This window comes from Paracoccus sp. MC1854 (assembly GCF_014164635.1).
In the GTDB taxonomy this organism is placed as follows: domain Bacteria; phylum Pseudomonadota; class Alphaproteobacteria; order Rhodobacterales; family Rhodobacteraceae; genus Paracoccus.
In genome coordinates this window covers 56,093-111,516 of sequence record NZ_JACJFU010000009.1, presented here as the reverse complement: position 1 = coordinate 111,516, position 55,424 = coordinate 56,093, and the positions used below count along the sequence as shown (strand labels likewise).

Genomic DNA, 55,424 nt, shown 5'->3' with positions numbered 1-55,424 from the left:
CGCCATCATAGGCGCCCTGCTGCGCCAGTGTTACCAGCCGCTCGACATGGTTCGGGGCCTTGTCGGCCAGCAGGTCCAGCACGATCGTGCCCTTGGCGTTGCCGGCGGCATCCGCGACCTCGATCACCATGTTGGGACCGGGACCATCGGTGGCCTGCGGGGCGTCCTGCGCGGCGGCCATGCCCCCGGACAGGATCAGGGCAGAAGAGATCAGCAGCTTACGCATCGGCGGCAACCTTCATCGAGATCATGCGGTCCGGGTTCGCCGGCGGCTCGCCGCGGGCGATCTTGTCCACGTGCTCCATCCCCTCGATCACCTGGCCGTAGACGGTGTATTGGCCGTTCAGGAAATCGTTGTCCTTGAAGTTGATGAAGAACTGGCTGTTGGCGCTGTTGGGGCTCTGCGACCGCGCCGCCCCGATGGTGCCGCGGGCGTGCGGCAGTTTCGAGAACTCGGCCGGCAAGTCCGGCATGTCCGACCCGCCGGTGCCCGCACGGCCGGGGTTGTAGTCCTTTTCCATGTTGGCGTGCTGGACGTCGCCGGTCTGGGCCATGAAACCCTCGATCACGCGGTGAAAGGCCACGTTGTCGTATTTGCCGGCGCGGGCCAGTTCCTTCATCCGGGCTGTGTGCTTGGGGGCGACGTCGGGCAGAAGCTCGACCACCACGCGGCCGTCCTTCAGCTCGATGATGATCGTGTTCTCCGGGTCCTTGATCTCGGCCATCGGGGTTCCTTTCGTTTCTGCGGCGCCGGTCTAGGCGGGCCGCGGCACCGACGCAACGCCTGACGCCCCGCATGGGTCCGCCATGGACAGGGGCGGTTGACGCAGAGTTGACGCGCCGTCACCCTTTGGCGACAAGCACGGACAAATCCTCAAGGCAGGAAGGATGCCCGATGGCGCGCTTCAATACCATTGACGACATGGACCTGGACGGAAAGGTCGTCCTGACCCGCGTGGACGTGAACGTGCCGGTCGAGGGTGGCCGAGTCACCGATGCAACACGGATCGAGAAGATCGTGCCGACCGTCAAGGCGATCCAGGGCAAGGGCGGCATCCCCGTCCTGCTGGCCCATTTCGACCGGCCAAAGGGCAAGCGCGTCGATGAGATGAGTCTCCAGCAGATCCTGCCCGCGCTGGAACAGGCGCTCGGCCAGCCCGTCGCCTTCGCCGATGAGGCGATCGGCGGCGATGCCAAGCGCGCGGTCGCCGCGCTGAAGCCGGGCGACGTGCTGCTGCTGGAAAACACCCGCTTCTATCCGGGCGAGGAGGAGAACGACCAGACCTTCACCGCCTCGCTGGCAGCGCTTGGCCAGGCCTATGTGAACGACGCCTTCTCGGCCGCGCACCGGGCCCATGCCTCGACCGAGGGGCTGGCGCGGCTGATGCCCGCCGGGGCCGGCAAGCTGATGGAGGCCGAGCTGAATGCGCTGGACGCCGCGCTGGGCACGCCCGAGCGACCGGTCGTCGCCATCGTCGGCGGGGCCAAGGTCTCGACCAAGCTGGACCTGCTGTCGAACCTGATCTCCAAGGTCGATCATCTGGTGATCGGCGGCGGCATGGCCAACACCTTCTTGGTGGCCCAGGGCATCGAGGTCGGGAAAAGCCTGGCCGAGCGCGACATGGCCGACACCGCCCGCGAGATCCTGTCGCGGGCGCAGGGAGAAGGCTGCACCATCCACCTGCCGGTCGATGTCGTGATCGCCCGCGAGTTCGCCGCCAACGCCCCCAGCGAGGTGGTCCCCGCCAACGCCTGCCCCGCCGATGCGATGATCCTCGACGCAGGCCCGCAGACGGTGGCGAAGATCCGCGAGGTCTTCGGCCAGTGCCGGACGCTGATCTGGAACGGCCCGCTCGGCGCCTTCGAGATCGAGCCGTTCGACGCGGCGACCAACGCCGCCGCAAAGGTGGCCGCCGAGATGACGCGGGCGGGCCAGTTGATCTCGGTCGCGGGCGGCGGAGACACGGTCGCGGCGCTGAACAAGGCGGGGGTGGCGGGTGACTTCACCTTCATCTCGACCGCGGGCGGTGCCTTCCTTGAATGGATGGAAGGCAAGGACTTGCCCGGCGTGGCCGCGCTGATCGCTTCGAAGCGCTGAGAACGGCTGCCGCAAGGCGCAAGGGCGGCCCGGCGGCCGCCCTTTTCATGGATGGTGGATCAGTTGCTGGCCGGCGGCGCTGCGTCCGTGCTGGTGGCGCCGTCCGACTGCAGGGCGTCGGTGCCGGGCGCGATGATCTCGACATCGCCGGTCTCAGGGTCGCCGCCCATCGGCGCGAACAGCAGTAAGGCGACCACCGCCAGCCCGATTGCGACGGCGATGGCCCAGATCGCCGGCCGATGGCGGCGGGCGGAACGCCCTGGAATGTTGTCGTTGTGGGACATGGGATGCCTTTCTTCCCGATGGCTCTGCTTTCGGCACGGTAACGTTGCTCGAAGGCGCCCCGTTCCGCCCGCCGATCCGTGCGGAACGGACCCGTTAGCGCAACCGCCCTTTCGTTCCCGCACTTGTCTGATATGGGAACGCCGACAATGACCAACGCGGAGCCAGCCCGATGCAGATGACCGACACCGTCAAGAAGATCCTTGCCAATTACGAGAGCGAGAACCCCGGGGTGAAGGGCAACCTGGCCCGGATGCTGATGACCGGGAAACTTGCCGGCACCGGCAAGATGATCATCCTGCCCGTGGACCAGGGCTTCGAGCACGGCCCCGCGCGGTCCTTTGCCAAGAACCCGCTGGGCTATGATCCCCATTACCACTACAAGCTGGCGATCGACGCAGGCCTGAACGCCTATGCCGCGCCGCTGGGGATGATCGAGGCGGGGGCCGACACCTTTGCAGGCCAGATCCCGACGATCCTGAAATGCAACAGCGCCAACTCGCTGATGAGCGACACGGCTGGCAAGAACCAGGCCGTTGTCGCCACCGTGCGGGACGCGGCGCGGCTGGGCTGCGCGGCCATCGGCTTCACCATCTATCCCGGCTCGGACATGGCGCTGGACATGTTCGAGGAGATTTCCGAAATGCGGGCCGAGGCTGCGGCCTATGGCATCCCGACGGTGATCTGGTCCTATCCGCGCGGCGAGGCGATCAGCAAGGACGGCGAAACCGCCATCGACATCGCGGCCTATGCCGCCCAGATCGCGGCGCTGCTGGGCGCCCATGTCATCAAGATCAAGCTGTCCACCGACCATCTTGAGAACAAGGACGCGAAGAAGGTCTACCAGGATCAGGGCATCGACATTTCCACGCAGGCCGCCCGTGTGCGTCACTGCATGGACGCGGCCTTCGGCGGCCGCCGGATCGTGATCTTCTCGGGAGGTGCTGCCAAGGGTTCGGACGCGGTCTACGAGGATGCCCGCGCGATCCGCGACGGCGGCGGCAACGGCTCGATCATCGGCCGCAACAGCTTCCAGCGTTCGCGCGAGGATGCGCTGGAGATGCTGGGCAAGCTGGTCGACATCTATCTCGACAAGGCCTGATCGCGACCGGCACGGGGCTTTGCCCCGCCGCCGGACCAAGGCATGAAGGGGCGGCGCAACCTGCCGCCCCTTTTTCACGAGCGTTCCGATGATCCCTCTCGGCCCCATCCGCATCGGCGGGGTCGCGCCCATCGCGCCGGGCGTTCTCAGCGCCATCGGCAAGCATCCCATGGACCGGCCTCTGTGGCTGGGGACCGAGGGCTTCGAGGGCGACGCCCAAGCCGATCCCCGCCACGGCGGACCGGAGAAGGCTGTCCATCACTATGATGCGGGCCACTGTCCGTCGTGGCGCGCGGATCTGGGCGACCTGCCGCAACTCGCCCCCGGCGGCTTCGGCGAGAACCTGTCGAGCCTCGGGCTGACGGAATCCGGCGTCGCCGTGGGCGACCGCTTCCGTCTGGGCGCCGCGCTGGTCGAGGTGTCGCAGGCCCGCCAGCCCTGCTGGAAGCTGAACATCCGCTTTGGCATTCCCGACATGGCCCGCCGCGTGCAGGACAGCGCCCGCACCGGCTGGTATTACCGGGTGATCGAACCGGGCATGGTCGCGCCGGGCGACGGGCTGGTGCTGGCGGACCGCCGCGCCCCCGACTGGACGCTGGACCGGCTGTGGCACGTCCTTTACCGCGACCGGCTGAACCGGGCGGAACTGGCGGCCATGGCGGAACTGGCGGTGCTGTCCGAGGGCTGGCGGGCGCTGGCCCGTCGGCGGCTGGACAACATGGCGGTCGAGGACTGGACCGCGCGGCTGAAGGGACAGCGCGACGGCGGGTGAACGCGCCCCCGTGCCGCGCCGAAGGTCTATGCAGGGCGCCCACGGTTCCTCTTGCTCAGGATGAGCTTCGGCCACCCCGGCGCTGCCCTTCCCCTTTCGCGCCCGAAGCCCTAGTTTCCGCAGCACAACGAAAGGTGGCCCGGCATGTCGTTCTTTTCCAAGCTGCGCGAGCGTCTGACGAAGTCCTCGTCGAAGATCGGCGGTGGACTTGACAGCCTTGTCGCGGACCATGCCGACCAGTCGCCCCCGCCCGCCGAGCAACCCGCCCCGCGCAGGATCGAGCCTGTGCCCGCCGCCCCCGCTGCGTCCCCGCAGCCCGCAGCCGCCCCCCAGCCGACTGAATCCCGCCCCGGCCTGATGGGCCGCCTGTTCGGCCGCACCGAGACCGCCCCTGCCGAGGCGCGGCGCGAGCTTGACGATGCGATGCTGGAGGAACTGGAGGATATGCTGATCTCGGCCGACATGGGCACCGACACCGCACTGCGGGTGACCGCGAACATCGCCGAAGGCCGCATGGGCCGCCGCATCAGCGCGACCGAACTCAAGCAGGCTTTGGCCGACGAGGTGACGCGGATCATGACCCCCGTCGCGCGTCCGCTGCCGCTGTATCCGAAGAAGCCGCAGGTCGTGCTGGTGGTGGGCGTCAACGGCTCGGGCAAGACCACGACCATCGGCAAGCTTGCCAGCCAGCTCAAGGCCGCCGGCAAGAACGTCGTGATCGCGGCGGGCGACACCTTCCGTGCGGCGGCGGTCGAGCAGTTGCAGGTCTGGGGAAGCCGCGCGGGCGTGCCGGTGATGGTGGCGGCGCAGGGCTCGGACCCGGCGAGCCTCGCTTGGGACGCGATGACGCGGGCCGAGGCGGACGGGGCCGATCTGTTGCTGATCGACACCGCGGGCCGCTTGCAGAACCGCGCCGACCTGATGGAGGAACTGGCCAAGATCGTCCGCGTCATCCGCAAGAAGGATCCCTCGGCGCCCCACAACACCCTTCTGGTGCTGGACGCGACCACTGGCCAGAACGCGCTGAGCCAGGTGGAAACCTTCCGCAAGCTGGCAGACGTGTCGGGACTGGTGATGACCAAGCTGGACGGCACCGCGCGCGGCGGCGTGCTGGTGGCGCTGGCCGACAGGTTCGGCCTGCCGATCCATGCCATCGGCGTGGGCGAGCAGATCGACGATCTCGACGCCTTCGAGCCGAGCGAGTTCGCGCGGGCGCTGGTGGGCCTGTAATCTCAGGCAGCACCACGGACCCTGAAATCGCTGCCGCGCGGCAGACGGGGCATCTTCCGCAACCGTGACGCACGGGCGGAACCAGCCGGCGCCTGCGCGCCGGCCGTTCTCGCGATCACCGCTGGCTGTTGTTTTCGCCCAGCTTTACGGGCGAGCCATCCTCTTCCTCGAACAACTGCCCGGCATTTGCGGCATCCGCCGAAAGCCACAGCTTGCCGCCATCCGTGGAGGTCACGGCCGACAGTTGCACGTAATGGTGGTGCTTGTCGTCCTGCCCATGCTCTTCGTCCTTGCGGACCATCTTGATGCGGTCGCCCTCGACCCCATCGACCTTGCCGACATGGACTCCGTCGGCGCCGACGACCTCCATGTGTTCCCTGATCTCGCTTGCTTCGACCATGACGGTCTCCCTTTCCGGCTGTGACGCGGGCCAACGCGCGAGAACGGGAAACGGTCCCTTTCAGTCGAAGGGCGTGGTCAGCTCGGTCACCCCGGTCTGCTTTTCGTAGATGCAGATCACTCGCTCGACACGCTCCTCGGCCTGCAGGGTGACGAGGGCCGCGGCGAAGCGTTCGGACCCGAAGGGGTTGACCTCGATCGTGGCGGCCGCGCCCTCGGGCAGCAGCGCACGGCACTTGGTTGCCACGTCAGCGCGCATCTCGGCCCATGCTTCTTCCGTCGAGGCATGAGCCGAAGTGGCAAGCAGCATGGCAAGCAGGACGAGGTGACGCATGGCGGCTCCTTCGGCACACGAACGCGGCGGGAAGCAGCGGGGTTGCAGGCTCAGCCCTGCGCGATGCCCAACCGCAGCGCAAGCTCGCGCATGGGCGCGGTCCCCGCGGCGGCGCGGTTGGCGAAAAGCGTGGCCTGGCTTGCATGGACCAGCGCATCGGGCAGGATCTTCAGGTGGTTCGCCCGCAGCGTCTCTCCGGTCGAGGTGATGTCGGCGATGGCCTCGGCGGTCAGGTTCGCCACGGTGCCCTCGGTCGCGCCCTGGCTGTCCACAAGCTGGTAGTCGGCGACCTCGTGTTCCGACAGGAAGGCGCGGACCAGCCGATGATACTTGGTGGCGATCCGCAGGCGGAAGCCATGGGCGGCGCGGAAGTCGCGGGCGATGGCGGCGAAATCGTCCAGGCCCTCGCAGTCGCGCCAGCAGGCGGGCACAGCCAGCACAAGGTCGGCATGGCCGAAGCCCATCGGTGCCAGTTCCACCACGTCGGACCGCCAGCCGGCCAGCTTTTCGCGGACGAGGTCGGAGCCGGTCACGCCAAGCTGGATGCGCCCGGCAGCGAGTTCGCGCGGGATCTCGCCCGCCGACAGCAGCACCAAGGACAGACCCTCGACGCCTTCGGCGCGGGCGGCATATTCGCGGTCGGACCCGGTGCGGGCCAGGCGGATGCCGCGCGCGGCGAACCAGTCGAAGCTTTGCTCCATCAGGCGGCCCTTGGACGGCAGGCCCAGCTTCAGCATGGCGCGCATTCCAGTTCCGTGACAAGGCCCGGACGGATGATGCCGCCGACGGCGGGGATCGCCTCGCCCTGCCCCAGCACCTTTGTCAGCGCGTCATAACGGCCGCCCGAAGCGACGGGCGGCCAGTCGGGACGCCCCTCGGCAGTGAAGGAGAAGGTCATGCCGTCGTAATATTCCATCGTCCGCCGTCCATGGCTGGTGTCGAAGCGGACCGTGGCCGGATCGATGCCGCGGGCTGCGATGGCCTTCAGTCGGGCGGCCAGCCGTTCCATCGCTTCGGCGATGGCAGGGATGTGGTCGGCCAGGACGCGCAATTCATCCACCGCCGTGGGCGCGGGGCCGGCAACGGAAAACAGCCGGTGCAGTCGTTCGCGCCATTCGGGGGCAAGCGGCGGACCTTCGGCGGCGGCCTCAAGCCGGGCAATGCGGGCCGCCATCTCGGCTTCGGTCCGCAACCCGGTCCAAGGGGCGCTGTTGACGGCGAAATGCCGGGGCTGCTCGACCTTTGAAAAGCGGTCGAGCAGGCGCTCGAACCTTTTGGGCCGCCAGATGTGATGCGCCAGCATCGCTCGGCGCGGGGCCGACAGCGGCAGGCCCGCCACGGCATCCAGCAGCAGATCCATGTCGCCCATCGTCGCCGTCAGGCCGCATGGGGCAAGAAGACAGTGGAACAGCGCGAAGACCTCGGCATCGGCGTCGGGGTCGCGCGAGAACAGCTCGAACCCGGCCTGCAGGGATTCGTTGTCGCGGGGGTTGGCGGGCCGGGTGTCGCCGTGGTCCTGCTTGCGGAAGACCTCGCCCAGATAGCAATAGCGGGCAGGTTCCGCGCCCTGCGCCATGTGCATCCGCACCACGGGCACGGTGAAGTCGGGGCGCAGCACGACCTCGCCGCGGATCGGGTCGGTGGTGAGGTAAGCGCGGGCGCGGATGTCCTCTCCGTACAGGTCCAGCAGGGTATCGGCGGGCAGCAGGATGTCCGGGGCGACCTCGACCGCGCCAGCCGCGCGGAAGGCGTCGAGGATGCGCCGGCCCACCGCCGCCTTGACGGTGCGGGAGATCATCGCGTCAGCATCTCGCGGACGGTGGCGACCAGATTTTCGCGCGGAACCTCGACCTGCGCGGGCTGGGATTTCCATTCCTCGACCGAGGCTTGCGTAGCGATCTTTGCGCCGAGAATGAGGTTTTTCACCTGCACGACATTCTGCGCCGCTTCGTTCGCGCCCTGGATCACGGCCACGGGTGCGCCGCGCCTGTCAGCATACTTCAACTGATTGCCGAAGTTCTTTGGATTGCCAAGATAAACCTCGGCCCGGATACCTGCAGCGTGCAGTTCCGACGCCATGGCCTGATAGTCGGCCATCCGGTCGCGGTCCATGACGGTGACGACGACCGGCCCCGCAGCCTCGGCCCCCGCCAGCCCCTTCTCGCGCAGCGCGGCCAGCAGCCGGTCCACGCCGATGGAGATGCCCGTCGCGGGCACTTTCTGCCCGGTAAAGCGCTCGACCAAGTCGTCATAGCGCCCGCCGCCCGCGACCGAGCCGAACTGGCGCTTGCGGCCCTTGTCGTCGAGGATCTCGAAGGTCAGTTCCGCCTCGAACACCGGGCCGGTGTAATAGCCAAGGCCGCGCACGACCGAGGGGTCGATGACGACCCGATCCGCGCCCATGCCCATGGCGTCCAGCATCGCAGCGATCTGGGCCAGTTCGTCCACGCCCTCGGCCCCTGTGGCCGAGCCGCCGACGGCCGCCCGCAGGTTCTCCAGCGTGGCGGCGTTGTCGCCGCCCTTCGAGGTCAGAAAGCGGAGCACCGGCTCGGCCTGCGAGGCGTCCAGACCAACGCCCTCGATCTCGGCCCCCGAGGCATCAAGGCGCCCGGTGGTCAGCAATTCGCGCACGCCGGTCTCGCCGACCTTGTCGAACTTGTCGATCTGGCGCAGCACGTCCGCCGCCTGATCGGGCTGGACGCGCGCAGCCTCCAGCACACCGTTCAGGACCTTGCGGTTGTTTACCCGCACCAGATAGTCGCCGCGGGCGATCCCCGCGGCTTCCAGCGCATCGGCCAGCATGGCGATGATCTCGGCATCCGCCGCGACGCTGGCCGCGCCCACGGTATCCGCGTCGCACTGGTAGAACTGCCGGTAACGCCCCGGCCCCGGCTTCTCGTTACGCCAGACCGGTCCCATCGCATAACGGCGGTAGGGCGAGGGCAGATCGTTGCGATACTGCGCCGCGACCCGCGCCAAGGGCGCCGTCAGGTCATAGCGCAGCGCCAGCCAGTCGCCCGCGCCGCCTCCGGGGACCGCTTCCTCCTGCCAGGCGAAGACCCCGGCGTTGGGGCGGTCCACGTCGGGCAGGAACTTGCCCAGGGCCTCGACCGTCTCGACGCCGCTGGTTTCCAGCGCCTCGAAGCCGTGCAGGTGGTAGACGGCCGCGATGCGGTCCAGCATCGCCTTGCGTTCCGTGACCTCCGGCCCGAAATAGTCGCGAAAGCCCTTGGGGGTCTCGGCGCGCGGGCGGCGCGGTTTCTGTTCCTTGGCCATGGGGGATCTTCCTTCAGGTCGCGGGCATCGCTTAACGGAAGGGTGCGGCATGGACAAGTTGCAGGCGCTGGAGGAGCGGATCGCCCATCTTCAGCGCAGCGTCGAGGACCTGTCAGACGTGGTCACCCGGCAGGCGGCCGAGATCGCCCGCCTGTCCCGCCATGTCGGCCTGCTGATGGAACGCGAGGCCGGGCGCGAGGCCGACGAGGGCACCATCCCCCTGGCCGATCAGCGCCCCCCGCACTGGTAGCGGTCGCGGCGCAGTTGCTGCCATGCCAAGATCGGCGCCACCAGCAGCATCAGGCAGACGAAACCGGCGACCATGGGGATCTCGGGCCAGCTCAGCGAGGCGGGGACGGCAGGGCCGAGCCGCTCGGACATGATGCGGGCGACCAGCGCCATAAGGATATAGCCCCGGTGCTGGCAAGGATCAGAACGGCGGCAAAGCCCTGGGCGACCGACAGGACGAAACGCGTGGGCGCCCCCTGTCGCACAGCAGGGCGAACTGTCCCGCGAACAGCGCCCTACCAGCGTCAGCGCGCCCAGTTCCGCGAGCGTCACCAATACCTGCCGCCACTGCAAGAATCGACAGCGCCGAACGCATATCACCGAGGATCGCGTGCAGTTGCGGCAGAACCGCGTCGGGGAAGAACGCGGCCGTCTTCCAACTGGCCGGAATACCGGCAGATGGCGCAGTTCGTGCCGGCCCCGTTGCCGTCGGCGATGAACAGGATCACGTTCCTGGCGCGGTTCACAACGTGCCGGGAGGTCCGGCAGGAGCGTGACAGGGCCGCGACGGCTGCGTGACGGCGAAATTCCGTCCGGATCAGCGTTCGGCAGGACCCAGCCGGCCGCCATTCCCCGGCATGGGTTCCGAGAAGATGCCGCCCGTGCGGGTTTCCGGCCGCTGTGCGGAAAGCGGCGGGCGCTGGACGAAGGGCGGCGCTTCGGCCGAAGCCTCGGCGCGGTCGGGGTCAAAACCCGGCTCGTCATAATCGTCCACCCGCGCGGCTTCCGCCCTGGCGGGTTCGGAGCGCGCGGTCTCGGCAGCCCCATCGCCGTCCGGCCAGTCAGGCGGAGGATCTGCCTGAACCGCCGCCTCGGGCGCCTTTGCCGCCGGCTGCACGGCAGCCAGAGGGCGCAGGGCGGGTCCCGCCTCGTGCGAGGCCGCAAGCGGCCGCTGCGTGCCCACGTCCTGCTGCACCTGCGCGGGGGCGAGCGCGCGGCGGAAGACCAGCAGGTTGTGGTAGACGGTCGTGCGGCTGGTCAGGCCGCTGCGTTCCTCGCAGGGCAGCGTCTCGGCGCGGACATATTCCCAGCCCGCCTGCGCCATCCGGTTGATCTCGGTCGCCAGCGCATGGGCGAAGCGGTCGGCGCCGCTGCGGGCGCCGCGGATCTTCTCGCCCCGGTTCGGCGCGGGCAGGACGGTGTATTCATAGGCTTGCATCGCACGCTCCTTGCGCCCCGGTCGCGTCAGTTTTAGCCGAACGCCCTTTTCCTCGCCAGCGTTGCAGATGGCCGGGGCTCAGAGCCCGAGCTTTTTCGCCACCAGCTCATTGACCGCCGCGGGATTCGCCTTGCCGCCGGTGGCCTTCAGCACCTGCCCCGTGAACCAGCCCGCAAGCTTGGGGTTCGCCTTGGCCTTTTCCACCTGCGCCGGATTTGCGGCGACGATCTCGTCCACCGCCGCCTCGATGGCGCCGAGGTCGGTGACCTGCTTCATGCCCCGCGCCTGCGCGATTTCGGCCGGGTCGCCGCCTTCGGTCCAGACGATCTCGAACAGATCCTTGGCCATCTTGCCCGAGATTTCCCCGCTGGCGATCAGGTCCAGCACGCCGCCAAGCTGTGCCGCCGACACCGGGCTTTCGCCGATGGACAGCCCCTGCTTGTTCAGCCTGCCGAACAATTCGTTGATGACCCAGTTCGCGGCCTGCTTGCCGTCGCGTCCACCGGCGACCGCCTCGAAGAAATCGGCGTTCTCGACCTCGGCCGTCAGCACGCCCGCGTCATATTCCGAAAGGCCGAGGCCCGTGACGAAGCGCGCCTTCTTCTCATCCGGCAGTTCCGACATCGAGGCCGCGATGTCGTCCACCCAGCCCTGCTCGATTTCCAGCGGCAGCAGGTCGGGGTCGGGGAAGTAGCGGTAATCATGCGCTTCCTCCTTCGACCGCATCGAGCGGGTCTCGCCTTTGTCGGGATCGTAGAGGCGGGTTTCCTGCACCACCGTGCCGCCGTCCTCGATGATGGCGATCTGGCGGCGGGCCTCGTATTCGATGGCCGCCTGGATAAACCGCATCGAGTTCATGTTCTTGATCTCGCAGCGGGTGCCGAGGACCGAGAAATCCCCGGTCTCGATGAAACGCTCGTAATCGCCGGGCTTGCAGACCGACACGTTCACGTCGGCGCGCAGGTTGCCGTTCTGCATGTTGCCGTCGCAGGTGCCCAGATAGCGCATGATCTGGCGGAGTTTCGCGACATAGGCCGCCGCCTCCTCGGGGCCGCGGATGTCGGGACGGCTCACGATCTCCATCAACGCGACGCCGGTGCGGTTCAGGTCCACGAAGCTTAAGCTCGGGTCCATGTCGTGGATCGACTTGCCGGCGTCCTGTTCCAGGTGGATGCGTTCGATCCTGACGCGGCGGGCGATGCCGGGGGCCATGTCCACGATGATCTCGCCCTCGCCCACGATGGGGTGGTAAAGCTGGCTGATCTGGTAGCCTTGCGGCAGGTCGGGGTAAAAGTAGTTCTTGCGGTCGAAGGCGCTGAACAGGTTGATCCGCGCCTTCAGGCCCAGCCCGGTGCGGACCGCCTGCGCCACGCAGAATTCGTTGATGACCGGCAGCATCCCCGGCATCGCCGCGTCCACGAAGCTGACGTTCGAGTTGGGTTCCGCCCCGAAAGCCGTCGAGGCGCCGGAAAACAGCTTGGCGTTCGAGGCGACCTGCGCATGGACCTCAAGCCCGATGACCAGTTCCCAGTCGCCCTTGGCCCCGGCGATGACCCTGGGTTCGGGGGCGGTATAGGAAAGGTGGTCGAGCATGGTGGCCTCCGGCAGTGTTGCGGTGGTTTCTATTGCCGGGGCCATTTGGAGACAAGGGCCGCCTGCGCCGGTCCCGCGATGCCGGTTGAGGGCGGGCGTCCCGCAGGCTAGGTCACGGACCGGAAAAGGAAGGGAAACACCATGCAGCGCAAGATGCTTGCGGCATTGGCGGTCGCGGTGCTTGCCGGCTGCGGCGTGACCGAGGCCGCACGGCAGGCGACGACCGCCCCCACCATTGCCCCGGCAGGGCGTCCCTCGATCACCGGATGGCTTACCCCTGACGCCCAGACCCCCGCTACGGATGGCGTGAGCGGGGACATGGAATGGAAGCAGGCGGCGCTTGGAGCGCTGGAATCCGAAGGCGTCACGCTGCTCTCTGCCCTGCCCGCCGACGTGATGCAGTTCTGCCCCGGCTACGCCCGCCAGACACGAGAGAACCGGGCGGCCTTCTGGGCCGGGCTGGTCTCGGCCATAGTCGAGCGGGACGCCCGGCCCGAAGCCCGCGAAAGGCGGCTGCCGCTGATGCAGATCTCGTTGCCGGACGCGCGGGCGAACGGCTGCGGCGGCGCGATGACGGACGGTGCGGCCAACGCGCGCTGCGCCGTGCGGATCATGGCGCAGGCAGTCGCGCGGGACGGCGCGATCGCGGGCCGAAGCGGTGCAGGCAATTCCGGCTGGACGGGTCTTGCGCGCAACTGGCTGCCGCTGCGATCCGACCGGCAGCGCGGCGAGATCGCGGGCTGGACCCGCAGTCAAAGCTACTGCCGCTAGGTCAGCGGCCGTTCAGGATCGGCAGGTTGTAGGTGCGCCCGCCCTTGACGTAGCTGATCTTGCCATTGCCGATCGAGTTGATCGCGCCGCCGTCGATCCGGTCGCCCAGGCGCACCGTCACGATCTTGCCGTTGCGAAGGCGGATCAGCCCGCGGCTGGCCCGCCCCGCGCCGATCACGCCGATGACCTGCGTCTTGTTCAGCTCGATCCCGCGCACCGTTGCGTTCTTCGCGACATCGCCGGCGGTGCGGCCCTCGACCGGTTTCTGGGCGATCTCGGGCTCGTCATCGACCTCGGGCGGGCGGTAGCTGCCGCGCGCGGCGATGGCGGCGCGCTCCTCGGCCTCGGCCTGGGCGCGGGCGCGGGCTTCGGCAGCGGCGCGGGCCTGCAGGTCGGCCCGTGCGTCCGCAGCGGCGCTCTGGCGGGCGCGTTCCTCGGCCTGCCGCTGCAGCCCCTCATCCCGCAGCCGCTGGGCGGCTTCCGCCGGGGCGGGCTGGACGCTGGCGGCCGGAGGCATCGCGGGGGCCGTCATCGAAGCCGTCGCGTCGGGACGCGGCCGCATGGTGGTCGCGGCCGCCAGCGCAACGGTTTCCGGCGCGGCAGACGTCGCACGGGCAGGCTTGCGGACGGGCACGAGCGATGCGGCGGCGGCCATGATCGCAGGCTCCGCCCCGGCGTTGGTGCCGACGGCTTCGGCAAGCGCGGCTTCGACAGCCGAGGGCGCGGGCGTGGTCCCGCGGGCGGGCCGCGCAACCGGCCGGCCCCTGGTGTTGGCCGCGGTCCTGACGGGGGCGCTTGCAGCATCGGCAGGGGCGGCGGGCTTTGCCGCCGCGCGCTTGGCCGGGCGATCACCCCGAGCCGCCGCCGGCTTTGCCGCGACGGCTTCGGCGATTGCCGCATCCACAGCCGAACCGCTGCCGGGACGGCGGGACGGCCGGCTTTCGGCATAACGCTCTCCCGCCCCCGCGGGGAGTGACAGGCGCGGCAGCCACGGAGTGGCGGCGTAAAGATCGAACAGCAGAGAATCCGCCGCCACGCGTTCCTGCGGGGTCATCTCGGCGGCTGTCACGGACTCATCGGCCGAGCCTTCCTCGGGACGCGGGCGCGGCCGAGCCGGGGACACCGGCAAGGCGCTGGTTGCCTGCGGCTGTGCCGCTGCCCGCGGCGCGGCCTCGGGGCGCGGGGGGGCTGCCGGGCGCGAGGCGGCGGGTGCCGGCGCCGAGGAGGCGCGGCCGGGTGCCGCCGCACGGGCAGGTTCAGCCGCCCGCGAAGGCTGGGCCGGCGCCGCAGCGGGCCGAGAGCTTGGCCGTTCCGAACGGGTCAGCGCGCTGCGGCCGGGCACCACCGCAGGAAGCGGATCAGCCTGCGAGGCGGAGGGGGCAGCCGCAGGCGCAGGGCGCCGCGGTGCGTTCGACGGTCGGATCACCGGGGTCGGCGCGACTGGGGCTGCCGCAGAGGGAGCCTCTGCCCGTTCAGCAGGCGCCTCAGAAGGTGCCTCAGACGGCCGCGCCGCGGGGACGGCGGCGGGCGCTGCCGCAGCGAGTTCCGCGCGGGTGGCCGCCGGGTTTTCCTCGGCGGAAGCACGGTTCGCGGCTGGCTCCACCACGGTGGGGGTGGTCGGCGCCGAAGGAGCTGCCTGCATTTGCGCAGGCGCGCGTTCGTTCGGGGCCAATGCGCTTGTTCCGGCAGGGAAAGCGGCAGGTTCTCGCGCGCCGGGCCGCGACGTCACGGCAGGTTCTTCATGTGGTCCCGCTGGCCCCCCGATTCTGCCGGTCGGGGCCGCCGAGACGTTAGCCGCGTCCGGTGCCGATGGCGCTGTCGGGACAGCAGAGATCCCGGCATTGGCCGGGTCGTTGCTGGACGTGGCCCGAGCAGCAGGCGTGGCTGCAGGCTCCGGCACGGGTGCCGCGCTGCTCGGGGGGGGTTCGGACGGTCCCGCCAGAGGGGCAGAAAGCACGGGCTGCGCCGCATCAGCAGCAGGGGGCACGGCGGCTGCACCCGCCGGAACAGTGCTTTCAACCGTCCGTGCGGCAGGTGGCACCGTTGCTGCCGGACGCCCCTGCGCGGGTTCGAGCGTCGTTGTCGAGGAAGCAGACGGCTGCGCTGAAGGCGGAGCTGCAGGCGGCGCAGACGCAGACGTTGTTCTCGCTGCGGGCTGCGTTGCGTCCAGGGTCGCGCTTTCGACTTCCGGAGAAGGTGTTCCGGCAGTCTGCGTGTCACCGGGACCGGGCGTCGCGAAAGCCCAGATCAGCACCAGTCCCAGCAGCAGCGCGCCCAGCATCACCAGCAGCGCCCCGACACCGCCCCGCGCGCCGGGATGGCGGCCGGATGGAACCGCCGGACCTTCGGGGATGATCGGCGCGCGACCGGGTGAGACGCGCGCCTGTTCGGGCGACGGTGCTGCGGGACGGCGCGCCGTCGGAACCATCCCGGAAGCACCACGACCCTCTGGCCTAGCGTCCTTGCGCACTGCGACCGGCGCTATCGGCTGAGCCGGAGAGCCTATGGGCCGGGTTTCGGCAGGCGTGTCTGCTGCAGCGGGCGTAATCGCCGCCGGCGGGACCTCGCCCACTGCCTCGGCCGGCGCGGGGGCCTGCGTGGTCGGACCAGCCTCCGGCTCGGCTGCAAGGCTGTCAGCCGGGGTCTCAGAAAGGGTTGCGGCATCCGCTTCTGCCTGTGGCCGGTCAGGGGACAGGTCGATGCGGCCGGCCCTCTTCTCCTCATCCCCAGTGTCCCCCGCGGATGCGCCATTGTCCGAGGTCGATTCGCCCACATCCCCTGCCTCATCCGCGTCGGGCGGACCTGCGGGTGACAAGGGCGCGGGGGATACCTCGGCAACAGAGGCAGCGGCCTCGGGCTGCACGGCGGGCGAATCCTGCAGGGCAGCGATCCCGACCTCTCCATGATCATCGGCAGAGGCGCTGCCGGCGGTCTTGGCCGGGGAATCGGTCGGGGCCTCTGCCACCTCGGGCGGCGAAGCGGCCGCGACATCCTGCACGGCGTCTCCCGGCAGGTCGGCGTCGCCCAAGGCCGTCCCGCTTGTCCAGTCCTTGCCGCCGAACTGGGGAGTCGCGGGAAACACCCCTTCGGGCGGATCCGCCAGGAAACCCTCGGCCGCAAAACCGTGGCGGCGGGCGAAATCCTCGGCCTCGCGCAGCGTCTGCCGCGCCACCGCCGCCACGCGCACGTCGCCCGCGCCCTCCGGCCGCCAGTCCCAGGCCAGATCGGCCACGGGATAGGGCGTCAGCCCGTCCAGCGCGCGGCCCAGGTCGGCGGTCCTGCGGACCTCCTCGCCCACCGGCAGCGAGGTGTAGAGGATCTGGTCGTCGGGGATGATCAGCGCCACGCGCGCATCCGGCCCGTTCGCCGCCAGCTTGCGAAGCCGCGTCATCTCGGCCCTGAAATCCGGCGCATCGAAGGCCGCGACCGCCTTTTCCTTCCACTGGATGGATGTCGCGGCGGGCGAGCCTGCGCGTTCCATCAGGTGGACGGCCTCACTGCTGAAGGACAGGGCGTATTCGGGCGCGGAACGCGTGCTCATGGGCGGGGCTTTTCCGTTCTGGCCGGTCGTCGTTCATGCGCGATCCGGTCCGTTTCTGCTCAACCCATGGATAACCCAACTGCGGCGCGGTGCAAAGCGAAACACCGTCTCGTGAAAGGCCCCCGGCGAAATTGCGAAGTTGCGCCCAAGGGGCCAGACTGGCGCCGACGAGCGGCAGCCTGCCCGTCGCGGAACTGTTCTCAAGGAGCGCCCATGGCCCAAACTTTCTCACTCATCCCGGCCGCGCTGGCGGGCACGGCGGCGCTTGCGCTGACAGCGTGGCCGGTGTCGGCCCATCCTGCGGGGCATGGATGCGGCAAGCCCGCGACGATCAACGTGCAGGGCGAAGGCCGCGCCAGCGTCGCGCCTGACCTTGCCACGGTGTCGCTGGGCGTGACCACGCAGGCCCCCACCGCCGCGCAGGCGATGGCCGACAATGCCGCGCGCCAGACGGCAGTGATCGAGGCGCTGCGGGCGCAGGGCGTGGCCCCGGCCGACCTGCAGACGCAGGGGCTGAACCTGTCGCCGATCCAGGACTATTCGCGCGAAGGGCAGCCGCCGGTCATCACCGGCTACCAGGCGCAGAACATCGTGACCGCCCGCATCCGCGACCTGCCCCGCTTGGGCGAGATGCTGGACGCCATGGTCGGGGCCGGCGCGACCGACGTGCAGGGCATCGGCTTCTCGCGCGAGGACGCCGCCGCGACCGAGGACCGCGCCCGCACAGCGGCCGTGACCGAGGCCCGGCGCCGCGCCGGGGTGATCGCTGACGCCGCCGGAATGGAAGTGGGACCGCTGGTGTCGCTGACCGACACGAGCATGTCGGGCAGCCCCCGCCTCATGGCGATGATGGCGCGGGCGGCCGAGGCGGATGCCTCGACCCCCGTCGAGACCGGAGAGCTGACGCTGACGGCGCAGGTGACCGGCGTGTGGACGCTGCTGCCGGCGGGCGGGACCGCCGATTGCGGTCCCGGCAAGGGCCGGGGACACCACCATGGTAAGATGCCCGGCAAAGGGCATGGTCCGGGGGACGGCCATCATTCCGGCATGATGGACGGACATCGTCACGGCGAGGGGATGCCGCCGGAGGGCGAGGGGCGCCCTGCCCCGCCCGTCCCGCCGCAGGCTGCGGGCGAGCCGGCCGGGTCGCCCGGATGGTCGCTTGCGCCGCAACCCGCCCCGCTGTCGCCCTCGGACCCCGCTGGCGCCGTGCAATCCGCACCGGCGGCCCCGCCCGTATCCGGCGGCCAGGCAGCGCCGCAGGAACCCGCCCCACAGGTCGGCGGAACCGCCACCCCCACGAATGGCACCGATGCAGCCACCCCGGATACAGGCGACGCGGCATCCGTCCCGCCCGCGCCCCTGAACTGACGCGCCCCGCAGGAATGCGGAAAGGGGAGCCTGCAGGCTCCCCTTTCCCTTGTCTGCAGCCCCTTGTCTGCCGCAGCGGGTCAGTCCAGCCTGACCGACCAGATAAAGGTTTCGCCCGAAGCATCCTCCACCCCGTCGTTGTCGGTGGCGATCCATGCGGTGCCGTCCGAGGCGATGGCGAGGCTTTCCACCTTGTCCTGCACAAAGCCGCCCCAGCCCAGCAGGTCGGGAATGAGGTCGCGCACCGGCTCTTTCGTGACCAGCGGCAACTCGCCGCCCAAGGGCGCAGGGTTCAGGTCGGCCAGCGGAATCCGGGTGATGGCCTTCAGCCGGGCGGCCTGACCGATCAGGTTGTCGCGCTCGATCACATAAAGGTGGTCGCCGTGGCGGGCGATCTCGGACAACCCGACCCAGCCCTCGCCGCTGTCCAGCGGATAGCGGACGGCGGCCCAGTCCTGTGTGGCGGGGTCCAGTTGCAGAAGCTTCGTCTGCCCCTCGGGATCGTCGCCCCATTCGCGCTGGACGGCCAGCCACAGCTTGTCCTCGACCAGCGCGATGCCTTCAAAGCCGAACCGCGTCTGATGCGGGTCCAGCGCCGCAGGAAGGCCGATCTCGTCCGTGATCGCGCCCGAGGCATCGACGCGCAGAACGGCGTGGGGCACGTCCTTCCCGGCATCGCCCTCCGAGGCAAGCCAGAAGCCGCCATGCCCGTCCGATGTGATCCCCTCCAGATCCAGCTTTTCGGCAGGCTGGCCGTCACGGGTCACGATGGTCTTCGCGGTGATCCGCGCGGGCGTCGCGGCCGCGTCGATCGTGTAGATCGCAGGTTCGGCCGAATAGGCGCTGTCGCTGACGGCGAAAAGCCGGGTGTCATCCGCCGGATCGACGGCCAAGCCCGAGATCGCGCCCCAGCCGATCAGCGGCTCGCTGCCTTCGCTGGTCAGCGTCGGATAGGCGGCAGGTCCCTCGGTGCGCTCGTAGATCATGACATGGGAACGGGCGCCGCCGTCCTCGCCCAGATCGGTCTCGTTCGCGGTGGCGAACAGGTTGCGCGCGGGAATGGGTGTCAGCCCCTCCGGCCCGATGCCCGAGGGCAGCAGTTGCAGCAGCCGCGGGTCCGCCGGGTCGGCGACGTCATAAACCCCCACCACGCTGCCGCGTTCGGAACCGACGAACAGCAGCCGCTGGTCGCCATAGGCGGCAAAGGCCATCCCCTCGGGCTCGACGCCCTTGTTGTCGGAACGGCCGTCCGGGTAGTGGCCGATGGCGATGAGCGCGCGTTCAAACGCAGTGCCGCTTTCATGGACGACGCTTCCGTCCTTGGACCAGATGGTGAAGCCGCGAGAGCCGCCCTACCAGTCGCCCTCGTTCGCGGTGGCGAAATGGTCGTCGTCAAGCCACACCACGGCATCCGGTTCTCGCGGAACTTGGCGCTGTGCGCCGGTGAAATCCAGCCGGCCATCGTCCTCGGTATCGATCCCGTCCAGATCGACGGCGCCCGCGCTGAAATGCGCCGCCACCTGCCCGTCCGCGCCGATCACCACGAGATGGTTGTTTTCCTGCAGGGTGACGGCCAGCTCGCCCGCCTCGTTGAAGGACAGGTATTCGGGTTCGGGGTCCTCGGGGACGACATCGGCCAGCCCGGTCAGGTCGATCCGCTGCAGCCCTGCGCAATCGACGCCCGCGTCGGTGACCGGCAGGCGCAACACGAAGCCTGCGGGCATCTGCGGCAGCGCCCCGTCGTTCACCTCCTCGTCGCGCTCGTTCTCGATGGCCACCGCAATCATGTCGCCCGCAGGCGAGATCGCCACGGCATCGGGCTGCCCGCCCAGATCGCAACCGGCGATGACCTGCCCGCTGGACAGATCCAACGTCCGCAGCACGCCCGAAGGATCGGTGAAGCTGTCCGAGGTGTTCACGCCCACGAAGGCAAGGGTCCCGCGCACGACCGCAGTGGTGGGTTCCCCGTCCATCGGCACGTTACCAAGTGGCTTCGGCTGGCGCGGATCGGTGATGTCCACCATCCCCAGCGCCCCCAGCGGGCTGTCGGAATAGATCAGCATGCTGCCGTCCGGGGTCACGGCCATGATCTCGGCCGAGGTCTCGCGCGCGGGGTCTTCCCCTTCGGCCATGTTGTCCACGGTCGCAAAGCTCGCGATGCGGTTGAAATGCGGCTCGGCCAGCGCCGGGGCGGCGGCCAGAAGCGCAAGCGCCGAGGTCAGCATGGAACGGATCAGCACGGACAAAACCCCCTTGTTCGTGAAAGCTGCGCCCATGTCGCAGGCCAGCGTGACGGACGCATGACAGAATGGTGCGCTTGCCGTTTGGCGGGCATTGCCCTCGAACGGCTCAGGGTCTATGCGGCGCGCCGGGCTAGGCGGCGCGAGAGACTCGGGCGGCTGCCGCCGTCCGCAACGGAACGCCGGCTCTCGCGGTCGGGTGAAGCGAAAGGATCAGCATGGATTTCATCACCGGAGACTGGCTTGCGGCGCTGTTCCAGGTCATCGCGATCGACCTGGTGCTGGCGGGCGACAACGCCATCGTGATTGGCCTGGCCGCGGCCGGGCTGCCCAAGGACCAGCGCAACAAGGCGATCCTCGTCGGCATCATCGCCGCGACCGTCATGCGGATCGGATTCGCGCTGGTCACGACGCAGCTTCTGGCGATCACCGGCCTGCTGCTGGCCGGCGGCCTCTTGCTGCTGTGGGTCTGCTACAAGATGTGGCGCGAACTCAGCGCGGGCCACGCCCATCACGAGGTCGAGGCGCACGAGGTCCTCGAGGACGCCGACCTCGACCACGACGGCCGCGTGGGCGGGCCGCCGCGCAAGACCTTCGCGCAGGCCGCGACCCAGATCATCATCGCCGACGTGTCGATGTCGCTGGACAACGTGCTGGCCGTGGCCGGCGCGGCACGGCACCACATCGACGTGCTGATCATCGGCCTTGTGCTGTCGATCGCGCTGATGGGCTTCGCCTCGACCTTCATCGCCCGGCTCATCAACCGCTATCGCTGGATCGCCTGGATCGGCCTGGTCATCATCCTGTTCGTGTCGCTGAAGATGATCTGGGAAGGCTGGCACGAGGTCTCAGTCGCCTGGGCGCTCTGAGGCGTCTGCCGAGAGCCGACATCCCCGCCCCGGCCGGTCCTCCGGCCGGGGCTTTTCGTTTCCGCTCGTGGCGAGGTCAGCCTGACCGGATGGCGCGCAGGCCGCGGCGCTGGCGGCCATGCGCGTCGAAGTTTCCGGGCGACAGCCATTCCGCGTTCGCGGCGGCGATTGCGGGCCAGTCGGTATCGGTGATTGCCCACCAGGCGGTGTCGCGGTTGCGGCCCTTTATGACCATGTGGTTGCGGAAGATGCCTTCATAAGCGAATCCATAGCGCCCGGCTGCCCGCATCGAGGCGGCGTTCAGCGCGTTGCATTTCCATTCCACCCGGCGATAGCCCGCGCCGAAGGCCCAGGCGATCATCAGCATGATTGCCTCGCTCGCCGCCGCTGTCCGCTGCAGGGCGGGCGCGAACTGGATATGGCCGATCTCGATCACGCCGTTGGCCGGGTCGATCCGCAGGAACGAGGCCACGCCCGCGACCCTGCCCGTCCCCCGCTCGCGCAGCGCGTAGAAGAAGGGATCGCGGCCCAGAGCGACGGAGTCCTGCCACGTCCGGTAGTCGGCCCGGGTCGTGAAGGGGCCGTAACCCATGTAGTCCCACAACTCGTCATGGCTGTCGTTGGCTTGGAACAGGTCATCCGCGTGCCGCGCCGGGTCGAGCCGTTCCAGGACGACGAACCGCCCCTCGATCCGGTCGGGACCGGGTGGCAGAGGAGGCGTGAAATCAGGAACCGGCGCGCCCAGTGGCCGTTCGGGCACTGCCATCTCAGGCGTCCTTCGGCAGCACCCGCAGGCGCAACTCGCGCAACTGCTCGTTGGTGGGCTCGCTGGGCGCGCCCATCATCAGGTCCTCGGCCCGCTGGTTCATCGGGAACATGATGACCTCGCGGATGTTCTGCTCGTCCGCCAGCAGCATCACGATCCGGTCGATCCCCGCCGCGCAGCCACCGTGCGGGGGGGCGCCATAGCGGAAGGCCTTGACCATGCCGCCGAAACGCTTTTCCACCTCGTCCCGGCCGTAGCCCGCGATCTCGAAGGCCTTGAACATGATGTCCGGCGTGTGGTTGCGGATGCCGCCCGAGATCAGCTCATAGCCGTTGCAGGCGAGGTCATACTGGTAGGCATGGACCTTCAGCGGATCGCCCTCCAGCGCCTCCATCCCGCCTTGCGGCATCGAGAAGGGGTTGTGGCTGAAGTCGATGCGGCCGTCCTCGGTCTTCTCGTACATCGGGAAATCGACGATCCAAGCGAACTTGAACTGGTTTTCGTCGATCAGCCCGAGTTCGCGCCCAATCTCGGACCGCGCCCGGCCCGCGACGGCCTCGAAGTCCGAGGGCTTGCCGCCGAGGAAGAAGACGGCATCGCCTTCGTTCAGGTTCAGCGCGGTGCGGATGGCCTCGGTCTTCTCGGGACCAAGCGCCTTGGCGATGGGACCGGCGGCCTCTGTCGCGCCCGTGTCATCCTTGCGCCAGAAGATGTAGCCCATCCCTGGCAGCCCCTGCTGTTGGGCAAAGGCGTTCATCCGGTCCGCGAACTTGCGGCTGCCGCCGGTCGGCGCGGGAATGGCGCGGATCTCGGTGCCCTCCTGCTCCAGCAGACGCGCGAAGATGCCGAAGCCCGAGCCGCGGAAATGCTCGGACACGTCCACCATCTCGATCGGGTTGCGCAGGTCGGGCTTGTCGGTGCCGTATTTCTTCAGTGCCTCGACATAGGGGATCAGCGGCCATTCGCTGTCCACGCGGCGGCCGTTACCGAACTGTTCGAACAGCCGCTGGATCACCGGCTGGATGGCAGCGAAGACGTCCTTCTGCTCGACAAAGCTCATTTCCACGTCAAGCTGGTAGAAGTCGGTAGGCGAGCGGTCGGCGCGCGGGTCCTCGTCGCGGAAGCAGGGGGCGATCTGGAAATAGCGGTCGAAGCCCGCCACCATGATGAGCTGCTTGAACTGCTGCGGCGCCTGCGGCAGCGCGTAGAACTTGCCCGGATGCAGGCGCGAGGGCACGAGGAAGTCTCGCGCGCCTTCGGGCGAGGACGCCGTGATGATCGGCGTCTGGAACTCGGTGAAGCCCGCGTCCCACATGGCGTCGCGCAGCCATTTCACCACCCGCGAGCGCAGCATGATGTTGTTGTGCAGGCTCTCGCGCCGCAGGTCGAGGAAGCGATAGGCGAGGCGCGTTTCCTCGGGGTAGTCCTGGTCGCCGAAGACCGGCAGCGGCAGGTCTTCTGACGCGCCCAGCACCTCGACGTCGGTCGCATAGACCTCGATCTCGCCGGTCGGAAGCTTGGGGTTCACGAGGTTCGTGTCCCGCAGCTTCACCTTTCCGTCGATGCGGATCACCGTCTCGGCCCGCAGCTTTTCCAGCGTGGAAAACGCCGGAGAGTCGCTGTCGGCGATCACCTGCGTGATGCCGTAATGGTCGCGCAGGTCGATGAACAGCACGCCCCCGTGGTCGCGCACCCGATGCACCCAGCCCGACAGGCGCACGGTGGTCCCGGCGTCGGCGGCGGTCAACTGGCCGCAGGTGTGGCTGCGATAGGCGTTCATGGCGCGTCCTCTTGTGGTCCGGTGCCGCATGAACGCCGCGCGGGCCATCAAGTCAAGCCGGTCAGAACGGCTGCACCACGTTGCCCGAGAAGAAATACCGTCCCAATGCCCACCGTGAATAGCGCGTTGCCCGAGATGCCGTGCAGCACCCAGACAGCCGGAAAGCCGCGGCGCAGATAGACATGGGCGAACACCAGGCCGCCCAGGAAGGTCAGCGCCAGCACGACCCAGGACCATTACATCAGATGCGCCTGCGCCTCGCCGGGAAACAGCCCGGCATAACGATGGAGGAACAGCGAGCGGAAGATCAACTCCTGCGGCAGTGCCGACAGCAGCGGATAAAGGCACCACAGCACCAGCAGAAAGCCCGGCTGCGCCAGCCACATGATGGCCAGCCCCGTGACCGCCACCAGTGCAGCGAAGGCGATGCTGCGGGTCCAGCTTACGCGCCCCCACCCGCACAAGAGGTTGCGCCAGTCGAAATTTCCGGTCCATCACAGCAGCCCAAGCCCCGCGAGGGCGAAAGCGAACAGCGCCGCGAACATCTCACGCGGGGGCAGGAACAGCGCGATGGCCAGCGGCTCGCCGACGAACAAGCTGGGGAACTCGGCCCATAATGCCGCGCGCCGCGTCATCGCCTCAGCGCTGCATCCGCATTGCCAGCCAGCGGTTCCACTGGGCGCGGTTGCCGGCGAAGGCGTTCAGGTCCACGTTGCCGCGGAAACCCGGCGCGGTGCCGGTGCCGGTGTACTGCCAGAAGCTCCAGCGCTGGCCCGGATAGGTGCCGCGCGGATGGTCGGCGACCGAACGCAGCCAGAACTCGGCATTCACGTTCCGCACGCCGGTCTCGCGGTAGAAATCGACGGTGGTGTAGATGATTGGGCGCTGGCCATAGTGGCGGGTCAGCATGTCCATGAAGATGGCGACCTCGCGCTGCACCTCGGCCGGCGTCGGCCGATAGCGGCAGGTCCGCGAATGGCTGTTCCATTCGAGGTCGAGGACGGGCGGCAGCGCGCCGCGTTCGCGCGGCACGTTGGCGATGAACCAGGCCGCCTGCTCGGCCCCGCGGCGGCAGAAGTAGTAGAAGTGATAGGCCCCGCGCGGGATGCCGGCGGCCCGTGTCTCGGCCCAGTAGCGGCGGAACATCGGGTCGATGTGGTCGCCACCCTCGGTCGCCTTGATGAAGGCGAAGCTGACGCCCGACTGCCGCGCCAGAGGCCAGTTCACGTCGCCCTGATAGCGGGCCACGTCCACGCCATGCACCGGCAGGTTGTAGGGGTGGCCGCTGGTCCAGACATGGGGGGCGGTATCCCCGAACAGCGGCACCGCGCCGCCGGTGAAGGCGCCCCGGACCGTCTGGCCCGACCCGATGCTGACATCCGTCACCACCCGCTGTGTCGGCGTGCCCGCACAGCCTGCCAACGCGGTGACGGCTGCCAGCGCCACCGCCTTGATCCACAATCTCATGTCCCGCCTCGTTCCGTTTCTTGGCCTTGTTTGGCGGGACTATTCCACGGGTTTCCGGGCAAAGTCACGACAGCCGCCCCGGGCAGCGGCGCGACCCTGTTCACGAAACCGTCAGGCCGTCAGTCCATGTCCGGCAGCAGCTTGCCGGGGTTCATGATGTTGTTGGGATCGAGCGCCTGCTTGATCGCCGCCATCACCGCGCAAGCCTCGCTATGCTGGTCGCGCATCAGTTCGCGCTTGCCGATGCCGATGCCGTGTTCGCCGCTGATCGTGCCGCCCACCGCCAGCGCGCGTTCCGCCATGCGGTGGGCCAATCGCTTGGCAGTTGCAATCTCGCCCTCGTTGCCCGGCTCGACCAGCAGCAGCGTGTGGAAGTTGCCGTCGCCGACATGGCCGACGATATTGCCGAAGATGCCGGCTTCCTGCATGTCGGCCGCCGCCGCCTCGACCGCTGCAGGCAGTTCGGACATCGGCACGCAGATGTCGGTGACGACCCCCGTCGCGCCGGGCCGCAGCTTCAGCGTGGCCCAGTAGGCCGCGTGACGCGCCTCCCACAGCCGGTTGCGCTCGTCGGGGGTGGAGGCCCAGTGGAACCCCTGCCCACCGTTCTCGGCCGCGATCTCGCCGAAGCCCTGGGCATTGGCGCGCACGGCCTCGGGCGAGCCGTTGAACTCGACCATCAGATGCGGCTCCTCGCGGTAGTCCGAACCCGAGTGCAGGTTGATGGCGCGCATGGCCATCGGGTCCATGAACTCGATCCGCGCCATGGGAATGCCAAGCTGCATGGTCTGCGCCACGCAGGTCACGGCTTCGGAAAGCGAAGGGAAGGCGCAGACGGCGGCGGAGACGTCCTCGGGCTGGCCGTGCAGGCGCAGGGTCAGTTCGGTGATGATGCCCAGTGTGCCTTCGGACCCCACCATCAGCGCGGTCAGGTCATAGCCGGCGCTGGACTTGGCTGCCCGCGTGCCGGTGCGGATGATGCGCCCGTCGGCCAGCACGACCTCCAGCGCCAGGATGTTCTGCCGCATCGTGCCATAGCGCACGGAGGTCGTGCCGCTGGCCCGCGTCGCCGCCATCCCGCCCAGCGAGGCGTTTGCCCCGGGATCGACCGGGAACATCAGCCCGGTCGCCCGCAGTTCGGTGTTCAGCGCCTCGCGGGTGACACCCGGCTGGACCACGGCCAGCATGTCCTCGGGCCGCACCTCAAGCACCCGGTCCATCCGCATCAGGTCCACCACCAGCCCGCCGTGGATCGCCAGCGCGTGCCCTTCCAGCGAGGTGCCCGTGCCCCAGCCGATCACTGGCACGCCATTGTCGTCGCAGACCTTCAGGATGCGCGAGACCTCGCCCGTGTCCAGCGGAAAGGCTACGGCATCCGGCGGCGGCGCCCGGTGGAAAGTCTCCGAGGCGCCATGCAGCGCGCGGTCGGATTCGCCGGTGGAAAGCCGATCGCCGAGGATGGCGCGCAATTCAGACAGGACGGCTTCGGAAATGGGCATGGTTAGTCCTCCAAGGCTGACGGAAGATGCCAGCGCACCGCGCCGCGCTCAAGGTGCTTCTTCTTCGTGAAAATATCCCGGGGAAGGCCGGAACGGCCGGGGGCAGCGCCCCCTGCGACCTCACCCCTGCAGCGGCGCCGTCGCTTGCTGCAGCCAACCCCGCACGTCCTCGGGCACCAGCGGCCCGATCTCGTCCCGCACCCGCGCGTGATAGGCGTCAAGCCAGGCAATCTCGGCGCGGCTCAGCATCCCGATCCCGATCAGTCGCTTGTCGATGGGCACCAGCGTCAGCGTCTCGAAGCCCAGCATCTCGCGCCCGTCCGGGCTGGCGGCGGGTTCCACGACGATCAGGTTCTCGATGCGGATGCCCCACTCGCCCTCGCGGTAATAGCCGGGCTCGTTGGAAAAGATCATGCCCGGTTCCAGCGGCAGTTCCGACCGGCGGGATATCCGCAGCGGCCCTTCGTGCACGCACAGCGCGGCGCCCACGCCGTGGCCGGTGCCGTGGTCGAAATCCATCCCGGCCGTCCAAAGCGGTGCGCGCGCCACCGCCTCGATATCCCGTCCCGACAGGCCATTGGGGAACCGCAACCGGCTGAGCGCGATCATCCCCTGCAGCACCCGCGTATAGGCGTCCCGCGCGGCTTCGGCCGGCGCGCCGATGGCGATGGTCCGGGTGATGTCGGTCGTGCCGTCGGGGAACTGGCCGCCCGAGTCCAGCAGCAGCAACTCGCCATTCTCGACGGTCCGGTTCGTGGCCCCGGTCACGCGGTAATGCACGATGGCGCCGTTCGGGCCTGCGCCGCAGATGGTGTCGAAGCTGATGTCGATGGCGCCCGCCTCGCGGCGGAAGCCTTCCAGCGTCCTGGCCACGTCGATCTCGGTGAAGCGGCCCGGCTCTCGCCCGTCCACCCACGCCAAAGCCCGGATCACCGCCACCGCGTCGCGGCGATGGGCGGCGCGCATCCCCTCGATCTCTGCGAGGGTCTTGCGGGCCTTGGGCAGCGCCACGGGATCGCGGTCGCGGGCGATCGCGATCCCCGCCTCCTCGACCGCGCGGAACACCGCCTCGGGGGCGGTGTCGGCATCCAGCCTGACCGGACCTTGCAACTGCTCAAGCGCCGGGGCGAACTGTGCAGGATGCGAGATCGTCACCTCATTGCCCAGATGCGCCCGCAGCTTGTCGTCGAACTTGTCAGGGTCCGCGAACAGGCCTACCCGCTCCTCGGCGTCGATGGTGGCAAAAGCCTGCACGATCGGGTTCCGGGGAATGTCCGCGCCCCGGATGTTCAGAAGCCAAGCGATCGAATCCGGCATCGTCAGCACCGCCGTCCGCTGCCCCGCCGCCTGCAGCGCCGCCGCGATGGCGGCCCGTTTCTCGGCCGGACCCGCCCCGGCCAGCGCCGCGTCATGGACGCGCGCCGCGCCTTTCGGCGGGGCCGGGCGGTCGGGCCAGATCGCATCGACCGGATTGGCGATGGGCCGCAGGACGATGCCGCTGCCCGCAAGCCCCTTTTCCAGCGCCTCGATCTCGGCGCGGGTATGCAGCCAGGGGTCGTAGCCCAGCGCCCCGCCCTGGGGCAGCGCCTTTTTCAGCCATGCGCTGGCGGTGGTCTCTGGCCAGGGCACGGGGGTGAGGATCGACGGATCCACCTCGGCCCGGACCTGCACCCGGTAGCGCCCGTCGATGAAGACGCCCGCTTTCAGGGCCGTGACGATGGCAAAGCCGGCGCTGCCGGAAAAGCCGGTCAGCCAGCGCAGCCGCGCGTCCGCGTCGGCCACGTATTCGCCCTGATGCGCGTCGGCGCGGGGCACGATCACCGCGTCAAGCCCCCGGCGCGCCATCAGGTCCCGCAGCGCGGCGATCCTCGGCCCCGCTGCCGCGGGGTCGAGGGTGGCCGAGAAGTCCTGCCAGCTCATCCGCTTTCCTTTCCTTCAGCGCCGCCCCAGCAGAGGCTGCGCGTCATCCGCCCAGCCACGCGCCGAGCGGCCCGTCGCCAGTCCCGCGGCGAACAGCGTGTTCATGTAAACCGCGTCGAATGGCTGGTAGGACGGCAGGTTCAGGTCAGGCGGCACCGCCGTCACGTTGAAGTCGAAGCCGTCGCGCCGGGCCTGGGCCTGCATGTCGGCAATGTTGCTGACCGACTGGTGCTTGATCAGCGTGGTCACGCTGCGCGCGGCGATCGACACGACGCCGGGCGGGGTGGCCTGATGCTCGGCCGCAAGCTTGGAATTGCGGATCACCCACATCCGCCGCGGTCCCCGCGGCGGCGGCGGCCGCAGGTCGGGCGGATAGGCGAAGACGCCGCGCGTGACGCCGCCATCGACATGCAGTTCCTGATAGCGCCGCCCGCCGGCCACCACGTCGATGGTGACGGGCGGGAAGGCCCCCGGCACCGAGGCCGAGGCGAGCAGGATCTTGCGGATCAACTGCACCCGGTCGGGCTGCCCTGATGCGGCGATCCGCCCGATGTCCCAGATCACCTGCCGCTGGGCATCGAGATCGGTCGTCCCGATCAGCAGCAACCGGCCGCGCCGTCGCTCGGCCGCGATGACGGCGACCATCTGCGGCGTGACGATCCGGTTGATCTGGTCGCGCAGCGGCGCGCTGTCCCCGATCGAGGGCGCGCCCGCCAGCACCGCCAACGGGCGCAGGATGAAGATGTCGGCGGCCGTGGTCTGGGTGTAGAACCGCTGCAGCGCGTCGTCATAACCGGGACCGAGGAAGGCCAGCGGCGCGATCAACGCCCCGGTGGACACGCCCGTCACATAGTCGAACTCGGGCCGGTCCCCACGCTGGGTCCAGCCCTTCAGCACGCCCGCGCCGAAAGCCCCGGCATCCGCGCCGCCCGACAGGGCCAGCAGGTCCAGAGGCTCGCCGGAGGCCAGCCGCTCCAGCGTGGCGCGGCCCAGGTCGTCGGCCGAGGCGTCGCTGGGTCCAAGCTCGTCGCCGTAGAAACGGATATGGGCATAGCCCGCGGGTTCGGCCTGCGACTGGACTGCGGCCGGAACGGCGGGGGCCATGCGCAACGGCACGATGCCGCAGCCGGCCAGCGCCACCGCCGCCGCCACCGCAAACATGCGCACGAAAGCCTTGGGGATCATCACGCCCGGCGCCGCAGCCGCTGCAACGGGCGTGGCACTGCCGTTTCCGCCATCACCCCCGCCGCCCTGCGCCGCCCATGGCCCGCGCGCGCTTTCTCGGGTCGCTTTCGAACAGCGCGGCCAGTTGTTCGGTCATCGCCCCGGCCAACTGGTCCACGTCGGTGATCGTGACCGCGCGCTGGTAATAGCGGGTCACGTCATGGCCGATGCCGATGGCGATCAGTTCGACCTGCGCCCGCCGCTCGATCATGGCGATCACGTCGCGCAGGTGCTTTTCCAGATAGCTTGCGGGGTTCACCGACAGGGTGGAATCGTCCACCGGCGCGCCGTCCGAGATCACCATCAGGATGCGCCGCGCCTCGGTCCGCCGCGCCAGCCGCCGATGCGCCCATTCCAGCGCCTCGCCGTCGATGTTTTCCTTAAGCAAGCCTTCCTTCATCATCAGCCCGAGGTTCGGGCGAACCCGCCGCCAGGGCGCGTCGGCCCCCTTGTAGATGATGTGGCGCAGGTCGTTCAGGCGCCCCGGCGTGGCGGGCCGCCCATCCTGAAGCCATTTCTCGCGGCTCTGCCCGCCCTTCCAGGCGCGGGTGGTGAAGCCGAGGATTTCCACCTTGACAGAACAGCGTTCCAGCGTCCGCGCCAGCACGTCCGCGCAGATCGCGGCGATGCTGATGGGCCGCCCGCGCATCGACCCCGAGTTGTCGATCAGGATCGTGACCACCGTATCCCGGAACTCGGTGTCCTTCTCCCACTTGAAGGACAGCGGAGTCGTCGGGTTCGCCACCACCCGCGCCAGACGGCCCGCGTCGAGCGTCCCCTCCTCGCGGTCGAACTCCCAACTGCGGTTCTGCTGGGCCTGAAGGCGGCGCTGCAGCTTGTTGGCCAGACGGCTGACCGCCCCGCGCAGGGGTTCCAACTGCTTGTCCAGATAGGCCCGCAGGCGTTCCAGTTCGGCAGGATCGGCCAGATCCTCGGCCCGGATCTCCTCGTCGAAGGCTTGGGTGTAAACCTTGTAGTCGGGGCTGGCCTCGCTGACCGGGGGCGGCAGGTCCGGCGGCATCTCGCTGTCCGCCATCTCGGCGTCCTCGACCAGTTCCTCGTCGGACTGGTCGTCCAGCGACACCTGCGCCTGCCGCTCGTCCTGCGTCCGCTCCTGGCTTTGCTCGGGGCTGGCCTCGGCGTCGTCGCCTTCCTCCTGCTCGCGGGCCTGGTTGTCGCCGGATTCCTCGTCCTGCTCGGCGTTCTCGTCCGAGTCGTCCTGCTGCGGCTCGTCGGGGTCGTCGCCCAACTGGTCGCCATAGCCGAGGTCGGCGATGACCCTGCGCGACAGCCGTGCGAAGGCCGCCTGATCCGCCAGCGCCGCGTTGACGTCGGCCAGCGAGCCGCCCGCCTGCTGTTCCACGAAGGGCCGCCACAGGTCCGCGACATGCTGCGCGGCCGGGGGCAGCGCCCGACCCGTCGCCGCCTGCCGCACCAGATAGCCCGCCGCGACCGACAGCGGCGCGTCGGCAGGGGCCTTGATCTGGGCATAGCCCTTGCGCTCGGCCTCGGCGCCCAGCCTGGCGTCAATGTTCGACAGCGCGCCGGGCATGTCGCGGGCGCCCAGCGCCTCGCAGCGCGCGGTCTCCATCGCCTCGTAAAGCTCGCGCGCCATGGGGCCTGCGGGCGCATAGCGGGCATGGGTGGGGGCGTCGTGGTGGCGCAGCTTCATCGCCAAGGCGTCGGCGGTGCCGCGCGCCTGCACGATCTCGTCCCGCGTCATCCGCCGGCTGACCTGCGGCAGCCGCATGGTGTCGCCCGCGACGCCCGAAGGGTCGGCGGTGAAGGTGACGTTCAGTTCATGCTCGTCGGCCAGGGCGCGGGTCGCCTCGGCCAGCGCCTTCTTGAACGGATCGGCGGGGTTGTCGGTCTTCTTCATGATGATCTTTTCCGACGTTCGGGGACGGCTGTCCATAAGGCTTCGCTGTCGGACCGGGGGCCAGCCCCATCGTCGTACACGACGATCCCGGGATACTTGTCCGAAGAAGATGGGATCAAGGAAGGCTCAGGAGTCCGGAATGACGCGCTGCCGCAATGTGCCGGCGCGGTCATAGAGCAGAATCTCGCCTGCATCGGTCACGACCACGGTCCAGTCGCGGGCAAAGGTGATCGCGGCGGCACTCGCGCCACCGGGCAGGGCCAGCCCTTCGGGCAGCGCGGGCAGCTGCGGTTGGGACAAGCGCAGCCAGAGGATCGCCACCAGCGCGAGGATGCCGAAGCCCATGACCAGCGCCAGCGCCGTCACCAGCCGGCGCAACCATGCGAGTTCGGGCACTTCCGCCGGGCCGTCACCTGCCCTATGATCCCGCGCCATGCCCGACCTCGTCCTGACCATCCCGGCCGACTGCCCAGCGGCCGACGCCTTGCGGCTTGATAAGGCGCTGGCCGAGGCCGCGCCAGAGTCAGCGGCCCTGTCACGCTCGCGCATCGGCAAGCTGATCGCCGAGGGCGCCGTGCGGGGACCGGACGGGCCGGTGCGCGACGGCAAGACCCGCGCGGTGCCGGGCGACTATACCATCACCATCGGCGCGCCCGAGCCGATCGACGCGCAGCCCGAAGCGATCCCGCTGGACGTCGTCCACGAGGACGATTCGCTGATCGTGATCGACAAGCCTGCGGGGATGGTGGTCCATCCCGCGCCCGGCTCGCCCTCCGGCACGCTGGTGAACGCGCTGCTCGCCCATTGCGCGGGCAGCCTGTCGGGGATCGGCGGGGCAGCCCGGCCGGGGATCGTCCACCGGATCGACAAGGACACCTCAGGCCTGCTGGTGGTCGCCAAGACCGACCTCGCCCATCACGCGCTGGCCCGGCAGTTCGAGGATCACTCGGCCGCCCGCCGCTATCTGGCGCTGGCGCATGGCACAATCGACCTGGCCGACCCCCGGCTGCGCGGCCTGCCGGGCGTCAGCTTCGAATCCGGTGGCGTGCTGCGGATCGCAACGAAGCTGGGGCGCCATCCGACCGACCGCCAGCGGCAGGCGGTCAGCATGGATCATGGGCGCCACGCCGTCACCCGCGCCACGATGCTGGAAAGCTTCGGCACGCCTCCCTCGGCGATGCTGGCCGAATGCCGGCTGGAAACCGGGCGCACGCACCAGATCCGGGTCCATCTGGCCCATTGCGGGCTGGGGCTGATCGGCGATCCGGTCTATGGCGGCGCCCGTCGCGCCTCGGCCCGCGCGCTGGGCCGCGCCGCCGCAGCGGTCACAGGCTTCCCCCGGCAGGCGCTGCACGCCGCGCATCTGGGCTTTGCGCATCCGCAGGACGGGCGCTGGCTTGCATTTGATAGTGAAATACCCGCCGATATGCAGGCGCTGGTGGCGACCCTGCGGGGAACCCCGCCTTCGGGCGCAACGTTCCCTGAATGATCCCGCCAGCGTCATCACACAGGAAAGGACAATGGCAAATTATACAAGGCTTCCGGCACCCAGCCCGGAACAGGGCCTCAACCGCTACATGCAGGAGATCCGCAAGTTCCCCCTGCTGGAGCCGCAAGAGGAATACATGCTGGCCAAGGCCTGGGTCGACCACCAGGACTCCGAGGCCGCGCACAGGCTGGTCACGTCGCACCTGCGGCTGGCCGCCAAGATCGCCATGGGCTATCGCGGCTACGGGCTGCCGCAGGGCGAGGTCATTTCCGAGGCCAATGTCGGGCTGATGCAGGCCGTCAAGCGCTTCGACCCGGAAAAGGGCTTCCGCCTCGCGACCTATGCGATGTGGTGGATTCGCGCCTCGATCCAGGAATACATCCTGCGGTCGTGGTCCCTGGTGAAGATGGGCACCACTTCGGCCCAGAAGAAGCTGTTCTTCAACCTGCGGAAAGCCAAGGCCAAGCTGGGCGCGCTGGAGGAAGGCGACCTGCGCCCCGACAACGTCCGCCAGATCGCCACCGACCTGAACGTGACCGAGCGGGAGGTGATCGAGATGAACCGCCGCCTGTCGGGCGGCGATGCCTCGCTGAACGCGACGGTCGGTTCTGCGGACGGCGATTCGACTGCGCAGTGGCAGGACTGGCTGGAGGACACCAGCGCCAACCAGGCCGAGGACTACGCCGAGGCGGACGAGCTGGACACCCGCCGCTCGATGCTGCTGTCGGCGATGGACGTTTTGAACGACCGCGAGAAGGACATCCTGACCGAACGCCGCCTGCGCGACGACCCGATGACGCTTGAGGCGCTGTCCGAACGCTACGGCGTCTCGCGCGAGCGTATCCGCCAGATCGAGGTCCGCGCCTTCGAGAAGCTGCAGGAGCGGATGCGGCGGCTGGCGAGCGAACAGGGCATCCAGATCGGCGAGGAATAGGAACCGGCCGCAGCGTCAGGCCCGATCGTCGTGCAGGGCATTCCGGACGGTTCCGGGTATCCAGCGGGATCGTCATAGGCGACGCTGGGGGGCGTGAAGCCCTCGCTCCCCACCCGCAGTCGCCGCGAAGACCCCTTCGCGATTGCCTTGGCCGCATCGCACGCACGGCTCTGGACGCAGGCTGCTGAATCGGCACATTCTTGCCGAAACCCCGCCCCGTTCCTGACGGACTGGCGCACCCACAGGAAAGGGCTTCCGCGATCGTGACCGCACTGACGCAGTTCCAGCGCCTCGAGGCGACCGGCGTCTGGCGGCCGAACCCGTCCGAGCGGCTTCGCGACGTGATCGTATCCTTCGGGGACGCCACGCTGATCCTGCGCGACCCCCGGTCCGAGGAACCCCTGTCCCACTGGTCCCTGCCCGCCGTCACCCGCCTGAACCCCGGCCAGATGCCCGCGATCTTCGCGCCGGGCGCGGCCGAACAGGACGAGGTCGTCGAGATCGGCGACACGCTGATGGTCGATGCGATCGAGCGCGTCCATTCCGCCATCGCGGCCAGCCGCCCGCATCCCGGACGCCTGCGCGGGGTATTGCTGTGGTCGCTTATCGGCGCGGTGGTGCTGGCGGGTGCGGTCTGGCTGCCGGGCGCCGTGATCGCCCATGCCGCGCGGATCGCGCCCCCCGCGCAGCGGACGGCGGTGGGGCTGTCGATCCTTGCCGACATGCGGCAGACCACCGGCGCGCCCTGCGACCGGCCCTCGGGCGCGGCGGTGCTGGACAGGCTGTCGGCACGGCTGCTGGGCCCCGAGGGGCGGATCGTGGTGCTGCCCGCGACGATGCGGGGCGCGCGGGCGCTGCCGGGGCGGATCATCGCCATCGGCGACGACATGATCGCGGGCGAACCGGGGCCGCAGGTGGCGGCGGGCCATGTCCTTGCGGCGGACCTCGTGGCCGCCGAGGGCGATCCGCTGCGCAAGGTGCTGGACGAAGCCGGGCTGCGGGCCGCCATGTCGATGCTGACCTCGGGCGAATTGCCCGCCCGCGCCATCGCGGGACAGGGAACAGCGCTGCTGCTGCGCCCCGCCCCGCGCCCCAACGAAGATGCGCTGCTTGACCGGCTGCGTGAGGCGGGCGTGCCCAGCGAGCCCTATGCCCGCTCGCTCGATCCCAGCGGCGAGACGGTGCTGACGCTGATCGAGGCCGACCCGTTCCGCGCGAATCCTCCGCCCGAGCCGCTGATGTCGGAGGGCGAGTGGGTCCAGCTTCAGCAGATCTGCTCGCGCTGATGCGGCCCCCGCAAGGGAACGGGGCTCATCCCCCGCGGCCGGTGTTCCTGAACCACAGCGGACTGACCAGATTGAGGCCGAGGATGCGCAGGATGTGATGCGCGCCGACAAAGGCGGGTTCGAGGTTCAGGACCAGCGCCATGGCCGCCATCGCCTCGACCCCGCCCGGCGCATAGGCGAGCCACAACTGTCCGAAAGGCAGATCCAGCGCCCATGCCCCCCCGGCCGCGAACAGCGCCGAGACCGCCAGCGCCAGCAGGATGCTGACCGCCGCGCCCGGCACGGTCTGCGTGACCGTCTGCAGCGTCGTCCCCCGGAACCGCGCGCCGATCACCGCCCCCGTGGCGATGAAGCCCAGGATGACGAGCGGCTGCGGAAATCCCCCATGCACCAGGCCCGACGCATGCAGCGTGGCGCTGATGGTCATGGCGGCCAGCAGCGTGCCCGCCGGGACATGCAGCCGGTTCAGCAGCGCCGCCGCGGCGCCGCTGGCAAGGAAGACCGCCAGCGCTTCGGGGGGCGAATTGACGGGCCGCGGCGGCAATGCCGCGCCTTCGGCCTGCAGGCCGCCATTCAGCAGCGACAGGATCGGCGGCATCAGCGCGACCAGCGTGAAGACCCGCAGGCTCTGGGCCAGGATGACGCGCGGCAGGTCGGCGCTGCTGTTCGCGGCGATGATGGCGACCGAGGAAAACGCCCCCGGCATCGAGGCGAAGCGCGCCGTGGTCCGGTCCCAGCCATGGACGCGCTGCAGGTAGAGGCTCGATACGCCCATGGTCGCGCCGATCGAGGCCAGAAGAATCACGACGCTGCCCGGCCATGCCGCGATTTCCCTGACGATTCCGGGCGTCACGCTGGACCCGATCGAGATGCCCAGAAGCAGAAAGGCGATCTCGCGCAGGGCCCGGTGCAACTCGACCGGCAAGCCCGCGACCGCCGCCAGCGCCGTCGCGACCATCGCCCCCATCAGCCAGGCCGCCGGTAGGCCGAGCGCCGCGAACAGCCAGGCGCCGAAACCCGCGATGGACAGCGTTGCCAGATCCCACCCGAACCGCCGCAAGCCGGAACGGAAGAACATGGGTCGCGGCATTCTTCGGATGTCCTTTCGCTCGACGTCAGGTCTGCCCGACTTGCGCGGCCGGCGCTTCAGCCTCTGCCGGGATGGAAACGCGCGGGCAAGCCCTGCCGGCTGCCGATGAACCGGAAACCACAATTGCCGCTTGGGGCCAAAGCGGCAGTCCTTCTGCCCGGACTGGCGCCCACCTTCCCCGCCTCAGGCGTTGAACAGGAAATGCAGCACGTCGCCGTCCTTGACCTCGTAGGTCTTGCCCTCGACGCGGAACTTGCCGGCCTCGCGGGCGCCGGCCTCGCCCTTGCCCGCAACGTAATCGTCATAGGCGATGGTCTCGGCGCGGATGAAGCCTTTTTCGAAATCGCCGTGGATCACGCCCGCCGCCTGCGGGGCCAGCGTGCCGCGGGTGATCGTCCAGGCCCGCGCCTCCTTGGGACCCACGGTGAAATAGGTCTGCAGGCCCAGAAGCGCGTAGCCCGCGCGGATCAGGCGGTCGAGGCCCGCTTCCTCCAGCCCCATCTCGGACAGGAACATCTGCGCCTCGTCGGGGGCAAGCTGGCTGATCTCCTCCTCGATCCGGGCCGAGATGACGACATGGCCGGCGCCTTGTTCGGCGGCCATCTTAGCCACGGCCTCGGAGAAGACATTGCCGGTGGCCGCGTTCTCCTCGGCCACGTTGCAGACGTAAAGCACGGGCTTGGCGGTCAGAAGCTGCAGCATGTCCCAGGGCTTGCGGTCGTCCTCGGCCACCGTGACGGTGCGGGCAGGCTGGCCTGCCTCCAGCACGGCCTGCGCCTGCTTCAGCAGGCGCTCCTGCGCGACCGCCTCCTTGTCGCCGCCCTTCAGCTTGCGCTGCAGGTTCGCCATCCGCCGCTCGACCGACTCCAGATCGGCGATCATCAGCTCGGTCTCGATGGTCTCGGCGTCGGCAACGGGGTCCACGCGGCCCTCGACATGGGTGATGTCGCCATCCTCGAAGCAGCGCAGGACATGGGCGATGGCGTCCACCTCGCGGATGTTGGCAAGGAACTGGTTGCCCAGGCCCTCGCCCTTGCTGGCGCCCTTCACCAGCCCCGCGATGTCCACGAAGGTGATGCGCGTCGGGATGATCTGCTTCGACCCGGCGATCCCGGCCAGGGCGTCGAGGCGCGGATCAGGGACGGCGACCTCGCCCACGTTTGGCTCGATGGTGCAGAAGGGGAAGTTCGCGGCCTGCGCGGCGGCGGTGCGCGTCAGGGCGTTGAACAGAGTGGACTTGCCCACGTTCGGCAGCCCGACGATACCCATGCGAAAGCCCATTGTCTTACCCCTTCCAGCGATGGGGGGCTATCTAGGTCACGCGGGCGGGGGCGTAAAGCGGGCCGCGCGGGCCTGCCCGCTTTCCCTTTGCGACCGGGGCCGGTAAAGCTGCATCAACGCAGGAAAGGCCCCGGCATGAACAGCGAACCCCTCATCACCACCCCCGCCGAGGCCACGCGGCCGCAGACCCGCATCGACCGGCTTTTTGCCCGGCTGGGGGAAAACAACCGCAAGGCCTTTGTCACCTATATCATGGCCTTCGACCCGGACCGCGACACCTCGCTGCAGATCATGCGCGGGCTGCCCGGCGCGGGCGTGGACATCATCGAGCTGGGCATGCCCTTCACCGACCCGATGGCGGACGGGCCGACCATCCAGGCGGCAGGTCAGCGGGCGCTGGCGGCAGGCGGCACGATCAGCGGCGTGCTGGAGATGGTGCGCGAGTTCCGCCAGTCGGACAACGAAACGCCGGTGGTGCTGATGGGCTATTACAACCCGATCTACGCGCGGGTGGGCGGGGTCGAACGCTTCCTGTCGGACGCGGCCGAGGCGGGCGTGGACGGGCTGATCGTCGTGGACCTGCCGCCCGAGGAGGATGCCGAGCTGTGCATCCCCGCGCAAGCCGCCGGGCTGAACTTCATCCGTCTGGCCACCCCCACGACGGACGACCGGCGACTGCCGGCGGTGGTGCAGAACACCTCGGGCTTCGTTTATTACGTCAGCGTGACCGGCATCACCGGCGGGCCTGCCGCCGACGCAGCCGAGGTCGCCCCCGAGGTCGCCCGCATCCGCAAGGCGGCCGGGCTGCCGGTGGTGGTCGGCTTCGGCATCTCGACGCCCGAGGCGGCCGAGGCGGTGGCGCGGGTCGCGGATGGCTGCGTCATCGGCTCGGCCATCGTGAAGCAGATCGCCGAGGGCAAGCCGGTGGCGGAGGTGCTGGATTTCGTGCGCGGTCTGGCCGAGGGCGTGCATCGGGGATGAGCGGGCGGCGCGGATTGCAGCCGCATGGGGGCTTTGCCCCCGTCGTTCTGCGAACGACTCCCCCAGGATATTTTTTCGAAGAAGATGAGGCTTGAGGGTTCTGGAATGGCCATGCCGGGGCATTTCGTGATCCGGGATGCGGGGGCAGAGGATGCCCTTGGCATCGCGGCGATCTGGAACCCCATCATCCGCGACACCGCCATCACCTTCTGGCCCACCGAGCGCCGCGAGGACGAGATCGCCGCGATGATCGTCCAGCGGCAGGCGGCGGGCCACGCCTTCCTGATCGCCGCCACCGCTGCGGGCGTGGCGGGCTTCGCCACCTGCACGCAGTTCCGCGGCGGCGCGGGCTACGCGAAGGCGCTGGAACATTCGATCCATGTTGATCCCGCGCATCGGGGCATGGGGCTGGGTACGGCGCTGCTGGCGGCAATCGAGGATCACGCCCGTGCCGGCGGGGGGCGGATCATGATCGGCGGGATCACCGGCTCGAACCAGGGCTCGCTGCGCTTTCATGAACGGCACGGTTATGCGCGTTGCGGCTTCATCCCCGCTGCCGGCTGGAAATTCGGGCGGTTCCATGATCTGGTGCTGATGGGCAAGGACCTGTCCGCCCTGTGACCTTCGGCAGTGCCGTCGCGCATGGCCCGTATGCCTGCTGCCCTTTCGCACGGGCCTGCGCTCGGCTAGGCTGGGCGTCATGGACGATTTCGCGATCACCGCCCAGGCCCCGCCGCACCTGCCCCCGCCCCGCGGGTTCTGGCAGCGCATCGGCGACCGCCTTGCCGCGCTGATCGGGCGCAACCGCGCGGTAGTGCCGCCGGAACGGTCCGTCGCCTTCACCATCGGTGTCATCGCGCTGGGGGCCAAGATCGCCAAGGCCGACGGCCGCGTCGCGCGGGAAGAGGTCGCAGCCTTCCGCCGCATCTTCAAGATCCCCCGGTCCGAGGAACGCCACGCCGCCCATGTCTTCGACCTTGCCCGCAAGGACGTGGCCGGGTTCGACCTGTGGGCGGAACGGCTTGCGCGGCTGTTCCCGCCCGGCGACCCGGTGCTGGTGGATGTGCTGGACGGGCTTTACGTCATCGCGACCTCGACCGCGCACGAGCTGCACGAAGGCGAGCAGGTGTTCCTGGACGAGGTCGCCCGCATCTTCGGCATCTCGCCCGAGGATCACGCCGCCATCCGCGCCAGCCGCACGCCCGGCCAGCCGCGCTGCCTGCCCTGCGAGGTGCTGGGCATCCCCCCCGGCACGCCCCTGCCCGAGGCGCGGACCCGCTATCGCAATCTGATCCGCGAAAACCATCCCGATCGCGCGCAGGCCCATGGCCTGCCGCCCGAGGCGATCCGGCTGGCCGAATCGCGCACCCGCGCCATCAACGAGGCCTGGGACGCCTGGCGCGCGCAGTTCGGCTGAGGGACGGCGCGGGAACCCTTGTCTCGCCCCGGCGGTTCGTCTTCTGCCGCCATCACAGGACTGCCCGCATGATCCGTTTCGCCCTGACCGCCGCGCTGGTCCTTCCCCTTGCCGGCGCAGCCACGGCCCAGGACTCGCCGTGGCAGATGCCGCGCGCCGAGGAGCCGCCGGCGGGCGAGGCGCGCCCCTACGAACTGCCGGATTCCGAACCGGGCCTGCTGGACAATTTCTTCAACGACCTTCTCAGCCGGGCGCAGCCGCATCTGCAGGGGCTTGCCCGGGACATGAGCGGGCTGATGCAGGACTACCGCCCCGTCTTCGAGGAAATGTCGAAGCTGATCGACGACCTCGGCAATTACGACCTGCCGCCCGAGCGGCTGCCGAACGGCGACATCATCATCCGCCGCAAGCCCGGCGCACCCCCGCCTCCGCAGCCCGAGAACGTGCCGGACCTCGCCCCCCGGATCAACCCCGTCCCCCCGGGCGCAGGGATCGAGCTTTAATACCGCAGCCGCGCGAATTGCGACTGGTCCGAGGCCGCGCGCGCCTGCCCCAGCGTGACGATGCCCTGCCGCGCCAGCAGCGGGATCATGCGCCGGAACACCTCGGCCGTCGCCAGCGCATCGCCCAGCGCGGTGTGGCGCCCGCCGATCCGAACCCCCAGTCGCGCGGCGATGGCTTCCAGGCTGTGGCTTTCCTCGGCCGGGTGCAGGACGCTGGACAGCAGCAACGTATCCAGCACCGGGTGGTCAAAGCGCAGGCCGGTGGCCCGTTCCTTCATCTGCAGAAAGCGCAGGTCGAAGGCGACGTTGTGCCCGACCAGGACGCTGCCCTCGGCAAAGCGGTGGAAGACCGGCAGCGCCTCGGCGATGGTCGGCTGGCCCTGCACCATGTCCTGGCGGATGCCGTGGATAGCGGTGCCGGCTTCGGGGATCAGGCGCCCGGGATCGACAAGCTGGTCGATCACCTCGCCTTCAAGGATGCGGGTGTTGAGGATGCGGACGGCGCCGATCTGGATGATCTCGTCCCCGCCCGCGGGATCGAGGCCCGTGGTCTCGCAGTCGAAGACGGTGAAGGACAGTTCCACCAGCGGGCGGCTGTCCACCGCCTCGCCATGGCCGGCGGCGAACAGGTCGAAGTCGTAGAACTCGGGGCGGCTGCCGGGCTTGGCCTCGGCCAGGGCCGTCTCGACGGCGGCGAGCGGCAGCAGCATGCGGAAGAAGGATCGCCCGGTGTCGGGATTGCGGCCGACCCAGATCTCGCCCCCGTGGCGGTCGATCACATCGCGGACCGACACCGTGCCCGGCACGCCGTCGATCGGCTCGTCCGGCATCGTGCTGAGCGCGCGCGGGTCCACCGGGGGGATGCCTTCGCGCACCACCCAGTCGAGGTCCAGATGCGCATGACGCCCGGCGCGGTTCAGCCGCAGCCACAGCACCGGGTCGTGGCGCAGGTGCAGGATGCGCCGGGCGAGGTGATCCAGCGCGCCGATCAGCCCGAAGCTGTCGATCCGCAGCCACAGTTCCGCCTCGGGCGCCGAGGTGGTGATCGGCGCCCCGGCCGTCGCCTGCAGCCTGCGGACGGCCGCCGCCATCAGGTCGCTGCCCAGCATGTCGTGCAGGGGCCAGCGGGCGGCAAGCTCATGCGCGGCCTCGGCATCGTCGGCCAGCAGCCGCTCGCGCATCTGTGCGACCTCGTCGCCAAGGACGGACAGGAAGCGCTCGCGGTCCTCGGGGGAAAGGTCGGGGTAATCCAGCATCTCCAGCGCCGCCTGCAGGTTGGCGATGGCGGCACGGCTGCGTTCCGTCATCCGCAGCAGCGCCCCGTCGCGCCGCGCCTGCCGCTGCTGGTCCTCGGTCACGTCATCGACCAGCAGGACGTAGCCCCGCAGCTCGCCCCGCTCGCCTTCGGCCTGCTGCACGGGGGCGAGACTGACGCGCAGCAGGTGCCCGTTGGCCGAGGTGGTGACGACCTGCGCGACCGAGGCGCTGGCGGGCACCCCCCGGGCGATCCGCCCTTCGACCGTTTCCAGCGCATGGCCGATGGCCGCGGGGTCCAGCACCGCATGGATCGACCGGCCCAGCGCCACCCTGTCCGCGCCGACCGCCAGCCGGCCGGCCAGCTTCCGCATCCGCGCGTTGTAAAGCAGCATGCGCCCGTCGCGGTTGCAGACAGCGACGGCGTGATCCAGTTCGTCCATCAGCGCCGCAAGCTGGTCGCGCTGTTCGGCGACGCTGCGGCTTGCCTCGTCGACCAGCCGCGCCATCTCGACCCGCAACTCGCGCCGCTCGGCCACGAGCCGCTCGATCTCGGACCCCAGGGCGCGGGTCGCGCGGGTCGTCATGACGGCTTCGGGCAAGCTGGCGGCATCTTCCTGTGCGGCAAGGATGCGGGTCGCGGCCAGCAGCCGCTCGGGGCCGCGGACCAGGCGTTCGTAAAGCTGGCGCACCAGCCAGCCCGCAAGGGCCGCGGCGATCAGCCACCACAGCACCAGCAGCATCCCGTGGCTTTGCAGCGCCACCCGCCAGGTCGCCCGCAGGGCGGCGCTGCGCGGTCCCAGCGCCAGCAGGAACACCACCGCGCCCAGCACGACCCACAGCGCAAGCGCGACCCCCGGCGCAAGAACCGCCGCCACGAGGCCGCGCCGCCTCATCCCAGAAGCTCGCGCACCCGCGCGATCAAGTCGCGGGTGGAAAAGGGCTTGGGGACATAGGCGTCGGCACCCGCGCCGATGCCCCGCGCCATGTCGGGGGGGCGGGCCTTGGCAGTGAGCATCAGGATGGGGGTCGCAGCGATCTCGGGGTCGGCGCGCACGGCCTCGCAGACCTCGAATCCCGACATGCCGGGCATCATCGCGTCCAGCAGCACCAGCGCGGGCCGCTCGGCCCGGATCAGGTCCAGCGCCTCGGCCCCGTTGCGGGCGATCAGCACGCGATGGCCCTCGCGCTTCAGCATGAACTCAAGCGAGATCACGATGTTCGGCTCATCATCGGCGATCAGGACGGGGCGGGTCATGCCGCACCCTCCGCCAGCGGCAGGGACAGGGCGAAGCAGGCGCCGGCGTCGGAAGGCTCGACCGACAGGCTGCCGCCATGGCGCCGGGCGATGCGGCGGCTGACCGGAAGGCCGAGGCCCGTGCCTGTCTGCCCCAGCCGGTGGAAAGGCTGGAACACCGCCTCGCGATCCTCGGGCGCGATGCCGGGGCCGTTGTCGATGACGCGGATGGTCACGGCGTCCCTGTCCGGGGCAAGCGCAAGGGCGACGTGCCCGCCCTGCCCCGAGGCAGCCTTCGCCGCGTTCGACAGCAGGTTCAGCAGCACCTGCAGCAGCCGGTCGCGGTCGCCCCGGACCGGGGGCGCGGTCGCCGGCAGGTCCAGCGACAGTTCGACACCGCGTTCCCGCATCAGCCCGGTGGCGAGCCGCGCGGCCTCGGCGGTCAGGGCCAAGGGGTCCAGATCCTCCATCCGCCACTCGGCCTCGGCCGATCCGATCCGCGCCGCCTCCAGAACCTCGTCGACCAGTCGTCCCAGCCGGCGCGATTCATCCGCAATGATGGACAGGAAGCCGCGCCGCTCGTCCTCCTCCATCTCCGGCGTGTCGAGCATCAGTTCCGCCAGCGCGCGGATCGTGGTCACGGGGGTCCGCAACTCGTGGACCATCGCGGCGACGGCTTCCTCGGTGAACAGGTCCGCGCTCATGCGACCAACCTGAAATGCTGGACCAGCCAGCCGCGGAAGTCGCGCACGATGGCCAGCGCCTGCTTCAGCCCCTGCCGGTTCAGCGTGCCAAGGGCATCGATCCGGATCAGGTTGTCCGGCACCCGCCCCTCGGCCATCTGCGCCAGGTTGTTGTCAAGTTTGACCCCCATCAGCAGATGCAGCGCGTCGGTCAGGTCGCGGGCCAGTCCTGGCCTGATCCGCCGGGCCGAGGCCAGAGCCCTCAGCCGCTCGGCCGTCGAAAGCTCGGGGATGCGGTATTGCAGCGCCAGCGCGCGGGTGCCCTGCACGATGGGAAAGATGCCCAGCTTCTTGATGTCGATCTCGGCCCCCGCGCGGCCCTTCATGCCGGGCAGGCGGCTCCACCAGCTTCCATCCTCGGCAAAGCTGTTGGCCGAGGCGGCAAAGCGCGCCAGATAGGCGTCGTTGCCCGCGATCAGCCGTCCCATATGCGCCTTGAGACCATCCAGCAGGCCCGTGTCCCCGGCCACCGGCAGGGCGTCCATGAAGATGGCGAGGTTCATCGGACCCTCGGGATCGGTCCCGTGAATCCATTCCCCGATCGCGGCGCGGTAGCCTGACACCGTGCGCCGCCAGTCGGGCCGGCTGGCCATGATGCCACCCGGACAGGGGGGATAGCCGAAATCGACCAGCGCGGCGGTGAAGGCGGCGGTCGCCTGTTCGGCCCGTTCCTCGGGAAAGCCGTCGGGCAGGATCAGGCCGTTGTCCTGGTCGGTCCGCATGATCTGCTCGCCCCGCCCCTCGCTGCCCATGACGATCAGGCAGGATGCGGCGCGCAGATCCTCGGGCGCGACCAGTTCCCACAGGCGGCGGAAGACGGCGCGGTTCAACTCGCCCACAAGCCGTGCGATCACCTCGACCCGCACGCCGTCCTCGTGCAGCACGGCGATCAAGGGCGCGATCTGGTCGGCGGCCTTCTTCAGTTCGGCCACCGTTCCCGCCTGCGCCGCTTGAATGGCGATCAGATGCGAGTGGTTCGCCACGAAGCTCATCAGGTCAAGCTGGCCAAGGACGCCCACGATCTTGCGGCCCTCGTGGACCGCGACCCGATGGACCCGGTGGCGCAGCATCAGGATCATCGCCTCGATCAGCTCGGCATCAAGGGGGACCGAGACGGCGGGAAAGCTCGCGACCTCGCGCACGGGGATGGCGGCGGGGGGCCGGTCCATCAGCAGCACGTCGCGAAGGTTGGTGGTGGTGAAGATGCCGATGCCCGCGCCATCGCGCACAAGGGCGTCGGTGACACCGTTCTCGGCCATCAGCCGGCACAGCGTCACGATGTCGGTGTCGCCATCGACGAAGAAGGGCTTGCGCAGGAACGCATCGCGCACCTGCGAGGACAGCAGCGTCAGCGTCTCTCGCCCGGCATGGTGGCCTGCGGCGGAGGTCAGGGAAACGGCCGGACCCGAAGGTCCGACCGCGTGGTCTTGCAGGTGGCGCCCGTTGTTCAATGCGCCGAGGCTTCTGACGCGCCGATGCCGGTTTCGGACCGGATCTGCTGCGGCAGGAACCCCGCCTTGTCGACTGCGGCGCGCCGGCTCTTGTCGGTCACCGAGAAGAGCCAGATCCCCAGGAAGGCCAGCGTCATCGAGAAGAGCGCGGGCGAGGTATAGGGGAAGGGCGCCGAACCCGCCTCATTGCCCAGCGTGACTTCCCAGACCGAGGGCGACAGCACCGTCAGCAGCACCGACGAGATCAGCCCGAGGAAGCCGCCGATCACGGCGCCGCGCGTGGTCATGCCGCTCCAGAGGATCGACAGGAACAGCACGGGGAAGTTCGCCGAGGCCGCGACCGCGAAGGCCAGCGACACCATAAAGGCGATGTTCTGCTTCTCGAAGAGAATGCCCAGCAGCACCGCGACTACGCCGAGCGCCAACACCGTGTAGCGGGATACCCGCAACTCGGCCGCGCTGTCGGCATGGCCCTTTTTCACAATTGTGGAATAGATGTCGTGCGACACCGCCGAGGCGCCCGACAGCGTCAGCCCGGCCACGACCGCAAGGATCGTCGCAAAGGCCACCGCCGACATGAAGCCCAGGAAGATGTTGCCGCCAACGGCGTTCGCCAGGTGGACGGCCGCCATGTTGTTGCCGCCGATCAGCGGAGCGCCAAGGACGCCGCCTTCCAGGAAGCCGGGGTTGGTCAGCACGAAGGTGATGGCGCCGAAGCCGATGATGAAGGTCAGCATGTAGAAATAGCCGATCCACACCGTCGCCCACATCACCGACTTGCGCGCCTCTTTCGCGCTGGGAACGGTGAAGAAGCGCATCAGGATATGCGGCAGGCCCGCGGTCCCGAACATCAGCGCCATGCCGAAGGAGATGGCCGAGATCGGGTCCTTGACGAAGTTGCCCGGTCCCATGATCGAGCGCCCCGTCGCGGCGGCTTCCTCGGGCGCAGCGCCCCCGGTCGCGGCAATGTCGGTCTTGATCCGTACCGATTCCGCAAATAGCCGCTCGAAGCTGAAGCCGAACTGCCACATCACCATCAGCGCCATGAAGGACGCCCCGCCCAGCAGAAGGCAGGCCTTGATGATCTGCACCCAGGTCGTGGCCGTCATGCCGCCGAACAGCACGTAGACCATCATCAGCCCGCCGACGATGACTACGGCCATCCAGTATTCCAGCCCGAACAGCAGCTTGATGAGCTGGCCCGCGCCGACCATCTGCGCGATCAGGTAGAAGGCCACGACGACCAGCGTGGACGATGCCGCGAACAGCCGCACCGGCGTCTGCGAGAAGCGAAAGGCCGCCACGTCGGCGAAGGTGAACTTGCCCAGATTGCGCAGCCGTTCGGCCATCAGGAAGGTCAGGATCGGCCAGCCGACAAGGAAGCCGATCGAATAGATCAGCCCGTCGAAGCCGGTCGCCATCACCGCCGCCGAGATCCCCAGGAACGAGGCCGCCGACATGTAGTCCCCGGCGATCGCCAGCCCGTTCTGGAAGCCGGTGATGCCGCCGCCCGCGGTGTAGAAGTCGGACGCCGACTTGGTGCGCCCGGCGGCCCATTTGGTGATGTAGAGCGTGCCCGCCACGAAGACCGCGAACATCCCGATGGCGGTCCAGTTGGTCGGCTGCCGCACCGCCTCGCCCTCGATGGCAGGCGCGGCCATGAGCAGTGACGGGACGGCGATCAGAAGCGAAAGGCCGAGAATGCGGCCAAGTGTCAGGTTCGACGTCATTTTAGCGCCTCGCGCTTGATGCGATCGGTCAGGTCGTCGTATTCGCGATTCGCGCGCAGGACATAGACGCCGGTCAGGACGATGGTGATGAGGATCACGCCGAAGCCGATCGGAATCCCCCAGGTCGTGACCCCGCTGCCGATGGGCGTGGCCAGCAGGTCCTTGCCGAACGCCACCAGCAGGATGAAACCGTAATAGACGATCATCATGATGATCGTCAGCGTCCATCCGAATTTAAGTCGCCGCGTTCGCAGCTTGTCATAATTCGGGTCGGACGCGATGCGTGCAAGCATCGGGTCGAGCATTCAGTCGTCCCTCCTCCAAGGTTCCTTGACTTTTTTATCCTTTTGGACGCCCGGTCGCTGCCGGGCATCCGCGGGTTTCATCTGCAAGCCGCCAAGGCCCGCGTCAGTTGCGGTTCATGCGGTTCTCGATCAGTTCCTCGACCACGCCCGGGTCGGCCAGGGTCGAGATGTCGCCAAGGCTGCCATAGTCGTTTTCCGCGATCTTGCGCAGGATGCGGCGCATGATCTTGCCCGAGCGCGTCTTGGGCAGGCCCGGCGCCCACTGGATCAGGTCGGGCCTGGCGATGGGACCGATTTCCGTCCTGACCCAGGTTTCCAGGTCCTTGCGCAGTTCCTCGGTCGGCGTCACGTCGTTCATCACGGTGACATAGGCGTAGATGCCCTGACCCTTCAGATCGTGCGGATAGCCCACGACCGCCGCCTCGGCGACCTTGGGATGGGCGACAAGCGCGCTTTCGACCTCGGCCGTGCCCATGCGGTGGCCCGAGACGTTGATCACGTCATCGACCCGGCCGGTGATCCAGTAATAGCCGTCCTCGTCCCGCCGGCAGCCGTCGCCGGTGAAGTAATAGCCCGGATACTGCTGGAAATACGCCTCTTCGAAGCGCTGGTGGTCGCCCCACAGCGTCCGCATCTGCCCCGGCCAGCTGTCGGCAATGCAAAGCACGCCCTCGACCCTGTTCCCTTCCTGCACCGCGCCGGTCGAGGCGTCCAGCACCGCCGGCTTGACCCCGAAGAAGGGCAGCGTGGCCGCGCCCGGCTTGGTCTCGATGGCATAGGGCAGGCTGGTGATCATGTGCCCGCCGGTCTCGGTCTGCCAGAAGGTGTCAACGATCGGGCATTTCCCCTTGCCGATGTGCTTGTCGTACCAGACCCAGGCCTCGGGGTTGATGGGCTCGCCGACCGTTCCGAGGACGCGCAGGCTCGACAGGTCGTGCTTCTCGACCCACTCCGTCCCCTGGCTTATCAGCGAGCGGATGGCAGTCGGCGCGGTGTAGAACTGGGTGACCTTGTGCTTTTCGCAGACCGCCCAGAAGCGCCCGGCGTCGGGATAGGTGGGCACCCCCTCGAACATCACGGTGGTCGCGCCGTTGGCCAGCGGGCCATAGACGATATAGCTGTGGCCCGTGACCCAGCCTACGTCCGCGGTGCACCAGAAGACGTCGCCGTCCTGGTAGTCGAAGGTGTATTGATGCGTCATCGACGCAAAGGCCAGGTAGCCGCCGGTCGTGTGGACCACGCCCTTGGGCTTGCCGGTGGACCCCGAGGTATAAAGGATGAACAGCGGGTCCTCGGCGCTCATGGGCCGGGGTGGGCAGTCGGGGCTGGCAAGCTCCATCAGGTGCTTCACATCCACGTCGCGGCCCTGCACCCAGGTCGTCTGGTCGCCGGTATGCTTGACGACAAGGCAGCGCACCTTGTCCGAACAATGCAGCAAGGCCGCGTCGGTGTTCGACTTCAGCGCCGTCCTGCGCCCGCCGCGCGGCGCGGTGTCCGAGGTGATGACCACCTTTGCGCCCGAGTCGTTGATCCGGTTCGCCAAGGCATCGGGCGAAAATCCAGCAAAGACAATGGAATGGATCGCCCCGATCCGCGCGCAGGCCAGCATCGCATAGGCGGCCTCGGGGATCATGGGCAGGTAGATCACCACCCGGTCGCCGCGCATCACGCCCTGGCTCAGCAGGACGTTGGCGAAGCGGTTCACCTTTTCCGACAGTTCGGCATAGGTGATGTTCAGCGCAGGCTCGCTCGCATCGTCGGGTTCGAAGATGATGGCGGTCTGGTTGGCGCGCTTGGGCAGGTGGCGGTCAACGCAGTTCACGCAGGCGTTCAGGACCCCGTCCTCGAACCACTTGATCGAGACCTGCCCCAGCGTGAAGTCCGTGTTCTTCACCTTGGTGAAGGGCTTGATCCAGTCAAGCCGCTGCGCCTCGCGGCTCCAGAAGCCTTCGGGATCGGACAGCGACTCGGCGTAGCGGGCCTTGTAGTCTTCAGGCGTCACGTGGGCTTTGGTGAACCCTTCGGGGATAGGGTGCTTGGCGACATGTTCGACGGACATATGACCTCCTGGCAATGGAACGACCGGCAGCGGCTCCCCCCGCTGCGGAACGCCCGCGCGCACAAATCACGGCGGGTTGAGCAAAGCCTATGTGCGCGCCAGCGGCTTGTCACATGCAAATGTTGCAAAACTGTTTCCGCCCGCCATGCCACCTGCAAAACTCTGCCGCCGGTTTTGGAAGAAAGGAAACCCCATGACCCGAGACCCGCATCAGGACGCGGATGCCGGTGCCATATCACAGGCCCATGCAATTCTGGACGCGGCGCGGGACGGGGTGCTGGCGGTGCTGGACGCGCAGGGCTGGCCGATGACCTCGCGCATCGCCCTGCAGACGGACCCGGCGGGTGAGCCGCTGGCGCTGCTGTCGGGCCTGGCGCTGCATACGGCGGCGCTGGGCCGCGATCCGCGCGCCGCGCTGCTGATCGACGAAAGCCGCGCCGGTGACGGGCGCGGCATGGCGCTGACCCGCGCCCGGCTGTCGCTGCAGGTCACGGCGACGATGGTCGCGGCCGAAGCCGAGGGGGATCTGCGCCGCGCATGGCGCGACCGCGACCCGAAGGCCGCGGTCTATGCCCGGCTGCCGGATTTCCGCTTCTGGCGGCTCGAGATCCGGGCCGGACTGCTGAACGCCGGTTTCGGCCGCGCCTTCCGGCTGACAGCGGACGATCTTCGCCGCTGAGGGAACGCCCGAAAGGCCCGGCAGCCTTCTGCCGGGCCTTGGTCATGTCCTGCCGCAGCCCTATTCCGGCTGGTCCATCCTGATCTTCAGCCCCATCGTCCCCCGCACGGCCTGCGAGAAGTCAAGGATCACCTGGTTCTTTCCCGATCCCTGCCCGATCGAAACGGACGGGAGGTCGGTGTTGCGCGCACCCCCGCCTGTCTGCACCGTGCCCTGCGCCACGATCGATTCGACGCGCATGGACTGGCCGTTGAACGGCAGCGCGCCGTCCGTCGTCACCACCCAGCGGGCCGAGGCCGTGTTCTGGGCATGGCTGACGGTCAGCGGGTTGGCCGTCGGGATCTTGACGCCGTTGAAGGTGTTGCCCTCGAACCGCACGTTCCGCATCTTGCCGACGTCCAGGTTGGCAAAGCTCGTGTCCACGCGCTCGACCCGGTCGATCTGCGCGTAAAGCGACTTGAAGACGTTGCCCATCACCGTCAGCCCCTGCAGCGAATGTCCCGCGCCATAGGGCTTGATGACGATCCACGAAAAATTTGCCGCCGTATGCGAGCACAGGAAGGTGTTGCCCGTCAGCGTCAGACCGCCGAACGGTGGCTGGCCCGCGGCCCAGTTGGGCACCGGATGATGCTCGTTGGTCCATTCGACGGTGGCGTTGTCGATATAGTTTCCCGTCACGGTCACCTGCGCGTTGCGCCCGGTCAGCACCAGCCCCGCCGTCCGCAGCCCCGAGTTCTGGCTGTCGCCCTGGAACCAGTGGTTGCCGGTGATCAGGTGCCCGGTGCCCGCCGCCACGCAGAAATGGCCGAAGCGGACAAAGCGGTTGTCGCGGATCTTCACGTCATTGGCGTTGACGTTCAGGCAGACGCTGGTGCGGTCCTGCGCGGGACGGTCCATGTCGTCGGCCATGAACTCGCAGCGGTCGATCAGCATCCCCTGGCAGGCCTCGCCGATCGAGGTGATGGCCCGGTCCTTCGGTCGGGTCACGAAGCAGTCGCGGAATGACCACAAGCCCCCCTGCGGCGGCAGCATCACCCCGCTTGCCAGCCCGTCCAGCCCGAAATCGACGTTCATGAAATAGAATCGATCCACCTGCGGCACCGTCGAGAAGTCGAAGGCATAGCGGTAGCGCAGGAAGCCGTAGCTGCGGGTGCCCGCGCCGCCGTAAAGCGGCTGCGACAGGGTCAGGGTGCCGGTGGCGACGTTCTTCGCGCGCACATAGACCTCGCGCCCCACGCCGGGGCCGGTCAGGCGCGAGCCGACCTCGATCGCCGTGATCTGCGCCACGTTCCGCAGCTCCTCGGCCCGCGCCGGGTCATAGGTCGCGGTCGAGTTGACCGTGCGCGTCGCCCATTCCGGTCCGTCCACGATGCCGATCTGCCCGTTGGCAACCACGCGGCGGGCCGAGAACTGGGTCAGGCCCGGCGCAAGCTCGCCGATCACCAGCGGCTCGGTCAGGTCCACCTTGCGCCCGCAAAGGTCGAAGATGTTGTGGTCGCTGTAGTCCAGCAGCGCCTGAAGCCCACGCTTCATCCCCTCGGTCTCGTCCCCGAAGGCGTCGGCATAAGAGGGCAGGTCGAAGTTGCGGCGCAGCCCCAGCCGGGCGCTGCGCGGCATCCGCAGGGTGCCGGTGAAGCGCACCGGCTCGTTCATGGTCAGGTTGCCGCCGATGTAATAGGTGCCGGCGGGCACCAGTACCTGACCGCCCGCCGCAGCGGCGTCCGCCCGCTGGAAGGCCGTGCAGTCGTCCGTCACGCCGTCGCCGATGGCGCCGTAATCGCGCACGTCCACCCAGTCGATCATCGCTGGCACGAAGGCGGCGGTCACGTCCTCGATCCGCAGGTTCTCGATGCGGATCGCGCCGCCGTTCGGCCCGGTCAGGTCCAGCCCCATGTGCCCCAGCGTGGCGGCCGGTCCCCAGCCCATGTTGACGCCCTGCCGGGTGGCGGTGGCGACGATGGCCGACACCTCGACCACCGCGCCATAGCCCGGCAGCGCGACTGCAGGCCCTGCTTCGGGCAAGCCCGTCACCCGCTGGCGCTGGGCGGTCCCCGGCCAACCCGCGATGCGGACCGAGGGCAGGTTGCCCGCGATCCCCTTCACCCGCGCCGAAACGCGCAGGTAGGTGCCGGGCAGGATCGGCGTCTCGCCAGTAAAGCGGATGCGGGTGACGTTCTCCTGCTTGACGATTTCCAGACAGGCGCCGAAGTCCTGGTCCGCCGGCACGATGGCCGCGTTCGGCGCATTGGCCCAGGTCGCCTCTCCCGACAGCCCGTTCGCCTGGGACCATGCGCCCAGACCCGCGGAAAACCCCGGAGGCATCAGTTGCAGCCCTGCGGTGATGGCGATGTTCATGCGCTCTCGTCCTCTCTCGTGGGCGCGAGGACGACGGCCCCGCGGCGATGCGAGGGAACCTGCCGGACGAGGGTTGACGCGCGGTTAACCGACCGCGCGGTGCAACGGGGATGGTGGCAACGCCGCGCCGGGAAAGATGCGCGGCGCTACGGGGCCGGCGCGCCCTGAAGCTCTCCGGCCAAGGCCCGCTCGATCAGCGCGCGGGTCTCATCGACGCCGTAGAGCGCGATGAAGCCGCCGAAGCGCGGCCCCTGATCGGCCCCCAGCAGCACCTGGTAGAGCGCCTGGAACCAGTCGCGCAGAGGCTCGAAGCCGTGTTCGGTTCCGACCGCGAAGGCCATGGTCTGCAAGGCTTCCGCATCCGCGGGCTGGTCCCATGCGGCCAGCCGGCCCGCCAGATCCTGCAGCGCCGCGCGTTCCTTGTCGGTGGGCACGCGGAACTGGCGGGTGGGCGCCACGAAGTCGTTGAAATAACGCACCGCGAAGCCCGCCGCCGCGTCCAGGTCGGGATGCGTCTCGGGGCTTGCCTCGGGCGCATAGCGGCGGATGAAGCCCCACAGCCCCTCCTTGTCCTGTGCCCCCGCGACCGAGGCGAGGTTCAGCAGCATCTGGAAGGGCACCACCATGTTGGACGCAGGCACCTTGCCGCCGTGGATATGCCAGACCGGGTTCGCCAGTTGCTGTTCGGGCATCTGGCCGGGGAAGGCGCGAAGCTGCTGGTGATATTCATCCACCGCCTTAGGGATCACGTCGAAATGCATCCGCTTGGCGGACTTGGGCTTCTGATACATGAAATAGGACAGGCTTTCGGTGGCCGCATAGGTCAACCATTCGTCGATGCTCAGCCCGTTGCCCTTTGATTTGCTGATCTTCTGCCCGTGCTGGTCAAGGAACAGCTCGTAGGTGAAGTGCTCGGGTGCGCGGCCGCCCAGCACCTCGCAGATGCCGTCGTAGATCGGCGTGTTGGTGGAATGGTCCTTGCCATACATCTCGAAATCGACATCCAGAGCCGCCCAGCGGGCGCCGAAGTCCGGCTTCCACTGCAGCTTCACTTGCCCGCCGGTGACCGGCAGGGTCCATTCGCGGCCCGTCTCGTCGTCAAAGGTGATCTCGCCCTGGACGGCGTCCACGTTCTTGATCGGCACATACAGTACCCGACCCGTTTCCGGGTGGATCGGCAGGAAACAGGAATAGGTCTGCTGGCGTTCCTCGCGCAAGCTGGCCAGCATGATCTCCATGATCGCATCGTAACGCTCCGCCGCCTTCAGCAGCGTCGCGTCAAACTGGCCCGAGCGGTAGAACTCGGTCGCGCTGATGAACTCGTATTCGAAGCCGAAGGTGTCCAGAAACCGCCGCAGCATGGCGTTGTTGTGGTCGCCGAAGCTGGGGTATTCGCCGAAGGGATCGGGGACCGAGGTCAGCGGCCTCTGCAGGTGTTCGCGCAGCATGTCGGTCTGCGGCACGTTGTCCGGCACCTTCCGCATCCCGTCCAAGTCATCGGAAAAACAGAACAGCCGCGTGGGGATGTCGCTGATAAGCTCGAAGGCGCGGCGGATCATCGTGGTCCGCGCTACCTCGCCGAAGGTGCCGATATGCGGCAGGCCTGAGGGACCATAGCCCGTCTCGAACAGGACATATCCCTTCTCGGGGTCCTTGCCCGCGTAACGTTTCAGCACCCGGCGGGCTTCCTCGAAGGGCCAGGCCTTGGAATTCATCGCCGCATCGCGCAGGGTGCTCATGAGTGCTCTCCGTCCGTTCGGCCCTGCCGTAGCGGCCGGTCTGGGTATCGTCAACATTGCAGCCCTGCCCCCGGAGACCATGATGAGCCTCGACCTGCCCTCGTTTTCCCCTTGCGACGCCCTGGTCGCGGTGATGGTGGCGGTGTCGGCCTCGGGCAAGGGACTGGGAACCGCCGAGATGGTGGCGATCGAGCGGCTGGTGAACCACACTCCGGTCTTCGCGACCTATGACATCGGCCGGCTGCGGCCGGTGTCGCAGACCATCCTGACGATCTTCGAGGATGAGGAAGGGCTGGACGCGCTGTTCGGGCTGGTGCGCGACGCCCTGCCCGAAAAGCTGTTCGAGACGGCCTATGTGCTCGCCTGCGACGTGGCGACCGCCGACGGGCAGGTGGGACAGGACGAGTTGCGGATGCTGACCGAGTTGCGGGACGAACTGGACATCGACCGCCTGCACGCCGCAGCCATCGAGCTGGCAGCGCGGGCGAGGAACCGGCGGATCTGATCCTCCGTGTTGAAATCGGCGGGTGGTGATGGGGTGGAACCCCCACCCTACGGAAGCCCGTCCTGCCATGATGCAGATGCCAGAGCGCCGAGCCTTGCAAGGACGCAAGGTGGGGTTTCCACTCCACCATCACACCGCGCTTTAGATCTCCGGCGGCAACGCGCGCAGGGCACGGGGCGGCGCCATGCTTGCCGCGACCAGGTCGCGCTGCAGCAGCTTTGCGCGCTTGACCCAGGCAAGGCTGCCTTCGGGCCAGTCCTGCCCCTCGGTCGCGGCGCGCCGCGCCTCGTCGGCGGCCAGCACCGCAAAAGCCACCCTGCGTCCCTCGGGCATCGAGGCGTAACCGGCCAGCGAGGACACGAAGTTCAGCGTCCCCGTCTTGGCCTGCACCAGCGGCGCGCCGGCCTTTCCGCCGCCGCGCGAGGCCTCGCCCAGCACGTCCCGCAACGGGTCGGGGTTCAGCAGCGCCGGCAGGGCCGATTGCGCCTCTGGCCGCGCCAGCAGCCGCGCCAGCGTTTCGCCCGAG

General features: G+C 68.9%; 52 protein-coding genes and 1 pseudogene (2 of these 53 running past the window's edge). 17 read left to right on the top strand and 36 right to left on the bottom strand.

Annotated elements, in window-relative coordinates; translation table 11 throughout:
• Window positions 1–226, bottom strand: partial view of a peptidylprolyl isomerase gene (locus H5395_RS09805; RefSeq protein ID WP_182792392.1) — the beginning only. Its footprint begins 368 nt before the window's first position; 226 of the gene's 594 nt are visible here — the first part of the coding sequence; its start codon is at window positions 224–226; its stop codon lies off the left edge, out of view.
• Complete coding sequence (locus H5395_RS09800; RefSeq protein ID WP_182792391.1) at window positions 219–725, bottom strand: peptidylprolyl isomerase; 507 nt, start codon at window positions 723–725, stop codon at window positions 219–221. The genes H5395_RS09805 and H5395_RS09800 overlap by 8 nt, the downstream gene beginning before the upstream one ends.
• A gap of 170 nt (window positions 726–895) precedes the next feature.
• Between H5395_RS09800 and pgk the strand changes: the two genes are divergently transcribed.
• Complete coding sequence (pgk, locus tag H5395_RS09795; RefSeq protein WP_182792390.1) at window positions 896–2,098, top strand: phosphoglycerate kinase; 1,203 nt, start codon at window positions 896–898, stop codon at window positions 2,096–2,098.
• A 59-nt stretch (window positions 2,099–2,157) separates the two neighbouring features.
• Here pgk and H5395_RS09790 read toward each other — a convergent pair whose 3' ends face one another.
• Window positions 2,158–2,382, bottom strand: a complete 225-nt coding sequence (locus tag H5395_RS09790) for a hypothetical protein (RefSeq protein ID WP_182792389.1) — start codon at window positions 2,380–2,382, stop codon at window positions 2,158–2,160.
• A 170-nt stretch (window positions 2,383–2,552) separates the two neighbouring features.
• Between H5395_RS09790 and H5395_RS09785 the strand changes: the two genes are divergently transcribed.
• From H5395_RS09785 to ftsY, 3 genes are all read left to right on the top strand, one after another.
• Entirely contained in the window at window positions 2,553–3,482 is a 930-nt protein-coding gene (locus tag H5395_RS09785) for a class I fructose-bisphosphate aldolase (RefSeq protein ID WP_182792388.1), read from the top strand.
• An 88-nt stretch (window positions 3,483–3,570) separates the two neighbouring features.
• Entirely contained in the window at window positions 3,571–4,254 is a 684-nt protein-coding gene (locus H5395_RS09780) for an MOSC domain-containing protein (RefSeq protein ID WP_182792387.1), read from the top strand.
• A gap of 144 nt (window positions 4,255–4,398) precedes the next feature.
• Entirely contained in the window at window positions 4,399–5,484 is a 1,086-nt protein-coding gene (gene ftsY, locus H5395_RS09775) for a signal recognition particle-docking protein FtsY (protein WP_182792386.1), read from the top strand.
• A 115-nt stretch (window positions 5,485–5,599) separates the two neighbouring features.
• Here ftsY and H5395_RS09770 read toward each other — a convergent pair whose 3' ends face one another.
• From H5395_RS09770 to hisS, 5 genes are read right to left on the bottom strand one after another with little or no spacing between them, the layout of a single operon-like run.
• Window positions 5,600–5,884, bottom strand: coding sequence for a DUF2171 domain-containing protein (locus H5395_RS09770; protein WP_182792385.1), 285 nt, complete (start codon window positions 5,882–5,884; stop codon window positions 5,600–5,602).
• A 60-nt stretch (window positions 5,885–5,944) separates the two neighbouring features.
• The gene (locus tag H5395_RS09765) at window positions 5,945–6,217 is read right to left on the bottom strand and encodes a hypothetical protein (protein ID WP_182792384.1); all 273 of its coding nucleotides are present in this window, start codon (window positions 6,215–6,217) and stop codon (window positions 5,945–5,947) included.
• A gap of 50 nt (window positions 6,218–6,267) precedes the next feature.
• The gene (gene hisG, locus H5395_RS09760) at window positions 6,268–6,954 is read right to left on the bottom strand and encodes an ATP phosphoribosyltransferase (protein WP_182792440.1); all 687 of its coding nucleotides are present in this window, start codon (window positions 6,952–6,954) and stop codon (window positions 6,268–6,270) included.
• The gene (locus tag H5395_RS09755) at window positions 6,948–8,012 is read right to left on the bottom strand and encodes an ATP phosphoribosyltransferase regulatory subunit (protein ID WP_370576431.1); all 1,065 of its coding nucleotides are present in this window, start codon (window positions 8,010–8,012) and stop codon (window positions 6,948–6,950) included. Before H5395_RS09755 ends, hisG begins: the two co-directional genes overlap by 7 nt.
• Window positions 8,012–9,493: a histidine--tRNA ligase gene (gene hisS / locus H5395_RS09750; RefSeq protein WP_182792382.1), complete on the bottom strand. Its 1,482-nt coding sequence runs from the start codon at window positions 9,491–9,493 to the stop codon at window positions 8,012–8,014. The genes H5395_RS09755 and hisS overlap by 1 nt, the downstream gene beginning before the upstream one ends.
• 49 nt (window positions 9,494–9,542) lie before the next feature.
• Here hisS and H5395_RS09745 point away from each other — a divergent pair, with 49 nt between their 5' ends.
• Window positions 9,543–9,743 carry a SlyX family protein gene (locus H5395_RS09745; RefSeq protein WP_182792381.1) on the top strand — a complete coding sequence of 67 codons (201 nt, stop codon included), beginning with the start codon at window positions 9,543–9,545 and terminating at the stop codon, window positions 9,741–9,743.
• Here the strand turns inward: H5395_RS09745 and H5395_RS09740 are convergent.
• The 3 genes from H5395_RS09740 to gatB all read right to left on the bottom strand — a co-directional run bounded on the left by H5395_RS09740 (window position 9,722) and on the right by gatB (window position 12,533).
• Window positions 9,722–9,895 (bottom strand): hypothetical protein, encoded by a 174-nt coding sequence (locus tag H5395_RS09740; protein ID WP_182792380.1) that lies wholly within the window; start codon window positions 9,893–9,895, stop codon window positions 9,722–9,724. The two genes, H5395_RS09745 and H5395_RS09740, sit on opposite strands and share 22 nt — an antisense overlap.
• A gap of 424 nt (window positions 9,896–10,319) precedes the next feature.
• Window positions 10,320–10,940 carry a DUF4177 domain-containing protein gene (locus tag H5395_RS09735; protein WP_182792379.1) on the bottom strand — a complete coding sequence of 207 codons (621 nt, stop codon included), beginning with the start codon at window positions 10,938–10,940 and terminating at the stop codon, window positions 10,320–10,322.
• A 78-nt stretch (window positions 10,941–11,018) separates the two neighbouring features.
• Complete coding sequence (gene gatB / locus H5395_RS09730; RefSeq protein ID WP_182792378.1) at window positions 11,019–12,533, bottom strand: Asp-tRNA(Asn)/Glu-tRNA(Gln) amidotransferase subunit GatB; 1,515 nt, start codon at window positions 12,531–12,533, stop codon at window positions 11,019–11,021.
• Between the two features lie 141 nt (window positions 12,534–12,674).
• On the opposite strand from gatB, the gene H5395_RS09725 reads away from it, so the two are divergent.
• Window positions 12,675–13,304 (top strand): hypothetical protein, encoded by a 630-nt coding sequence (locus H5395_RS09725; RefSeq protein WP_182792377.1) that lies wholly within the window; start codon window positions 12,675–12,677, stop codon window positions 13,302–13,304.
• 1 nt (window position 13,305) lies between these two features.
• Here the strand turns inward: H5395_RS09725 and H5395_RS09720 are convergent, their stop codons facing one another.
• Window positions 13,306–16,845 (bottom strand): hypothetical protein, encoded by a 3,540-nt coding sequence (locus tag H5395_RS09720; RefSeq protein WP_182792376.1) that lies wholly within the window; start codon window positions 16,843–16,845, stop codon window positions 13,306–13,308.
• 213 nt (window positions 16,846–17,058) lie between these two features.
• Here H5395_RS09720 and H5395_RS09715 point away from each other — a divergent pair, with 213 nt between their 5' ends.
• Complete coding sequence (locus H5395_RS09715; protein WP_182792375.1) at window positions 17,059–18,216, top strand: SIMPL domain-containing protein; 1,158 nt, start codon at window positions 17,059–17,061, stop codon at window positions 18,214–18,216.
• 80 nt (window positions 18,217–18,296) lie between these two features.
• Here the strand turns inward: H5395_RS09715 and H5395_RS09710 are convergent.
• A pseudogene (locus H5395_RS09710) lies at window positions 18,297–20,492 on the bottom strand (esterase-like activity of phytase family protein).
• Window positions 20,493–20,674: 182 nt separating this feature from the next.
• On the opposite strand from H5395_RS09710, the gene H5395_RS09705 reads away from it, so the two are divergent.
• The gene (locus H5395_RS09705; protein WP_182792374.1) at window positions 20,675–21,325 is read left to right on the top strand and encodes a TerC family protein; all 651 of its coding nucleotides are present in this window, start codon (window positions 20,675–20,677) and stop codon (window positions 21,323–21,325) included.
• A gap of 76 nt (window positions 21,326–21,401) precedes the next feature.
• On the opposite strand, the gene H5395_RS09700 is transcribed toward H5395_RS09705, so the two are convergent.
• From H5395_RS09700 to H5395_RS09660, 11 genes are all read right to left on the bottom strand, one after another.
• On the bottom strand, window positions 21,402–22,091 hold the full coding sequence (locus tag H5395_RS09700; protein WP_182792373.1) for a GNAT family N-acetyltransferase: 690 nt from the start codon (window positions 22,089–22,091) through the stop codon (window positions 21,402–21,404).
• 1 nt (window position 22,092) lies between these two features.
• Window positions 22,093–23,871 (bottom strand): aspartate--tRNA ligase, encoded by a 1,779-nt coding sequence (aspS, locus tag H5395_RS09695; RefSeq protein WP_182792372.1) that lies wholly within the window; start codon window positions 23,869–23,871, stop codon window positions 22,093–22,095.
• A gap of 47 nt (window positions 23,872–23,918) precedes the next feature.
• Window positions 23,919–24,095 carry a hypothetical protein gene (locus tag H5395_RS18915; RefSeq protein ID WP_255440591.1) on the bottom strand — a complete coding sequence of 59 codons (177 nt, stop codon included), beginning with the start codon at window positions 24,093–24,095 and terminating at the stop codon, window positions 23,919–23,921.
• Between the two features lie 12 nt (window positions 24,096–24,107).
• Entirely contained in the window at window positions 24,108–24,335 is a 228-nt protein-coding gene (locus H5395_RS18910) for a hypothetical protein (RefSeq protein WP_255440590.1), read from the bottom strand.
• Window positions 24,336–24,365: 30 nt separating this feature from the next.
• Window positions 24,366–24,506 carry a hypothetical protein gene (locus H5395_RS18905; protein ID WP_255440588.1) on the bottom strand — a complete coding sequence of 47 codons (141 nt, stop codon included), beginning with the start codon at window positions 24,504–24,506 and terminating at the stop codon, window positions 24,366–24,368.
• Between the two features lie 4 nt (window positions 24,507–24,510).
• Window positions 24,511–25,338: a GH25 family lysozyme gene (locus H5395_RS09685; protein ID WP_182792371.1), complete on the bottom strand. Its 828-nt coding sequence runs from the start codon at window positions 25,336–25,338 to the stop codon at window positions 24,511–24,513.
• Window positions 25,339–25,457: 119 nt separating this feature from the next.
• A complete protein-coding gene (locus H5395_RS09680; protein WP_182792370.1) occupies window positions 25,458–26,837 on the bottom strand; it encodes an FAD-binding oxidoreductase in 1,380 nt (459 codons plus the stop codon).
• Window positions 26,838–26,957: 120 nt separating this feature from the next.
• Entirely contained in the window at window positions 26,958–28,757 is a 1,800-nt protein-coding gene (locus H5395_RS09675; protein ID WP_182792369.1) for an aminopeptidase P family protein, read from the bottom strand.
• Window positions 28,758–28,772: 15 nt separating this feature from the next.
• On the bottom strand, window positions 28,773–29,918 hold the full coding sequence (locus tag H5395_RS09670; protein WP_234450928.1) for a patatin-like phospholipase family protein: 1,146 nt from the start codon (window positions 29,916–29,918) through the stop codon (window positions 28,773–28,775).
• Window positions 29,919–29,994: 76 nt separating this feature from the next.
• A complete protein-coding gene (cobT, locus tag H5395_RS09665) occupies window positions 29,995–31,860 on the bottom strand; it encodes a cobaltochelatase subunit CobT (protein WP_182792367.1) in 1,866 nt (621 codons plus the stop codon).
• Between the two features lie 126 nt (window positions 31,861–31,986).
• On the bottom strand, window positions 31,987–32,295 hold the full coding sequence (locus H5395_RS09660; RefSeq protein ID WP_182792366.1) for a DUF6476 family protein: 309 nt from the start codon (window positions 32,293–32,295) through the stop codon (window positions 31,987–31,989).
• Between H5395_RS09660 and H5395_RS09655 the strand changes: the two genes are divergently transcribed.
• The 3 genes from H5395_RS09655 (at window position 32,294) to H5395_RS09645 (ending at window position 35,569) form a co-directional block, all read left to right on the top strand.
• Entirely contained in the window at window positions 32,294–33,349 is a 1,056-nt protein-coding gene (locus tag H5395_RS09655) for an RluA family pseudouridine synthase (protein ID WP_182792365.1), read from the top strand. The genes H5395_RS09660 and H5395_RS09655 overlap by 2 nt on opposite strands.
• 31 nt (window positions 33,350–33,380) lie before the next feature.
• Window positions 33,381–34,283, top strand: a complete 903-nt coding sequence (gene rpoH, locus H5395_RS09650) for an RNA polymerase sigma factor RpoH (protein WP_182792364.1) — start codon at window positions 33,381–33,383, stop codon at window positions 34,281–34,283.
• 263 nt (window positions 34,284–34,546) lie between these two features.
• Complete coding sequence (locus H5395_RS09645) at window positions 34,547–35,569, top strand: hypothetical protein (RefSeq protein ID WP_182792363.1); 1,023 nt, start codon at window positions 34,547–34,549, stop codon at window positions 35,567–35,569.
• 25 nt (window positions 35,570–35,594) lie between these two features.
• On the opposite strand, the gene H5395_RS09640 is transcribed toward H5395_RS09645, so the two are convergent.
• Window positions 35,595–36,659 (bottom strand): AbrB family transcriptional regulator, encoded by a 1,065-nt coding sequence (locus tag H5395_RS09640; RefSeq protein ID WP_220494944.1) that lies wholly within the window; start codon window positions 36,657–36,659, stop codon window positions 35,595–35,597.
• A 183-nt stretch (window positions 36,660–36,842) separates the two neighbouring features.
• Window positions 36,843–37,940 (bottom strand): redox-regulated ATPase YchF, encoded by a 1,098-nt coding sequence (ychF, locus tag H5395_RS09635; RefSeq protein WP_182792362.1) that lies wholly within the window; start codon window positions 37,938–37,940, stop codon window positions 36,843–36,845.
• A gap of 135 nt (window positions 37,941–38,075) precedes the next feature.
• On the opposite strand from ychF, the gene trpA reads away from it, so the two are divergent.
• The 4 genes from trpA to H5395_RS09615 all read left to right on the top strand — a co-directional run bounded on the left by trpA (window position 38,076) and on the right by H5395_RS09615 (window position 40,841).
• Window positions 38,076–38,921 carry a tryptophan synthase subunit alpha gene (gene trpA, locus H5395_RS09630; RefSeq protein ID WP_182792361.1) on the top strand — a complete coding sequence of 282 codons (846 nt, stop codon included), beginning with the start codon at window positions 38,076–38,078 and terminating at the stop codon, window positions 38,919–38,921.
• A gap of 105 nt (window positions 38,922–39,026) precedes the next feature.
• Window positions 39,027–39,542 (top strand): GNAT family N-acetyltransferase, encoded by a 516-nt coding sequence (locus H5395_RS09625; RefSeq protein ID WP_255440584.1) that lies wholly within the window; start codon window positions 39,027–39,029, stop codon window positions 39,540–39,542.
• Between the two features lie 79 nt (window positions 39,543–39,621).
• Window positions 39,622–40,338: a molecular chaperone DjiA gene (locus H5395_RS09620; RefSeq protein WP_182792360.1), complete on the top strand. Its 717-nt coding sequence runs from the start codon at window positions 39,622–39,624 to the stop codon at window positions 40,336–40,338.
• 68 nt (window positions 40,339–40,406) lie between these two features.
• Window positions 40,407–40,841 (top strand): hypothetical protein, encoded by a 435-nt coding sequence (locus tag H5395_RS09615; RefSeq protein WP_182792359.1) that lies wholly within the window; start codon window positions 40,407–40,409, stop codon window positions 40,839–40,841.
• Here H5395_RS09615 and H5395_RS09610 read toward each other — a convergent pair.
• The 7 genes from H5395_RS09610 to acs all read right to left on the bottom strand — a co-directional run bounded on the left by H5395_RS09610 (window position 40,838) and on the right by acs (window position 49,620).
• Window positions 40,838–42,991, bottom strand: coding sequence for an exonuclease domain-containing protein (locus tag H5395_RS09610; RefSeq protein ID WP_182792358.1), 2,154 nt, complete (start codon window positions 42,989–42,991; stop codon window positions 40,838–40,840). The genes H5395_RS09615 and H5395_RS09610 overlap by 4 nt on opposite strands.
• Entirely contained in the window at window positions 42,988–43,353 is a 366-nt protein-coding gene (locus H5395_RS09605) for a response regulator transcription factor (protein ID WP_182792357.1), read from the bottom strand. Before H5395_RS09605 ends, H5395_RS09610 begins: the two co-directional genes overlap by 4 nt.
• Complete coding sequence (locus H5395_RS09600) at window positions 43,350–44,036, bottom strand: sensor histidine kinase KdpD (RefSeq protein ID WP_182792356.1); 687 nt, start codon at window positions 44,034–44,036, stop codon at window positions 43,350–43,352. The genes H5395_RS09605 and H5395_RS09600 overlap by 4 nt, the downstream gene beginning before the upstream one ends.
• Complete coding sequence (locus H5395_RS09595) at window positions 44,033–45,526, bottom strand: DUF294 nucleotidyltransferase-like domain-containing protein (protein ID WP_234450849.1); 1,494 nt, start codon at window positions 45,524–45,526, stop codon at window positions 44,033–44,035. Before H5395_RS09595 ends, H5395_RS09600 begins: the two co-directional genes overlap by 4 nt.
• The gene (locus tag H5395_RS09590; RefSeq protein ID WP_182792355.1) at window positions 45,523–47,256 is read right to left on the bottom strand and encodes a cation acetate symporter; all 1,734 of its coding nucleotides are present in this window, start codon (window positions 47,254–47,256) and stop codon (window positions 45,523–45,525) included. The genes H5395_RS09595 and H5395_RS09590 overlap by 4 nt, the downstream gene beginning before the upstream one ends.
• The gene (locus H5395_RS09585; RefSeq protein ID WP_182792354.1) at window positions 47,253–47,561 is read right to left on the bottom strand and encodes a DUF485 domain-containing protein; all 309 of its coding nucleotides are present in this window, start codon (window positions 47,559–47,561) and stop codon (window positions 47,253–47,255) included. Before H5395_RS09585 ends, H5395_RS09590 begins: the two co-directional genes overlap by 4 nt.
• A gap of 103 nt (window positions 47,562–47,664) precedes the next feature.
• On the bottom strand, window positions 47,665–49,620 hold the full coding sequence (gene acs, locus H5395_RS09580; RefSeq protein WP_182792353.1) for an acetate--CoA ligase: 1,956 nt from the start codon (window positions 49,618–49,620) through the stop codon (window positions 47,665–47,667).
• 193 nt (window positions 49,621–49,813) lie between these two features.
• On the opposite strand from acs, the gene H5395_RS09575 reads away from it, so the two are divergent.
• Window positions 49,814–50,299, top strand: a complete 486-nt coding sequence (locus tag H5395_RS09575) for a pyridoxamine 5-phosphate oxidase (protein ID WP_182792352.1) — start codon at window positions 49,814–49,816, stop codon at window positions 50,297–50,299.
• 60 nt (window positions 50,300–50,359) lie between these two features.
• On the opposite strand, the gene H5395_RS09570 is transcribed toward H5395_RS09575, so the two are convergent.
• Window positions 50,360–52,654, bottom strand: coding sequence for a glycosyl hydrolase family 28-related protein (locus H5395_RS09570; RefSeq protein WP_182792351.1), 2,295 nt, complete (start codon window positions 52,652–52,654; stop codon window positions 50,360–50,362).
• A gap of 146 nt (window positions 52,655–52,800) precedes the next feature.
• Window positions 52,801–54,393, bottom strand: a complete 1,593-nt coding sequence (locus tag H5395_RS09565; protein WP_182792350.1) for a lysine--tRNA ligase — start codon at window positions 54,391–54,393, stop codon at window positions 52,801–52,803.
• An 82-nt stretch (window positions 54,394–54,475) separates the two neighbouring features.
• Between H5395_RS09565 and H5395_RS09560 the strand changes: the two genes are divergently transcribed.
• On the top strand, window positions 54,476–54,898 hold the full coding sequence (locus tag H5395_RS09560; protein WP_182792436.1) for a tellurite resistance TerB family protein: 423 nt from the start codon (window positions 54,476–54,478) through the stop codon (window positions 54,896–54,898).
• Window positions 54,899–55,039: 141 nt separating this feature from the next.
• Here the strand turns inward: H5395_RS09560 and H5395_RS09555 are convergent, their stop codons facing one another.
• A protein-coding gene (locus H5395_RS09555; protein WP_182792349.1) for a D-alanyl-D-alanine carboxypeptidase crosses the window boundary here: on the bottom strand, window positions 55,040–55,424 show its 3' end. Its footprint extends 1,052 nt past the window's final position; only the last 385 of its 1,437 coding nucleotides appear in the window; its start codon lies off the right edge, out of view — the gene reads right to left on this strand; the stop codon is at window positions 55,040–55,042.

What these genes read in the sequence shown, in the direction of transcription:
- H5395_RS09685 (WP_182792371.1), bottom strand. Translation starts at nt 25,338, where the DNA reads ATGAGATTGTGGATCAAGGCGGTGGCGCTGGCAGCCGTCACCGCGTTG.
- H5395_RS09620 (WP_182792360.1), top strand. Translation starts at nt 39,622, where the DNA reads ATGGACGATTTCGCGATCACCGCCCAGGCCCCGCCGCACCTGCCCCCG.
- H5395_RS09675 (WP_182792369.1), bottom strand. Translation starts at nt 28,757, where the DNA reads ATGAGCTGGCAGGACTTCTCGGCCACCCTCGACCCCGCGGCAGCGGGG.
- H5395_RS09740 (WP_182792380.1), bottom strand. Translation starts at nt 9,895, where the DNA reads ATGGCGCTGGTCGCCCGCATCATGTCCGAGCGGCTCGGCCCTGCCGTC.
- ftsY (WP_182792386.1), top strand. Translation starts at nt 4,399, where the DNA reads ATGTCGTTCTTTTCCAAGCTGCGCGAGCGTCTGACGAAGTCCTCGTCG.
- cobT (WP_182792367.1), bottom strand. Translation starts at nt 31,860, where the DNA reads ATGAAGAAGACCGACAACCCCGCCGATCCGTTCAAGAAGGCGCTGGCC.
- H5395_RS09670 (WP_234450928.1), bottom strand. Translation starts at nt 29,918, where the DNA reads ATGTTTGCGGTGGCGGCGGCGGTGGCGCTGGCCGGCTGCGGCATCGTG.
- H5395_RS09725 (WP_182792377.1), top strand. Translation starts at nt 12,675, where the DNA reads ATGCAGCGCAAGATGCTTGCGGCATTGGCGGTCGCGGTGCTTGCCGGC.
- H5395_RS09785 (WP_182792388.1), top strand. Translation starts at nt 2,553, where the DNA reads ATGCAGATGACCGACACCGTCAAGAAGATCCTTGCCAATTACGAGAGC.
- H5395_RS09705 (WP_182792374.1), top strand. Translation starts at nt 20,675, where the DNA reads ATGGATTTCATCACCGGAGACTGGCTTGCGGCGCTGTTCCAGGTCATC.
- H5395_RS09700 (WP_182792373.1), bottom strand. Translation starts at nt 22,091, where the DNA reads ATGGCAGTGCCCGAACGGCCACTGGGCGCGCCGGTTCCTGATTTCACG.
- H5395_RS09720 (WP_182792376.1), bottom strand. Translation starts at nt 16,845, where the DNA reads ATGAGCACGCGTTCCGCGCCCGAATACGCCCTGTCCTTCAGCAGTGAG.
- H5395_RS09605 (WP_182792357.1), bottom strand. Translation starts at nt 43,353, where the DNA reads ATGACCCGCCCCGTCCTGATCGCCGATGATGAGCCGAACATCGTGATC.
- H5395_RS09640 (WP_220494944.1), bottom strand. Translation starts at nt 36,659, where the DNA reads ATGCCGCGACCCATGTTCTTCCGTTCCGGCTTGCGGCGGTTCGGGTGG.
- H5395_RS09800 (WP_182792391.1), bottom strand. Translation starts at nt 725, where the DNA reads ATGGCCGAGATCAAGGACCCGGAGAACACGATCATCATCGAGCTGAAG.
- H5395_RS09585 (WP_182792354.1), bottom strand. Translation starts at nt 47,561, where the DNA reads ATGCTCGACCCGATGCTTGCACGCATCGCGTCCGACCCGAATTATGAC.
- H5395_RS09560 (WP_182792436.1), top strand. Translation starts at nt 54,476, where the DNA reads ATGAGCCTCGACCTGCCCTCGTTTTCCCCTTGCGACGCCCTGGTCGCG.
- H5395_RS09770 (WP_182792385.1), bottom strand. Translation starts at nt 5,884, where the DNA reads ATGGTCGAAGCAAGCGAGATCAGGGAACACATGGAGGTCGTCGGCGCC.
- H5395_RS09610 (WP_182792358.1), bottom strand. Translation starts at nt 42,991, where the DNA reads ATGAGGCGGCGCGGCCTCGTGGCGGCGGTTCTTGCGCCGGGGGTCGCG.
- H5395_RS09570 (WP_182792351.1), bottom strand. Translation starts at nt 52,654, where the DNA reads ATGAACATCGCCATCACCGCAGGGCTGCAACTGATGCCTCCGGGGTTT.
- hisG (WP_182792440.1), bottom strand. Translation starts at nt 6,954, where the DNA reads ATGCTGAAGCTGGGCCTGCCGTCCAAGGGCCGCCTGATGGAGCAAAGC.
- hisS (WP_182792382.1), bottom strand. Translation starts at nt 9,493, where the DNA reads ATGGCCAAGGAACAGAAACCGCGCCGCCCGCGCGCCGAGACCCCCAAG.
- H5395_RS09735 (WP_182792379.1), bottom strand. Translation starts at nt 10,940, where the DNA reads ATGCAAGCCTATGAATACACCGTCCTGCCCGCGCCGAACCGGGGCGAG.
- H5395_RS18905 (WP_255440588.1), bottom strand. Translation starts at nt 24,506, where the DNA reads ATGACGCGGCGCGCGGCATTATGGGCCGAGTTCCCCAGCTTGTTCGTC.
- gatB (WP_182792378.1), bottom strand. Translation starts at nt 12,533, where the DNA reads ATGCTCGACCACCTTTCCTATACCGCCCCCGAACCCAGGGTCATCGCC.
- trpA (WP_182792361.1), top strand. Translation starts at nt 38,076, where the DNA reads ATGAACAGCGAACCCCTCATCACCACCCCCGCCGAGGCCACGCGGCCG.
- rpoH (WP_182792364.1), top strand. Translation starts at nt 33,381, where the DNA reads ATGGCAAATTATACAAGGCTTCCGGCACCCAGCCCGGAACAGGGCCTC.
- H5395_RS09590 (WP_182792355.1), bottom strand. Translation starts at nt 47,256, where the DNA reads ATGACGTCGAACCTGACACTTGGCCGCATTCTCGGCCTTTCGCTTCTG.
- pgk (WP_182792390.1), top strand. Translation starts at nt 896, where the DNA reads ATGGCGCGCTTCAATACCATTGACGACATGGACCTGGACGGAAAGGTC.
- H5395_RS09655 (WP_182792365.1), top strand. Translation starts at nt 32,294, where the DNA reads ATGCCCGACCTCGTCCTGACCATCCCGGCCGACTGCCCAGCGGCCGAC.
- H5395_RS09680 (WP_182792370.1), bottom strand. Translation starts at nt 26,837, where the DNA reads ATGCCCATTTCCGAAGCCGTCCTGTCTGAATTGCGCGCCATCCTCGGC.
- H5395_RS09715 (WP_182792375.1), top strand. Translation starts at nt 17,059, where the DNA reads ATGGCCCAAACTTTCTCACTCATCCCGGCCGCGCTGGCGGGCACGGCG.
- acs (WP_182792353.1), bottom strand. Translation starts at nt 49,620, where the DNA reads ATGTCCGTCGAACATGTCGCCAAGCACCCTATCCCCGAAGGGTTCACC.
- H5395_RS09765 (WP_182792384.1), bottom strand. Translation starts at nt 6,217, where the DNA reads ATGCGTCACCTCGTCCTGCTTGCCATGCTGCTTGCCACTTCGGCTCAT.
- H5395_RS09565 (WP_182792350.1), bottom strand. Translation starts at nt 54,393, where the DNA reads ATGAGCACCCTGCGCGATGCGGCGATGAATTCCAAGGCCTGGCCCTTC.
- H5395_RS09615 (WP_182792359.1), top strand. Translation starts at nt 40,407, where the DNA reads ATGATCCGTTTCGCCCTGACCGCCGCGCTGGTCCTTCCCCTTGCCGGC.
- H5395_RS09790 (WP_182792389.1), bottom strand. Translation starts at nt 2,382, where the DNA reads ATGTCCCACAACGACAACATTCCAGGGCGTTCCGCCCGCCGCCATCGG.
- H5395_RS09600 (WP_182792356.1), bottom strand. Translation starts at nt 44,036, where the DNA reads ATGAGCGCGGACCTGTTCACCGAGGAAGCCGTCGCCGCGATGGTCCAC.
- ychF (WP_182792362.1), bottom strand. Translation starts at nt 37,940, where the DNA reads ATGGGCTTTCGCATGGGTATCGTCGGGCTGCCGAACGTGGGCAAGTCC.
- H5395_RS09575 (WP_182792352.1), top strand. Translation starts at nt 49,814, where the DNA reads ATGACCCGAGACCCGCATCAGGACGCGGATGCCGGTGCCATATCACAG.
- aspS (WP_182792372.1), bottom strand. Translation starts at nt 23,871, where the DNA reads ATGAACGCCTATCGCAGCCACACCTGCGGCCAGTTGACCGCCGCCGAC.
- H5395_RS09625 (WP_255440584.1), top strand. Translation starts at nt 39,027, where the DNA reads ATGGCCATGCCGGGGCATTTCGTGATCCGGGATGCGGGGGCAGAGGAT.
- H5395_RS09780 (WP_182792387.1), top strand. Translation starts at nt 3,571, where the DNA reads ATGATCCCTCTCGGCCCCATCCGCATCGGCGGGGTCGCGCCCATCGCG.
- H5395_RS09660 (WP_182792366.1), bottom strand. Translation starts at nt 32,295, where the DNA reads ATGGCGCGGGATCATAGGGCAGGTGACGGCCCGGCGGAAGTGCCCGAA.
- H5395_RS09745 (WP_182792381.1), top strand. Translation starts at nt 9,543, where the DNA reads ATGGACAAGTTGCAGGCGCTGGAGGAGCGGATCGCCCATCTTCAGCGC.